Origin of the sequence: Streptomyces sp. C10-9-1, from assembly GCF_024497955.1 — a bacterium.
Taxonomy (GTDB): Bacteria; Actinomycetota; Actinomycetes; order Streptomycetales; family Streptomycetaceae; genus Streptomyces; species Streptomyces sanyensis.
Window position 1 is genome coordinate 340,924 of record NZ_JANHKP010000004.1, and the last position, 46,589, is coordinate 387,512.

Consider the following 46,589-nt stretch of genomic DNA (forward strand, 5'->3'; position numbering starts at 1 on the left):
GGTCGTCGCACCACCCGTGGTGTCACCCGTGGTCGCACCACCGGTCGTGTCACCGGTCGTCGCACCACCCGTGGTGTCACCCGTGGTCGCACCACCGGTCGTGTCACCCGTGGTCGCACCACCCGTGGCGTCACCCGTGGTCGCACCACCGGTCGTGTCACCGGTCGTCGCACCACCGGTCGGCTCACCCGCAGCGCCCTCGTCGACACCGCCGATGGCACCGGAGACGGTCTCGCCCTCGGCCTCGTTGATGCCCAGCCCCGCATCGGCCTCGATGCCGGTCAGGTCGAAGGCCTGCGCGGCACCTGCGGCGGTGAGCGACGCACCCGCGGCGATGACAGCGCCGGCGGCTATGCGTGCGACGCGGATCCGCGTCTTCTTCGTCATGTGTCTGCTACCCCCAGTAGCTCATCGTCATCAGGGCATCGCACCGGGCGGCGGCACAGGGGGATCGTCAGAACTCCCCCGTTCTCGGCGCGCCCGGGCATCGCGTATGCCGGACCACACCCTTCCCAGTTTCCGCAAGACCGTCAAGGTCGTTGCGGGCGCGATGTCCGTTATGCAGTCAGTTGCCTGAGCAATGGGGGGTAAGTGTGACGTAAAAAGGGAACTGCCGCTCCCTGAGCGGCAGTTCCCTTGTCGACAAAGCGAGCAGTTACTTCTCCTGCTGCTTGCGCCAGCGAATTCCCGCTTCGAGGAAGCCGTCGATCTCACCGTCCAGCACGGACTGGGGATTGCCGACTTCGCACTCGGTGCGCAGGTCCTTCACCATCTGGTACGGGTGCAGGACGTACGAACGCATCTGGTTGCCCCAGGAGTTGCCGCCGTCGCCCTTGAGGGCGTCCATCTTGGCCTGCTCCTCCTGGCGGCGGCGCTCCAGCAGCTTCGCCTGGAGGACGTTCATCGCGCTCGCCTTGTTCTGGATCTGGGAGCGCTCGTTCTGGCAGGAGACCACGATGCCGGTGGGGATGTGCGTGATGCGGACGGCGGAGTCGGTGGTGTTGACGCCCTGGCCGCCGGGCCCGGAGGCGCGGTACACGTCGACGCGGAGCTCGGACTCGTCGATCTCCACGTGGTCGGACTGCTCGACCACCGGCAGGACCTCGACACCGGCGAAGGAGGTCTGGCGCCGCCCCTGGTTGTCGAAGGGCGAGATGCGCACCAGCCGGTGGGTGCCCTGCTCGACGGAGAGCGTGCCGTAGGCGTAGGGGGCCTTGACGACGAAGGTGGTCGACTTGATGCCGGCCTCCTCCGCGTAGGAGGTCTCGTACACCTCGGTGCCGTAGCCGTGCCGCTCGGCCCAGCGCAGGTACATGCGCTGGAGCTGCTCGGCGAAGTCGGCCGCGTCCACGCCGCCCGCCTCGGCCCGGATGTTGACCAGCGCCTCGCGCTCGTCGTACTCGCCGGACAGCAGGGTGCGGACCTCCATCTCGTCCAGCGCCTTGCGCACGGCCTCCAGCTCGGTCTCGGCCTCGGCACGCGTGTCCGGGTCGTCCTCGGCCTCGGCGAGCTCGAAGAGGACTTCGAGGTCGTCGATACGGCCGCGCAGGGCCTCGGCCTTGCGGACCTCGGCCTGGAGGTGCGAAAGCCTGCTGGTGATCTTCTGCGCCGCCTCGGGGTCGTCCCACAGGGACGGCGCCGCCGCCTGCTCCTCGAGCGCGGCGATGTCTGCCCTCATCGCCTCGAGGTCCAGGACGGCCTCGATCGACCCCATGGTCGAGGAGAGGGACTTCAGCTCTTCGGATACATCGACGACTGCCACGGGTCCAGCCTAACGGCTGGACGGCGTGCCCCGTGCTGGCCCCGGCCCGCGACTTCCCCCGGGACCCGTCCCCGCCGGGTGGCGGGGACGGAGCGGGCGGCGGGGACGGAGGCGGTCAGGGCTCGGCGGGCACGGACTGGCGGGTGCCGCCCGGCGGGACCTGGCCGCCGTCGCCGTCCAGGGCCAGCCAGCCCCCCACCCCGGCGACGGCCGCCAGGGCCACCGCCGCCGCGCCCACGGTGAGGCGGCGCCTGCGGACCGCGGCGGCCCGGTTGCGGGCGGAGCCCGGGCGTCGCTGGCCCGGGGTCCGGGGGGCCCGGGCCGTCCCGCGGGCACCGCCCGCGAGCTCGTCCGGGGCGGGCACCCTCATCGAGGTGTGGGTGTCCCGGTTGGCGTCCGCGGAGGCCGCACCGGGCACGAGGGGGACGGCCCCCCGCCGGCGGGGGGCGGCCGGCCGTTCCGGCTCGTCCTCCTCCCAGGGCTCGGGGGCGGGCTCGGTGCCGGGTTCGTCGACCTCAAGCGGCGGGATCCCGCGCAGCAGGGGGAGGAGGTCGTGGAGGCGCTGGGCGAGCTCGGAGGCGCGCAGCCGGGAGGCGGGCGCCTTGGCCAGGCACTGGACGATCAGCTGCCAGAGCTCCTCGGGGATTCCGGGGAGCGGGACGACGGTCTCGGTGACATGGCGGCGCAGGACCGCGCCGGGGTGCCCGCCGCCGAAGGGCGTGAAGCCCGCCAGGAGTTCGTAGAGCACGGTGGCCAGGGCGTAGATGTCGACCGCCGCGCGGGGCGGGAGGCCCTCGACGAGCTCGGGCGCGACGTAGTCGGGCGTGCCGATGATCCCGGAGGCGTTGGGGGCGCCCCCCGCGGCACGGGCGGCCTTGGTGCGGCGCGGGGTGTCGATCAGCTTGGCGACGCCGAAGTCGGTGAGCAGCGCGGGGTGGGCGCCGCCGGGGCCGAGCGGCCCCTCCATGTCCAGCAGGATGTTCTCCGGCTTGACGTCGCGGTGCACGACACCGGCGGCGTGTGCGGCCGCCAGCGCCTCGGCGACGTCGGCGGTGATGGCGACGGCCGCCTCGGGCGCCAGCCTGCGCTCCCGGTCGAGGCGGGTGCGCAGGTCGGTGCCGCGGACCAGGTCCATGACCAGGGCGAGGTCGTTGCCGTCGACCACCAGGTCGCGGACCGCGACGATGCGGGGATGGTCCAGCTGGAGGAGCGCGGTGCGCTCCTGGACGAAGCGGCCGACGAGTTCCTGGTCGCAGGCCAGGTCCTCGCGCAGCAGCTTGACGGCGACGGGGCCCTCGGGGCCCTCGCCGAGCCACACCGTGCCGGCGCTTCCCCGCCCCACGATCTGATGGGCCGTGTACCGGCTGCCGATTTTTCGTGCCAAGACTGCTCCCTCAGCGGCTGGCGTTGGCCCTAAAGTACGCGGGCGTCGGGGAGGTCCGTGCCCAGGATGTCGCCGACCTCCACTTCTGCGGGATAAATCAGCCTACGGAAGTCGACAAATCCACGGCATCGCCCGGAGGGCCGCCGCCGGGACCGGCGGAGGGCGCCCGCACGGCGGCCGTGCGGGCGCCCTCCGGAGGCAGCTCCCTCGCCACGGCCCCGGGGCTCCCCGGGGCCTGGGGAACGGGCCCTACGGCCCGGTGATCTGCTCGCCCGCGTCCTGGGCGTCGCCGAGTGTGGAGATCCAGTCGGTGACCGTGGAGATGCCGTCCCCGAGGGCCTCCCAGTAGCCCTTGCCCTCGGCGATCCACCCCTGGAGCGGCGTCAGCTCCCAGATCAGCCAGCCGCCGATGAAGAGCAGCACGACCATGACCAGGCAGCCCTTGAGGCAGCCCAGGCCCGGGATGCGGACGGGGTTGGCGCTGCGGCGCCGCGGCTCCCTGGGCTCCCGCGGCGGGCGTGCGGCGGGCTGCTGGGGCGGTGGCGGCTGCGGCGGCGTGTACGGCTGGGGTGCCTGCGGCTGCCGGTAGGGCTGGGGAGCCTGCGGCTGCCGGTACGGCTCGGGCTGCCGAGCGCCCCCCTGGTAGGGCGGAGGCGCGTAGGGCTGGGGCTGGGCCGACCTGTGCTGCGGAGGCTGGTGCCGCTGCGGAGGCTGCTGCGGCTGGGGCTGCGGCTGGCGCTGCGGACGGCGGCGCAGCGGGTCCTGACTCGGGTCCAGGTACTGCATCTGCGTCTGCTCGTTGCGGTCTCGGGCAGCCCTCAGCTGGGACTGCCAGGGGTGCGGCTCCTCCGGCCCCGGCACCGGCGGCATCACCGAGGTGGGGTCGGCGCCGCCGGGCGGACCGGTCTGCGGCAGCACGCTGGTGGCCCCGGAGGGGTCGTAGGCCGACGCACCGGAGGGGCCCGTGTTCGGCAGGACCTGGGTCGCGTCGGAGGCCCCCGGAGTGTCCGGAACGGGGGCGGGCGAGGGGTCGGGGGCGAGCAGCGCGCCGACCCCGAGCGCGGCGTCGACCTGGGCGGCGCCGGCGCGGACGCCGATCCCCTCGGCCACGGTGCGCAGCGCGCGGGCCAGGTTCTCGGCGCTGGGACGCTCCCCGGGCTCCTTGCGGAGGCAGCGCTCGATGACCGTCCACAGGGGCTCGGGAACGGTGGTGGGGCGGCGGGGCTCCTCGCTGAGGTGCCGGTGCAGCACCTCCAGGGCGGTGCCTCCGGAGAACGGGGGACGGCCGGTGACCAGCTCGTACAGCAGGATCCCGGCACCGTAGACGTCGACGGCGGAGGTCTGGGGGCGCCCCTCGGCCGACTCCGGCGCTACGTACGCGGGCGTGCCGACGAACTCGTGGGTGCGGGTCAGCCCCGGGGAGTCGGCGAGCCGGGCGATGCCGAAGTCGGTGAGCATCGGGTGCATCTGGCCGTCCGCGTCGGTCCGCAGCAGGACGTTGGCGGGCTTCAGGTCCCGGTGCACGACCCCGTCCGCGTGGCTGGCGGCGAGCGCGTCGGCGATCTGCGCCGTCAGCAGCGAGGCGGCGACCGGGGACAGGGGTCCGCTCTCACGCAGGTAGCGGTGGAGGTCGGGGCCGTCGACCAGGTCCATGACCAGGGCGAGGAGGTCGCCCTCGACGACCAGGTCGCGGGTGCGCACGATGTTCGCATGGGTGAGCCGCAGCAGGACGGAGCGCTCCCGCAGGAAGCGCATCACCACGTCCGCGTCGTTGGCGAGCTCCTCCTTGAGGACCTTGATCGCCACGGTCTCGCCGGGCTGCCCGGGAACGGCCGCCTCGGCGCCCGCCGTCTCCCTCTGGCGCGCACGCCAGACGGTGCCCGTGGCGCCGCGCCCGAGCGGCTCCTCGAGCAGGTACTTGCTGCCTACCGGCCGCACGTCGCGCTCCCTGCTGATCGGGGTCCTCCATGGTCCGGGCCGCCGATGATCCTCTGATCCTGACGGCCGCCCGGTGTCCGGCCCACTGTAATGCCGTGGCGGGGGGCGTCGGCTGCCGCGCGGGCATCTCTTCCCCGGTCGCCCCTGCTCGAAGACAGACGCGGGCTTCGTACGCGCGGTTGCCGCACGGAAGAGGACGGAACGGTAACGAAGCTCACCTTTCCGGCATGACCCACCCGTGCTTCCGGGTCGACCAGGCACTTTTGCGCCCGGAGTCGACCATTCAAGATCACTTATGGGTGGGGGCCGGGCGTGTTGCGCGCCACAGGTGCAAGGATGCCCTCAGCACAGAGCCACCCGGGCCCGCCCGGCGCGTCGGCGCGCCCGCGCCCGCGTGCCCCGGCGGCGGCCCGGGCCCTGTCTCCTGTGCCGACCTGCCGGGTGGGGGCGAGGCGATCAGGGCAGCTCCCCTGCCGGGCGACCGCGCAGAAGGGATTGCAGCCGCGATGCAGATCCGGTTCACCGTGCTCGGGCCGCGCGGCGGCCCGGCCGCCTCGGCGGGACGCGCCTGCGACGTGCTGGTCACCGCCCCGGCCGGTACCGCGCTGGGCGCGGTCGCCTCGGGGCTGGCCTCGGCGGTGACCGGCCCGGAGGGCGCCTCCTCCGGTTCCGTGGTGCTGTACGCCGGCTCCGAGCGGCTGGACCCCCGGCGCAGCACCCTGGGCGTGCCTCCCCTGCTGGACGGCGCGGTGCTCTCCCTCCACTCCCCCGCCGCGGAGGAGTCCGGCGCCGCGGACGCCGCGGCCCGGCTCCACGTGGTCGCCGGGCCGGACGCGGGCGGGGTCCACCTGCTGCACGGCGGACGGGTCGGCGTGGGCCGCTCGGCCGAGGCCGACGTCGCGGTCGACGACCCGGACGTCTCCCGCTTCCACTGCGAGGTGACGGTCGGCGAGGACGGCCGCGTCACCGTGGCGGACCTCGGCTCCACCAACGGGACCACCGTCGACGGCTCTCCCGTGCGCGAGCGCCCGGTCCGCCTGGCCCCGGGCGCGCTGCTGCGGGTCGGCGAGTCGGTGCTGCGGCTGGCGGCCCCCGGCCCCGCGGAGCCGCTGCCGACAGCCCCCGACGGCGAGGGCCACCTGCGGGTGGGCCGCCCCGTCGGGTCCTCCCCGGACGGCGGCGGCCCCCCGGCGCAGGACCGCGTCGCCGACGCGGTGCCCGCGGCCCCCGGCCGTTCCCCGGCGGGGCCGGTCGCCCACGGCGGCCTCCGGGTGCCCGCCCAGTACGCGCCCTCCGGCCCGCACGCGCCGTCCGCCGCGCCCCCGGCCACCGGCCCGCACGCCTCCTCCGGCGCTGCCACCCACGGCCGCCCGCTCGACCTGTCCGGCGGACCGGGTCTGCCGTCCGTCTCCCCGGACGCCCCCGCCGGGGAGACGGACGGGGACGGCGGCCCCGGCGCCCCCGCCGCGACCGCACCGGGTCAGCGCCGCCGGGGCATAGGAGCCTGGGCGCGCCGGCTGGCCGGCGCCCGGGAGGCGGACGCCGAGCCCGCCCGGGAGGACGGCCGGCCGCCGGCCCGGCCCGACGGCACCGGAGCGGAGCGCTGGCCCGACCCCGCCGCCCTGCTGCTGGACGCGCTGCGCCCGGGGCCCCGGCTGTGGGAGCGGGACGGCGCGCATCCGGAGTCGCTGGTGGTGCGACTCGGCACCGCGGACCGGGCGGACCTGGCGTCCGTCCCCGTGACCGTCGGGCTGCGGGAGGCGGGTTCCCTCGGGCTCGCCGGGCCGAGGGCCCGCCTGACCGGCCTGGCCCGCTCGGTGGTCGCCCAGCTCGCCGCGCTGCACTCGCCCGCCGGGCTGGAGCTGGTGCTGATCGCGGCGGAGCGGCCCCAGGAGGCCGGGGAGCGCGCACGGGAGTGGGGCTGGCTGGGCTGGCTCCCCCATCTGCGGCCCGCGCACGGCCAGGACTGCCGCCTGCTGCTCGCCTTCGACCGGGACCAGGCGGCCGCCCGCACGGCCGAGCTGACCCGGCGCCTGGACGACGGCCCCCTCGGCCCGGGGTGGCCGAGCGCCGACCGCGCCGCCGTGGCCGAGGCCGCCGCGCGCCACACCGGACCGCGCACGGTCGTCGTGGTGGACGGCGACCCGGGCACGGCGGCCCTGCGCGAGGCGCTCGCCCGGCTGGCGGAGGCCGGGCCTGCCGCGGGGATCCACCTGGTGTGCCTCGCCGAGACCCCGGCCGCCTCGCCCCTGTCCCCGGTGGCCGCCACCTACGAGGCGGCGTGCGCGGCCTCGCGGCCCTTCCGGGAGTGCGGCGCGGTCGGCCTGCTGAGCGGCGAGGTCGCGACGGCGCTGCGGGTGCTGCGGGTCGCGGGCGGCCGCACCGCGGGGCACGGCACGGTCGGGACCGGTGACGGCGTCTCCGTGGCCTGGGCCGAGCGCTTCGGCCGCGCCCTGGCCCCGCTGCGCGCCGAGGGCGGCACCGGGGAGGGCCGGGTGTCGGCCCTGCCACGCAGCGCCCGCCTGCTGGACGAACTGGGGCTGGCCCGGGCCACGCCCGCGTCCCTGATGGCCCGCTGGGCGTCGGCCGGGGACACGACGGTGGTGCTCGGCGCCGGGCCGCAGGGCCCGGTGTCCGTGGACCTGGCCGCGGAGGGACCGCATCTGCTGGTCGAGGGTCCCGCGGGCTGCGGGCGCACCGAGCTGCTGCGGTCGGTGGCGGCGTCCCTGGCGGCGGCCGCCCGGCCGGACCGGCTGGGGCTGCTGCTGGTCGACGGGGCGGCGGGCGAGCGCGGGGGCGGACTGGCGGCGTGCGCCGAACTGCCCCACGTCATGGAGCACCTGGCGGCCGGGGACCCCGTGCGGATGCGGGCCTTCGCCCAGGCTCTGGGCGGGGAGCTGAAGCGCCGTGCCGAGCTGCTGGCGGACACGGACTTCGCCGCCTGGCACGCCGCACGCCGCGGCGGGGGCCGCGTGGTCGGGCCGCGGACGGCCCCCGAGGCCTCCGACGACCGCGGGGACCTGCACTCCCCGCCCTCGGGCACGCTCCGGCTGCGCCCCGGGGGCCGTACCGAGCCTCCGGGACCGGACCCGCTGCCGCGGCTGGTGGTCCTGGTGGACGACTTCGACGCGCTGGTGGACCCCGCGCTCGGCAGCCCGGGCCGCCCGGCCGCCGGTTCCGTGGTGCGCGCCCTGGAGGCCGTGGCCCGCGAGGGAGGACGCCTCGGGGTGCACCTGGTCGCCTCCTCCGCCCGCCCCGACCGGACGGCGGACACCCGGCTCGCCGAGGAGGCCCGCCTGCGGGTGGTCCTCCAGGCGCCCGCGGTCGCACCGGGGCCGGACGACCCGGCCCCGGGCCGGGGCGCGGTGGGGCATCCCGACGGACGGACCACCGCCTTCCAGGGCGGCCGGGTGACCGGCCGCATCCCGCGCACCGCGACCCTGCGTCCGACGGTGGTGCCGCTGGAGTGGGAGCGGATGGGGGACCCGCCGACCCGGCGCCCGGTGCGCGAGCTGGGCAACGGCCCCACCGACCTGGCCCTGCTGGCGAGCGCGCTGGAGCGGGCGGCCCGCTCGGTGTCGGCGCAGCCCCCGGCTCCCCTGGTCCCGGCCCACCGGCCCTGAGCACGCGGGGCAGCGGGGCCGCTGGTCCTAATCGGCCGCCCCCGCGCCGCTGACGCCACGTCACAAGCCCATCACGAAGGGCCCGTCGGCCCCGAGCGCGGTATTGCGACACCCCGGAGCCGGGCGTACACCTGCTGTAACGGGACAGCAGCCACGGGAGAGGCGGGCAGCGATGCGCACAACTCTTCGTACGGGCAGGGCCGCGGTGGCGGCCGCGGCGGTCGGGGCGCTGGCACTCGCCGGCTGCGGCGGGGGCGACGGGGGCGGGCCCGGGGACGGCGCGGACGGCGGCGCGGCCCGCACCGTCGAACTCCCCCGCCTGGACGGTGAGTCGCTACAGGTCGCCGCGGTGTGGAGCGGCCCCGAGCAGGAGAACTTCACCAGGGTGCTGGAGGAGTTCGAGCGCCGCACCGGCGCCGAGGTCGCCTTCGTGCCCGCCCAGGACCCTATCGTCACCTTCCTGGGCACGAAGATCGCCGGCGGCAGTCCTCCGGACGTGGCGATGCTGCCCCAGGTCGGAGCAGTCGAGCAGGCCGTGGAGCGCGGCTGGGCGAAGCCGGTCGGGCCGGAGGCGGCGGCGCAGCTGGAGAAGAACTACTCCCCCGGCTGGCGGGAGCTCGGCACCGTGGACGGGACCGCGTACGCGGTGTACTACAAGGCCGCCAACAAGTCCCTGGTCTGGTACAACAGCGCGGTCTTCGAGAACGCGGGGGTGGACGAGCCGGCCACCTGGGAGGAGTTCCTCCGCACGGCGCGGACCGTCTCGGCCTCGGGTGTCACCCCGGTCTCCGTCGCCGGTGCGGACGGCTGGACCCTCACCGACTGGTTCGAGAACGTCTACCTCTCGCAGGCGGGGCCGGAGTCGTACGACCGGCTGGGGCGGCACGAGATCCCGTGGACCGACCCGTCGGTGGCGCGGGCCCTGACCACGCTCGCCGAGCTCTTCGGCGACGAGTCGCTGATCGCGGGCGGGGCGGACGGCGCCCTCCAGACGGAGTTCCCGGCCTCGGTGACGCAGACCTTCACCGGAGGCGAGGCCCCCCGGGCGGCCATGGTCTTCGAGGGGGACTTCGTGGCCGTCAACATCGCGCAGACGGACGCGGAGATCGGGACGGACGCCCGGGTCTTCCCGTTCCCGGCCGTGGGCGGCAAGGCCCCGGTGGTGACCGGGGGCGACGCGGCGGTGGCCCTGAGGGACGGCGAGGGCGCCCAGGCGCTGCTGACCTTCCTGGCGTCCCCGGACGCGGCGGCCATCTCGGCGGGGGCGGGCGGCTTCCTGTCGCCGAACAAGGCTCTGGACCCCGGCGCCTATCCGGACGACGTGCAGCGGGGCATCGCCGAGGCGCTGATCGCGGCGGGCGACGACTTCCGCTTCGACATGTCGGACCGGATGCCGCAGTCCTTCGGCGGGACACCGGGCAAGGGGGCGTGGAAGGCCCTCCAGGACTTCCTGAAGAACCCGCGGGACGTGGCGGGCACCCAGCGGAGGCTGGAGTCCGACGCGGCCGCGGCCTACCGGGACTGAGGCCGTGGCCGCCGCGGCGAAGGGGGGCGCGGCGCGGTCCTCGCCCCCCGCGGGCGGGCGCCGGGCCGGCACCCGCCGGGCGGTGGCGGGGCTCTTCCTGCTGCCCGCCCTGGTCCTGCTCGGTGCCCTCGTGCTGTACCCGATCGGCTACTCGGTGCACCGCTCGTTCTTCGACCGCTCCGGGGCCTTCGCGGGGGTCGGCAACTACGTCGTGATCTTCACGGACGACACCGTCCTGACGGCCGTGCGCAACAACGCGGTGTGGGTGGTGCTCGCGCCCACCGCGGCCACCGCGCTGGGGCTGGTCTTCGCGGTGCTGACCGAACGGGTGCGCTGGGCGACCGCGTTCAAGCTGGTCGTCTTCATGCCGATGGCGGTCTCGATGCTCGCCGCCGGCATCATCTTCCGGCTCGTGTACGAGCAGGACCCGGAGCGCGGGGTGGCCAACGCCGTGGCCGTCGGCGTCCACGACGTCTTCCACGAGGCCGGGGGCTTCCCCAGGGCGCGCCCCCTGCCCGAACATCCGCTCCGGGACGGCGGAGAGGGCGCGTTCGTCACCCGGGAGCCGGTGGCCGCGGGCGCGGCGGTGCTGCTGCCCCTGGTCGGGGTGGCCCCGGCGGACCTGCCGTCCGGCGCCCGCCCGGCGCGGGTCCCCCGCGCGCCCGAGGAGGGCGTCGGGGGAACGGCGTGGCTGGACTTCACGCGGGGCGGCGGAGGCGCGCCGAACGTCGTCGATCCCGGGGAGCGCGGCCTGGAGGGGCTCGTGGTCCAGGCGGTGCGGGACGGGTCGGTGGTCGCCGAGACCCGGGCCGCGGCGGACGGTTCCTTCACCCTGCCCCCCGCGGCGGAGGGCGCGGTGCTGCGCCTGCCGGCCGAGAACTTCCGGGAGCCCTACAACGGTGTGAGCTGGCTCGGCCCGGCCCTCGTCACGCCGGCGATCATCGGCAGCTACGTCTGGATGTGGGCGGGCTTCGCGATGGTGCTGATCGCGGCCGGTCTCGCGGGGGTCCCGAGGGAGCTGATGGAGGCCGCCCGGGTGGACGGGGCGAGCGAGTGGCAGGTCTTCCGCAGGATCACCGTGCCGCTGCTGGCGCCCGTGCTGGCGGTGGTCCTGGTGACCTTGACGATCAACGTTCTGAAGATATTCGACCTGGTGTTCGTCATCGCCCCGGGCTCCTCCCAGGACGACGCCAACGTACTGGCCCTCCAGTTGTACCGGTCCTCCTTCGGCACGGACGCGGATCCGGGGCTGGGGAGCGCGATCGCGGTCCTGCTGCTCGTGCTGGTGCTGCCGGTGATGGTCGCGAACATCCGCCGGATACGAAGGGAGGCCAGCCGATGAGCGCACCGACCGCACCGTCCGGCCGGGCGGCCGAGGGGGGCGCCGCGCGGGCCCGGGCCGACCGGCGGTCCGGACCCGCCTCCGCCCGGCCCTCGGCAGCGGCACGGGCCGCCGCACGGGTGGGCGGCGGTGCGGTGCGGGTGTTCCTGGTACTGACCGCGCTCTTCTGGCTGACGCCCACGGTCGGCCTGCTGCTCTCCTCGCTGCGCGCACCGGGCGACATCGCCGCGAGCGGCTGGTGGCGGGTGCTGACCGCCCCGGCGCAGCTGACCGGGGAGAACTACGCGCGCCTGCTGGAGAACGAGGCGGTCACCCGCTCCCTGCTGTCCACCGCGATGATCACCGTGCCCTCCACGGTGCTCCTCGTGGTGGTCGGGGCGCTCGCCGGGTACGCCTTCGCCTGGATGGACTTCCCCGGCCGGGACGCGCTGTTCCTGGTGGTGGTCGGTCTGCTGGTGGTCCCGGTGCAGGTGGCGCTGCTGCCGGTCTCGGAACTCTTCGGCGTGGTCGGCCTCTTCGAGACCACGCTCGGGGTGGTCCTGTTCCATGTGGCCTTCGGGCTGCCGTTCGCCGTCTTCCTGCTGCGGAACTTCTTCGCGCAGATCCCCCGGGAGCTGCTGGAGGCCGCCCGGCTCGACGGGGCGGGCGAGGTGCGGCTCTTCACCCGGGTGGTGCTGCCCCTCGGCGGACCGGCGATCGCCTCCCTGGCGATCTTCCAGTTCCTGTGGGTGTGGAACGACATGCTGGTGGCGCTGGTCTTCGCGGACCCCGGCGGGGCGCCGATCACGGTGGTGCTCCAGCAGCAGGTGCGGCAGTTCGGGAACAACGTGGACGTGCTCGCCCCGGGGGCGTTCGTGTCGATGCTGGTGCCGCTGGCGGTGTTCTTCGCCTTCCAGCGCCAGTTCGTCTCCGGTGTGATGGCGGGCGCGGTCAAGTAGCGGCCGGGCGGGCCGGTCACGCACCGGGTCCGGAGGGACGGCCCGCGGGGGCGGTCAGGCCGTGAGGGCCGCCACCGCCGACACCGCGAGCCCGTCCAGGTAGCCCTCGGGCAGGTCGCCGCCGACGACGGCCAGCCGCCAGTAGAGCGGGCCCGCGATCAGGTCCAGCGCACGGTCCGGGTCGGTCCCCTCGGGCAGCTCACCGCGGGCCACGGCCTCGCGGACGACGACAGCCGCCACGCCGTCGCGGCTGTCGAGCAGCGCCGCCTTGATGGCCCGGGCCATCTCCGGGTTGCGGGCGGACTCCACCAGCAGCTCGGGGATCACGCGCGAGGCCACCGGGTGCCGCAGCGCACCGGCGGCCACCTCCAGCAGGGCGCGCACGTCCCCGTGGAGGGAGCCGGTCCGCGGGACGGGCAGCCCCTGCGCGGCCACGGCGGTGACGAGGTCGAGGACGAGGGCGAGCTTGGACTTCCAGCGGCGGTAGACCGCGGTCTTGCCGACCCCGGCGCGCCGGGCGATGCCCTCGATGGACATGCGGGCGAAGCCCGCCTCGGCAAGCTCCTCGAAGACGGCCGTGCGGATGGCCGCCGTCACGTCCTCCCGCAGCACGGCCGCTCCGGCGGGGGCGCGCCGCGGGGTTCCCGGTTGCGCAGGCATGACCGGAAGCATACCCGCCACGACGAAACGGTTGCGTTGCGACGCTCTTCTGCCTAACGTCTCCGTAGCGACGAAACGGTATCGTCCCGTCCTTGCGCCACACGGCTGCCCGCGGCGCACCGGCGCCACCGGGCCGAGCACGAAAGCGATCTCCCGCGTGACCACTGCCCCCGTCCCCGCGTACCCCGGCGCCCCCGCCGGGAGGGAACCCGCAGAAACCCCGGCCGCCCTCGCCGCCCGGCACGGTCTCACCGCCAGCGGTGCGCGCCCCTCGCTGCCCGCCTATCTGCGCGGCCTTTACGAGCGGCGGCACTTCATCGCCGCCTTCGCCACGGCCAGGCTCACCGCCCAGTACAGCCAGGCCCGGCTGGGCCGGGTCTGGCAGCTGGCGACCCCGCTGCTCAACGCCGCCGTGTACTACCTGGTGTTCGGCGTGCTCCTCGGCACCGGCGACGACGTCCCCGACTTCGTCCCCTTCCTGGTCGCCGGGGTCTTCGTGTGGACCTTCACCGCCAACACCCTGACGGCGGGCACCCGCGCCGTGTCGGGCAACCTGCCGCTGGTGCGGGCGCTCCACTTCCCCCGCGCCTCGCTGCCGATCGCCCTCGCCCTCCAGCAGGTCCAGCAGCTGCTGTTCTCGCTCGCCGCGCTGGTGGCGATCCTCCTGCTGTCCGGGGAGCTCCCCCGCGCCTCCTGGCTGCTGGCAGTGCCCGCACTGGCGCTCCAGACCCTGTTCGGCACCGGCCTGTCGATGGTCCTCGCCCGGATCGCGGCCCGCACCCCGGACATCTCGCAGCTGATGCCCTTCCTGCTGCGCACCTGGATGTACGCCTCGGGGGTCATGTGGTCGCTGGACGCGGTGGTGGCCGACGGGCGGGTACCCGCTGCGGCCGCCGCGCTGCTGCGCTACAACCCGGTCGCCCTCTACATCGACCTGGTGCGCTTCGCGTTCATCGGTTCCTTCACCGCCGACCGGCTGCCGCCCCATGTGTGGGCGGCGGCAGCCGGGTGGGCGCTGGCCGCCGGGGTCGGCGGATTCGTGTACTTCTGGGCGGCGGAGGAGCGGTACGGCCGTGACTGACACCGACCGGCGCCCGCCCGCCCCCGGAGGCGGCCGCGTCCCCACCGTCGTCGCCGACGGCGTCCACGTCACCTACCGCACGGGCGGCGGCCGGCCCGGGCGGGGCGGCGCCGCCTCCGCGCTCGGCCGGATCCTGGCGCGCCGGCCCGCCGCCGGCATCCGGGAGGTCCACGCCCTGAAGGGCGTGAGCTTCACGGCCCACCGGGGTGAGGCGATCGGGCTGATCGGCTCCAACGGCTCCGGGAAGTCCACCCTGCTCAAGGCGATCGCCGGGCTGCTGCCCACCACCCGGGGCACGGTCTGGACCAGCGGCCGGCCTTCCCTCCTCGGGGTCGACGCCGCGCTGATGGCCGACCTCACCGGAGAGCGCAACATCGTCCTCGGCGGGCTCGCGACGGGCATGACCCGCCAGGAGATCCGCGAACGGTACGCCGGCATCGTGGAGTTCTCCGGCGTGAACGACAGGGGCGACTTCGTCTCGCTGCCGATGCGCACCTACTCCTCCGGCATGAGCGCCCGGCTGCGCTTCTCCATCGCGGCCGCCCGGAGCCACGACGTCCTGCTCATCGACGAGGCGCTGGCCACCGGCGACGCGGCTTTCCGGCGGCGCAGCCGCCGCAGGATCGAGGAGCTGAGGGCCGAGGCGGGCACCGTCTTCCTCGTCAGCCACAGCAACGCCTCCATCACCGGGACCTGTGACCGGGCGCTGTGGCTGGAGGCCGGCACCCTGCGGATGGACGGACCGGCGAAGGAGGTCGTGGCCGCCTACGAACGCTTCACCGAGCACACGTAGTCCGCCCCCGCGGGTAGGCTCCCCTGCTGCCACCGGGTGAGGGGTGAGGGGATGGGCACGAGCCGGGCGCCGGAGCCCCTGCGCGAGGACGACCCCCGGGAGATCGCCGGGTACCGCCTCCTCGGGCGGATCGGCGAGGGCGGTATGGGCACCGTCTACCTCACCCGCAGCCGGGACGGGCGCCTCCCCGTCGCACTGAAGCTGATCCGCCGCGCCCACTCCCGGAACGAGAGCTTCCGTCGCCGCTTCGCCCGGGAGGTCGCGGCGGCCCGCTCGGTCACGGGCCCGCACCTGGTGCCGGTCGTCGACCACGACGCCCACGCCGAGCAGCCCTGGCTCGCCACCCTGTACGTCCCCGGCACCCCGCTGGACACCGTGCTGCGCGAGGAGGGTCCGCTGCCCGTGGGACGGGTCCTGGCCGTCGTCGCGGGCGCCGCGCGGGCGCTCGCCGCCGTCCACGGCGCCGGGCTCGTCCACCGGGACGTCAAGCCGGCGAACCTGCTGCTGACCCGGGACGGGCCCTGGCTGCTCGACTTCGGGGTGGCCTGCGCCGCCGACGGGACCTCCTCGCTGACCACGGCCGGGCGGATGGTGGGCACACCCCGGTACATGTCCCCGGAGCACGCCCTCGGACGCGAGGTCACCCCCGCTTCCGACGTGTTCACCCTGGGGCTGGTCGCCGCCGAGGCGGCCACCGGCCGCCACCCCTACGGGGAGGGCGGCGCCCTGGTGATCGCGACCCGGATCGCGGGCACCGCCCACGATCCGCCCGACCTGACCGGCTACCCGGCACGGCTGCGCCCCCTGCTGGCCGCGACGCTGGACGCGGCCCCCTCCGCGCGGCCCTCCGCGGCGCGGACGGCCGCCCTCGCCGGGGCCGGCTGAGCCGCGGACCGTGCCGCGTCCCCGGCGGCGGGTCGGCGCCCCGCCGCCGGGGACGCCGGAAGGCGCGCACCGGGCCGGTGCGCGCCTTCCGGGACGGGACGCCGCCGAGGTCAGCTGTGCGCGCGCAGAAGCTGGCGCATCGTCCGCATCGCCACCGACAGGTTCGCCAGGTCGAAGGCGTCCGACCCGTGGATCTCGTCCAGCGTGGTGCGGGCCCGGCCCAGCAGGGCAGCGTTCTTCTCCTCCCAGGCCCGGAAGCGCTCCTCCGGCGTCGCCGAACCCTCGCCGACCGAGAGCACGTCCGCCGTGAGGGCCGCGTGGGCGGCGTAGAGGTCCTCGCGGATCGAGGCCCGGGCCATCGACTGCCAGCGGTCGGCCCTCGGCAGCTCGATGATCCGGTCCATCAGCTGGGTGATGGACAGCCGGTCCGCGAGGTCGTAGTACACCTCCGCGACCGCCAGCGGGTCCTGCCCGGTGCGGTCCGCGATCGCGACGATGTCCAGCGCCGGGAAGGCCGAGGAGAAGCCCGCGACGCGCTGCGCCAGCTCCTCGGGGACGCCGGCCGCCGTGAGCTCGTCCAGGATGCCCCGGTACCACTCGGCGTCCGCGCCGCGCAGCATCTTCGGCAGCGAGTCCCAGACCTCCGCCACCCGCTCGGCGAAGAAGTCCACCGTCTCCGCGAGCTGGAGCGGCTGCGGCCGGTTGCCGAGCAGCCAGCGGGTGCCGCGCTCGACCAGCCGCCGGGAGTGGAGCCGGACCCGGGTCTGGACGTCGGCGGCCACCTGGTTGTCCAGGGCCTCCACGGCGTCCCAGACCGCACTGAGGCCGAAGATGCCCCGGGCGGCGGTCTGCGCGCGCACGATCTCCTCGACCGACGCCCCGGTCTCCTCGCGGAGCCGGTGCAGGAAGGTGGAGCCGCCGGTGTTCACCGTGTCGTTGACGAGCACCGTGGTCACGATCTCCCGGCGCAGCGCGTGGGAGTCGATCGCCCCGGCGAAACGCTCCCGCAGCGGCTGCGGGAAGTAGGCGTGCAGCAGGCGGCGCAGGTAGGGGTCGTCCGGCAGGGTGGTGCCGATCAGCTCCTCGGCCACCGTGATCTTGGTGTAGGCGAGCAGGACGGCCAGTTCGGGCTGGCTGAGGCCGCGCCCGGTGTTCAGCAGCTCGCGGATCTGCCGGTCGGCCGGGAGGAACTCCAGCGCCCGGTCCAGGTGCCCGTCCCGTCCGAGGCGGCGCATGAAGCGCTGGTGCGCGTGCAGCAGCGACGGCGACTGCGCGACCCCGTTGGCCAGGGCCGTGTTCTGGGCGTAGTTGTTGCGCAGCACCAGGGCGCCGACCTCGTCGGTCATCTGCGCCAGCAGGGCGTTGCGCTGCTTGACGGTCATGTCGCCCTCGGCGACCAGGCCGTTGAGCAGGATCTTGATGTTGACCTCGTGGTCGGAGGTGTCCACACCGGCGCTGTTGTCGATGGCGTCGGTGTTGATCCTGCCGCCCTTGCGGTCGAACTCGATCCGGCCGAGCTGGGTGCAGCCGAGGTTGCCGCCCTCGCCCACGACCCGGACCCGCAGGTCCTCGCCGTTGACGCGGATCGCGTCGTTGGCCTTGTCTCCGACGTCGGGGTTCGACTCGGAGACGGCCTTGACGTAGGTGCCGATGCCGCCGTTCCACAGCAGGTCGACCGGCGCCTTCAGGATCGCCTGCATCAGCTCGGCCGGGGTCGCCTTGGTGACCTCGGGGTCGATGCCCAGCGCGGCGCGCATCGGCGCGGTGACCGGGATCGACTTGGCGCTGCGCGGGTGGATGCCGCCGCCCGCGGAGAGCAGCTCGGTGTCGTAGTCGGCCCAGGAGGAGCGCGGCAGCTCGAACAGGCGGCGGCGCTCCGCGTAGGAGGTGGCCGCGTCGGGCGTCGGGTCGATGAAGATGTGCCGGTGGTCGAAGGCGGCCACCAGCCGGATGTGCTCGCTGAGCAGCATCCCGTTGCCGAAGACGTCACCGGACATGTCGCCGACGCCGACGACCGTGAAGTCCTCGGTCTGGGTGTCGTGGCCGAGCTCCCGGAAGTGGCGCTTGACCGACTCCCAGGCGCCGCGCGCCGTGATGCCCATGCCCTTGTGGTCGTAGCCCGCGGAACCGCCGGAGGCGAAGGCGTCGCCCAGCCAGAAGTCGTAGGAGACGGCCACCTCGTTGGCGATGTCGGAGAAGGACGCCGTGCCCTTGTCCGCGGCGACCACCAGGTAGGTGTCGTCCTCGTCGTGCCGGACCACCCGGGACGGGGGCACGACCTCGCCCGCGACCATGTTGTCCGTGATGTCGAGCAGCGCGGAGATGAAGACGCGGTAGCAGGCGATGCCCTCGGCGAGCCAGGCGTCGCGGTCCACCGAGGGGTCGGGGAGCTGCTTGGCGACGAAGCCGCCCTTCGCGCCGACCGGCACGATCACGGTGTTCTTCACCATCTGGGCCTTGACCAGGCCGAGGATCTCGGTGCGGAAGTCCTCCCGCCGGTCGGACCAGCGCAGCCCGCCGCGCGCGACCTTGCCGAAGCGCAGGTGGACGCCCTCGACCCTGGGCGAGTAGACCCAGATCTCGAACGCCGGGCGGGGCGCGGGCAGGTCGGGGATGGCCTGCGGGTCGAACTTCATGGACACGTAGGCGTGGTTGGCGCCGTCGCCGGTCTTCTGGAAGAAGTTGGTCCGCAGCGTCGCCTTGATCACCGTGAGGAAGGAGCGCAGGATGCGGTCCTCGTCGAGGGAGGCGACCTGGTCGAGGGCGCCGTCCAGCTCCTCCAGCAGGCCGTCGATCAGCTCGGTACCGGCCCGCTGCCGGTCCGGCGACATCCGCGCCTCGAAGAGGGAGACCAGCAGCCGGGTGGTGTGGACGTTGGTGCGGAGGGTGTCCTCCATGTAGTCCTGGCTGAAGGTGGAACCGGCCTGCCGCAGGTACTTGGCGTAGGCGCGCAGCACCATGGCCTCGCGCCAGTCCAGGCCCGCGCCGAGCACCAGGGCATTGAAGCCGTCGTTCTCCGCCTCGCCGGTCCACACCGCGGCGAAGGCGTCCTGGAATCGCTCGCGGGCGTCGTCGGCGAGGTAGTCGCCGGCTCCGCCCGGCAGCGGCATCCGCAGGCCGAAGTCGTAGATCCAGGCGTGGGTGCCGTCGGCGCAGCGCAGCTCGTAGGGACGCTCGTCGACGACCTCGCTGCCGAGCCGCTGGAGCACCGGGAGCACGGCGGAGAGGGACACCTGGTCCCCGGTCCGGTAGATCTTGAAGCGGCGCTCGCCGGGACCGGCGCCGACCGGCTCGTACAGCGAGAGCTGGAAGTCGCGGTCGGAGTGGGTCAGCTGCTCCAGGCGCACCAGGTCGGCGACGGCGGAGCGGGGCGAGTGGTCGGCCTTGTAGCCCTCGGGGAAGGCGTGGGCGTAGCGGCGCAGCAGCTCGGCCGCGCGCTCCTCGCCGAACTCGGCGTTGAGCGCCTCGCCGAAGCCGTCCGCCCAGGAGCGGGCCGCCTCGACGAGCCGCGCCTCGATGTGCTCGGTGTCGGCGTCGGTGAGGTCGGGCAGCTCGGTGCCGGCGGGCACGCGGACCACGAAGTGGATCCGGGAGAGGATCGATTCGGTGTTCCAGGCGGTGAAGTCGACGCTGATGCCGCCGAGCTCCTCCTTCAGGATGTCGATCAGGCGCAGCCGCACGCCGGTGGTGTAGCGGTCGCGGGGAAGGTAGACGAGCGCGGAGTAGTAGCGCCCGTACTCGTCCTGGCGCAGGTAGAGCCGGAGCCGGCGGCGCTCCTGGAGGTAGAGCACGCTGGTGACGATCGCCCGGAGCTGGTCGACCGGCGTCTGGAACAGCTCGTCGCGCGGGTAGGTCTCCAGGATCTGGAGCAGGTCGCGGCCGTCGTGGCTGTTGGGCGAGAAGCCGGCGCCCTGGAGCACCTCGGCGACCTTGCGGCGGATCACGGGGACCCGGCGCACGGACTCGGTGTACGCGGCGGAGGAGAAGAGCCCGAGGAAGCGGCGCTCCCCGATCACGTTGCCTTCGGTGTCGAACTTCTTGACGCCGATGTAGTCCAGGTAGCTCGGCCGGTGCACGGTGGCGCGGCTGTTGGCCTTGGTGAGCACGAGCAGCTTGTGCTCACGGGCCTTGGCGCGGGCGTCGGCGGGCAGCCGGCTGAACGAGGGGCTGACCGGGTGGTCCTCGTCGTCGGTGTGCTGCGGGTCGGAGCGCAGGATGCCGAGACCCGTGCCGGGGACGGCGGCGAGCGCGTCGCTGTCGGTCAGCTCGTACTCGCGGTAGCCGAGGAAGGTGAAGTGGTCGGCGGCGAGCCAGCGCAGCAGCTCGCGGGCCTCCTCCACCTCCTGGTCGCGCAGGTCGCCGGCGGTGGGCTCGTCGGGGAGGCCGTCGGCGATCCGCAGGGCGGCGTCGCGCATCTTCTCCCAGTCCTCGACGGCCTCGCGGACGTCGGAGAGCACCCGCAGCAGGTCGGCGGTGATCTGCTTCAGGTCGGCGCGATCGGTCTCGCGGTCGATCTCGACGTGGATCCAGGACTCGACGAGGGCGTCGTGCGGCAGCTTCGTCAGCCCGGCGCCCTCGGGGAGCACCTCGACGAGCCGGCCGGTCACGTCGCGGCGGACGACGACCTGCGGGTGGATCACCACGTGGATGCCGCGGGCCTGGCGGGAGAGCTCGTTGGTGACCGAGTCGACCAGGAAGGGCATGTCGTCGGTGACCACCTCGACCACGGAGTGGCTGCACGTCCAGCCGTTCTCCTCGACGGTCGGGGTGTGCACCCGGACGTTGGCCGTGCCCTGGGGGCGGTTCTCGGCCAGGCGGTAGTGGGAGAGCGCCGCGCCGAAGACGTCGACCGGGTCGCGGTCCGTGAGGTCCTCGGGAGCGGTGTGCAGGTAGTAGCGCTGGAGATACGAGAGCAGGGTGTCCCGGTCGGGACGCTCCCCCTGCTCGGCCACGGTCGGGAGGTTCCCCCCGACCGGGCTGTGCTCAGCGACCCGGGCCGCCCGTGCGAGCAGCTCGGCCTTGGCTTCGTCCAGCTTGGTCTGCATGTCCTCTGGCTCCTGTCGCGCGCCGTTGCGTGACGTAGGTGAAAGATGCTGCGGTGCGACGCCGCGACACGGGGTGCCCGGTCGTTGCGGATGCCGTACCGCGAGATGGGATGCCCGGGCCGCGGGGCGCCACGTGAGGCGGGCGGGCCGGACGGCGGAGACGATCAGGCATCGCCCGGAGGCGGTGGCTCTCCGGGCGCTGTCCCCCGGCGGTGGCCGGGCGGAGCCCGGTGGGGGCTTCGCTGCCCCCCGGGCATATCGCGCTGATCACGCCCCCAGGCTATCGCCCTTGCCCCCCGGAACGTCATGAGCCGTATGTGTACAAAACCTGGGCCCGAAGTTTGACAGTCTGGACAGCGACACAGGCCCTCATGGCAACCAACCACCGGGAGCAGCCATGACCACGAAGATCCTTATCGTCACCGGGGACGCCGCGGAGTCCCTGGAGGTGCTCTACCCCTACCAGCGGCTGGTCGAGGAGGGGTACGAGGTCCACATCGCCGCCCCGTCCCGCAAGCAGCTCCGCTTCGTCGTCCACGACTTCGAGCCGGGCTTCGACACCTACACCGAGAAGCCCGGTTACACCTGGCCCGCCGACCTGGCGTTCTCCGAGGTCGACGCCGGGGACTACGCGGCGGTGGTCATCCCCGGCGGGCGCGCCCCGGAGTACCTGCGCAACGACGGGGAGCTGCGCAAGATCCTCAAGGCGTTCTTCGACGCCGACAAGCCGGTGGCCCAGATCTGCCACGGGCCGCTGCTGACCGCGGCGGTCGGCGGCCTGGAAGGCCGCCGGGTGACCGCCTACCCCGCACTGGAGCTGGACATGCAGGCGGCGGGCGCCACCTTCCAGGACACCGAGGCCGTGGTGGACGGCACCCTGGTGTCCTCGCGGGCCTGGCCGGACCACTCGGCGTGGATGCGCGCCTTCCTGGGGATCCTGCGGGAGAAGGCCCCGGTCACCTGAGCACGGCCGGGCGGGGCGCGTCCGGCGGTGGGGGCTCCGGGCGCTCCCGGACACGGCCCGGGCGGGCTCCCGCGGCGGGCGCCCGTCAGGAGGCCAGTGCCAGCGCCTCGGCGACCGCCTCCGCCAGGGTGTCGACCACGGGCACCCCCGCGGTCCGCAGGCTCGCCCTGCTGTGTGAGCCGCCGGTGTAGAGCACCGCCCGTGCGCCGACATGGGCCGCGGCGATCGCGTCGTCGACCGCGTCGCCGATCACCACGGTGCGCCGGGGGGACACGCCCTCCAGGGCCCCGAGATGGCGCTCCATGTGCGCCGCCTTGGACCCGCCGGAGGGGCCCCGGCGCCCTTCGACCCGGACGAACCGGCTCTCGATCCCGTACCCCCGCACGACCGGGACCAGATCATCGTGGCCGTACATGCTCAACAGGGACTGGCTGCGGCCCGCCTCCTGCCACGCGCCCAGCAGCTGCTCCACGCCCTCGGTCAGCCCGCAGCCGGGCCGCCGGTCGGTGTAGTGCCGGTGGAAGGCGGCGTCCATGACCTGCCACTCGGCCTCGGTCGGCAGGCGCCCCATGAGCCGCTCGTAGAAGCGGGGCACGGGGACGCAGTACAGCTCGCGGTAGCGCTCCAGGGTGATCGGCGCGAGGCCGATCTCCTCGAAGGCGGCGTTGGTCGCCCCGATGACCGCGGTGATGTCGTCGAGCAGTGTGCCGTTCCAGTCCCACACCAGGTGGGCGACCGGGTTCCCCGTGTTCTCCATCCGCTACACGGTACCGGGAGCCTCCGACGGCGCCCGGGGCGCGGGCCGGGGCGGCGGGCGCCCGGCGGGGTGCGGGCCGTCAGCCGACGAGGCCCGGGATCTCCTGGACGCCGAACCACAGCAGCTCGTGGTCCTCGGCCCCGTCGACGGTGAACTGCGCGTCGTCGTCCCCGTGGTCGGCCGCGCCGAGCGCGTCCACGGCGGCGGAGACGTCGTCGACCGCCTCGCGGGCGTCGACGTGGACCGCGGCGGCCTTGGCCATCGGGACGGCGGCGGCGATCCGCACCTCGCCGAGGGCCGCCGCCTGGAGGGCCTGGTCCGGGTCGGCCACGGCCTCCCGGTCGGGGACGTCGACGGCGACGACGACCCGCCGCCGCGGAGCGTCGGGCGCACCGGCCAGCAGACGCAGGGAGGCGGCCGCGGCGCGGTTCAGCGCCGCGTACTCCAGCTCCTCGATGTCGTCCGAGACGTACCACTCGCGCAGCCCCGGGGTGACGGCGTACGCGGCCAGCGGGCCGGGTCCCAGCTCACCCGCCCGGTACGCCTCGGCGAGACCGGGGATGGTCAGGGGGACGTAGACGCGCATGGCTGGCCGCTTTCGTAGTCGGGGACGCGCCCCCAGGATACGTGCGGCGTCCCCGATCGAAGGGCCTCTCCCGGGGGCTGCCCCGTCCACCCCGGCCCCCGTGCGGGCGCCCTGCGCCCGGGCCCCTGGCGGCCGCTCTCACCCTGATAGGTGAAATCGGCCCCCAGGGCGGGCGGAGGCGGGGGGCGTTGCGGCGCCCTGCCCGACGCCGTACAAGTTCCCCGTCGAAGCTACTCCCCGGTATGGATACCGGGACGGACCAGCGCATCGGGGGCGATCCGCATGGACAGGACGCACAGGACACGGCCGGCAGGGCGGTACGACCAGCGCCGGCCCGCCGCGGCAGCGGCGGCGGCGCTCACCCGCGCCCGCGGCAGGCAGCGCAAACCGCACTACTGGTTCGCCGACCGCCTGCTGGCGGTGCTGAGCGGCCGCCGCCCGGTGCACTGGATGCTGGGGCACACCGTCGGGGAGGCGTACGAGCAGCTGGTCCGCCTGGCCCCGGGAGCCCCGCTGTGCCCCGAGGACCGGGTGACCCCGGTCGTCCGGCACTGCGGCGAGTTCCATCCGGGGCCCGGGGTGATCGAGGCCTTCGCCCGGATCGGGTGGGGCGAGCGGGTCACGGCCATGGCCTTCCGCCTGGAGCAGGGGGAGGACCTGCGCTGGCGCTGCGCCGCCGTCGAACTCGGCGGTGAGCGCACCCGGTGAGCAGGGCGGGAGGTGGTCCGGTGCGGGGGGGCCGGGAGGTGGTCCGGTGCGGGGGCCGGGCGGGGGGCCGGTGCGAGCCCTTGCACGACCGTTTCGGGCCGGCCCCGGAACGGGCGCGGCAGCGGGGACCGGGGCCCTCGCCCGGGGCCTCCGTACGGCCTCAGGGGACGTACCGGGCGGTCCCACCGGCGGGCCCACCCACCGCGGGCGCCCGGCCCGGCGGGGCGGGGCCGGGCGGATCGGGCCGAAGGCAGGCGGTGCGGGCACCCGGAGCCCCGCACCCCTGTCCCGGGGCCGCGCGGCCCCGGGGCACGGCGGCCGCCTTCGGCGCCTGTACGGCCGCCGGAGCGCCGCGGACGGGCGCCCGGCCCGGAGGCACCCGGGCACCGGTGTGCGGGCCGCCGGTGCCCGCCCACCGGCCGAGGAGGGCCGGGGCAGGGGCGCGGGGGAACGGCGTCGGGGCCGCACACCGGGAGGGTGTGCGGCCCCGACGGACGGGCCCGGGCTCCGGGGCTACTTCTTGCGGCGGCGGCCGCCGCCCTTCGCGGCCTTGCGGCGCTCGGCACGGGTCATGCCGCCCGAGGACGCGGGCGCCGAGCCGTCACCGGCGAAGTCGCCCTCGACGACGCCGCCCTCACCGTCCACCGTCGGGGCGGAGAAGTGCAGGCGGTCGGGGCGCTGCGGGGCGTCCAGCCCCTTGGCGCGGATCTCGGGGCGCGCCCCGGCCGGAACCGCGTCCTTCTTGGCGAGCGAGGGCTTCTCGGCCTGCTCCTCGACGGGGACCTCCTCGACCTGCTGCTCGACCTGGACCTCCAGGTTGAACAGGTAGCCGACGGACTCCTCCTTGATGCCCTCCATCATCGCGGTGAACATGTCGAAGCCCTCGCGCTGGTACTCGACCAGCGGGTCCTTCTGCGCCATGGCGCGCAGGCCGATGCCCTCCTGGAGGTAGTCCATCTCGTAGAGGTGCTCACGCCACTTGCGGTCCAGGACGGACAGCACGACCCGGCGCTCCAGCTCGCGCATGATCTCGGAGCCGAGCTGCTTCTCGCGCTCCGCGTACTGCTCGTGGACGTCCTCCTTGATCCTCTCGGCGATGAACTCGGCCGTGATCCCGGCACGGTCGCCGACCTCGTCCTCCAGCTCCTCGACGGTGACCTTCACCGGGTAGAGCTGCTTGAAGGCGCCCCACAGCCGGTCGAGGTCCCACTCCTCGGCGAAGCCCTCGACGGTCTCCGCCTGGATGTAGGCGTCGATGGTGTCGTCCATGAAGTTTCCGACGTGCTCGTGGAGGTCCTCGCCCTCCAGGACCCGGCGGCGCTCGCCGTAGATGACCTCGCGCTGGCGGTTGAGCACCTCGTCGTACTTCAGGACGTTCTTGCGCGTCTCGAAGTTCTGCTGCTCGACCTGGGACTGCGCGGAGGCGATCGCGCGCGTCACCATCTTGTTCTCGATCGGGACGTCGTCCGGGACGTTCGCCATGGCCATGACCCGCTCGACCATCTGGGCCTTGAACAGGCGCATCAGGTCGTCGCCGAGGGAGAGGTAGAAGCGGGACTCGCCCGGGTCGCCCTGACGGCCGCTGCGGCCGCGCAGCTGGTTGTCGATACGGCGCGACTCGTGGCGCTCGGTGCCGAGGACGTACAGGCCGCCGAGGTCCTTGACCTCGTCGTGCTCCGCCTTCACCGCGGACTCGGCGCGCTCCAGGGCCGCCGGGAGGGCCGCGGCCCACTCCTCGACATGGTCGACCGGGTCCAGCCCGCGCTGGCGCAGCTCGGCCTCCGCCAGGTCGTCCGGGTTGCCGCCGAGCTTGATGTCGGTGCCTCGGCCGGCCATGTTCGTCGCGACGGTGACCGCGCCGCGGCGACCGGCCTGGGCGACGATCGAGGCCTCGCGCTCGTGGTTCTTCGCGTTGAGGACCTCGTGCTGGATACCGCGCTTGCTGAGCTGCTGCGAGAGGTACTCGGACTTCTCCACGGAGGTCGTGCCGACGAGGATCGGCTGGCCCTTCTCGTGCTTCTCGGCGATGTCGTCGACGACGGCGGCGAACTTCGCGATCTCGGTGCGGTAGATCAGGTCCGACTGGTCCATGCGGACCATCGGCTTGTTCGTCGGGATCGGGACGACGCCGAGCTTGTAGATCTGGTGGAACTCGGCCGCCTCGGTCATCGCCGTACCGGTCATGCCGGAGAGCTTGTCGTAGAGGCGGAAGAAGTTCTGGAGGGTGATCGTGGCGAGCGTCTGGTTCTCGTCCTTGATCGGCACCCCCTCCTTGGCCTCGATCGCCTGGTGCATGCCCTCGTTGTAGCGGCGGCCCGCGAGGATACGGCCCGTGTGCTCGTCGACGATCATGACCTCGCCGTCCATGACGACGTAGTCCTTGTCGTTCTTGAACAGCTCCTTCGCCTTGATGGCGTTGTTGAGGTAGCCGACGAGAGGCGTGTTGACGGACTCGTAGAGGTTGTCGATGCCGAGCCAGTCCTCGACCTTGGCGACACCCGACTCGTGGATGGCCACGGTCCGCTTCTTCTCGTCGACCTCGTAGTCGCCGGTCTCCTCGATGCCCTTGAGCGGGTTGCCCGCCTCGCCCTTGGTGAGGCGGGTCACCAGCTTGGCGAAGTCGCCGTACCACTTGGTGGCCTGGTCGGCGGGGCCGGAGATGATCAGCGGCGTGCGGGCCTCGTCGACGAGGATGGAGTCGACCTCGTCGACGCAGGCGAAGTTGTGGCCGCGCTGGACGAGCTCGTCCTTGGACCACGCCATGTTGTCGCGCAGGTAGTCGAAACCGAACTCGTTGTTCGTGCCGTAGGTGATGTCGCAGTTGTACTGCTCACGGCGCTGCGCGGGGGTCATGTTGGCGAGGATGCAGCCGACCTCCAGGCCCAGGAAGCGGTGCACCCGGCCCATGAGCTCGGAGTCGCGCTCGGCGAGGTAGTCGTTGACGGTGATCAGGTGGACGCCCTTGCCGGAGAGTGCGTTCAGGTAGGCCGGCAGCGTGCCGACGAGCGTCTTGCCCTCGCCGGTCTTCATCTCGGCGACGTAGCCGAGGTGCAGCGCGGCGCCGCCCATGATCTGCACGTCGTAGTGGCGCTGGCCGAGGACGCGCTTGGCCCCCTCGCGGACGGTCGCGAAGGCCTCGGGCATCAGGTCGTCGAGGCTCTCGCCGTCGGCGTAGCGCTGCTTGTACTCCTCCGTGAGGGCGCGCAACTCGGCGTCGGAGAGGTCGACGAAATCCTCTTCGATGGAGTTGACCTGGTCCGCGATGCGGTGCAGTTTGCGCAGGATCTTGCCTTCGCCTGCACGCATGAGCTTGTTGAAGACGGACACTGAGGCTGGTCTCCTTGCCGGTCGGGCCTGGCACTGGGTCGGTGTTGGACACTAGGCGCGGGCACGGCAGGTGGGCCCCACCGCACCGGCCATCGTAAGCGAGGACCCCGCCGCGCCGGGAGGTCCCGTGCCACGGGGGCCGGGCTGTCCGCCACCAGGTGAACGCTCGGGGGCCTCGGAAGGTGCCGGGAACGCGCGAAACTGCTCGCGTCCCCGGCCGCGGCTGAACCACAATCCCCGCATGGAGCCGATCACCCTCACCACCGAGCGACTCGTCCTGCGGCCCTTCACGGCCGAGGACACCCGGGCCGTCCACCAGGCGTGCCAGGACCCGGACATCCAGCGGTGGACGACGGTTCCCTCGCCGTACGAATGGCACCACGCCGCGGAGTTCACCGAGCAGGTCGTGCCCGACGGCTGGCGCAACGGCACCATGTGCACCTTCGCCGTGCTGCCGCGCGAGGGCGGCGAGGTGGCGGCGTCCGTCGCGGTCACCCTGCGCACCTTCTCGGGCACCTGGGAGGTCGGCTACTGGACGGCCGAGGAGCACCGCGGGCGGGGCGTCATGACGGAGGCGGTGGGCGCGGTGGCCCACTGGGCGTTCGTCCGCCTCGGCGCCACCCGGCTGGAGTGGCGCGCGGAGGTCGGCAACCGGGGCTCCCGGGCCGTGGCGGAGAAGGCGGGCTTCCGCATGGAGGGCGTGCTGCGGGCCGCCCTGGTGAACAAGGACACCCTGCGGGACGCGTGGGTGGGCTCGCTGCTCCCCTCCGACCTCGGGCTGGCCGGGACGCGCTCCTACCTGCCCGCGGCCGGGGAGGACGGCCGGGGCCCTGTCAGTGCCGCGCTCTAGGGTGCGGGCATGACCACGCTGCCGTCCCCCGCCCTGGACCTGTCCGCCGACGAGGCCCGCCGCATAGCGCTGCGCGCCCAGGGGCTCCTCGGCGCCCCCGACCGGCGGGCCGGTGTCCGCGGCGTGCTGCGGAGCCTGGGCGCCGTCCAGCTCGACACCATCTCCGTGCTGGCCCGCTCCCACGAGCTCGTCCCGTACGCGCGCCTCGGCGCGGTGGGGCGCCGCACCGTGGACGAGGCCTACTGGGGCGGCGGCCGCAGCTTCGAGTACTGGTCGCACGCGGCGTGCGTGCTGCCGATCGAGGAGTGGCCGCACTTCGCCTTCCGCCGCCGCGCCTACCGCTCCCGGCCTCAGTGGTTCCAGGACCTCCCCGACGGCGCGTACGACCAGGTGATCCGTCAGCTGCGCACCCAGGGACCGCTGACCGCCACGCAGCTCGGCGGCGCGAAGAACGGCGGCGAGTGGTGGGACTGGTCGGCCTCCAAGGTCGCCGTCGAGCGCGCCCTGATGTACGGCGAGGTGGTGTGCACGGAGCGGCGCGGCTGGAAGCGGGTCTACGACCTGGCGGAGCGCGCGGTTCCGGATGCCCTGCTCCACGACGCGCTGGACGACGCGGAGTGCCTGCGCCGCCTGGTCCTGCTGGCGGGCCGCGCGCTCGGGGTCGGGACGAGGTCCGACATCGCCGACTACCACCGGATCAAGGGCGAGCAGTTCGACGCGGTGGTGGCCGACTCCGGGCTGGTGCCGGTGCGGGTCGAGGGCTGGGCGAAGCCGGCCTGGGCGGACCCGGAGGCCCTGGCGGCACCGGTGCGGGGACGGCACCGCACCACCCTGCTGTCCCCCTTCGACTCGCTGATCTGGGAGCGCGCCCGCACGGAGCGGATCTTCGGCTTCGTCCACCGGCTGGAGGCGTACGTCCCCAAGCAGAAGCGGGTGCACGGCTACTTCGCGATGCCGCTGCTGGCGGGGGGCCGGCTCCGCGGCCGGGTCGACCCCGCCCGCGAGGGCGGGACGCTGGTCGCACGCCAGGTGTCGCTGGACGGGGCCGGGGCGGTGGAGCCGATGGCGCGGGCACTGCGCGAGGCCGCGACGTGGGTCGGCTGCGACACGGTGCGCGTGGAGCGGTGCGACCGGCCCGAGCTGGCCGCCGGCCTGGTCAGGGCGCTGGGCTGAGGCACCCGGGCGTCGGCCCGCGTCGCGCCCGGCTCCGGGCCGGGCGGCGCCCCCGGGCGGCGGGCGGCCCGGGAGGGCACCGGGTCAGCGGATCTCCAGGATCTTCTCCCGCATCGCGTACACGACGGCCTCCATGCGGGAGTGCAGCTGGAGCTTCTCCAGGATGTTGCGGACGTGGTTCTTCACGGTGTTCTCGGAGATGAACAACTCCTTGGCGATGTCGCGGTTGTTCATGCCCGTGGCGACCAGCTTGAGAACTTCCAGCTCCCGGTCGGTCAGCCGGGGCGCGGGCACCAGCCTGCGCTCGTCGGTGCGCTGGATCATCGACTTGAACTCGGTGAGCAGCTTGGACGCCATCGACGGGCTGATCTGGGACTGCCCGTCGGCGACCGCCCGGATGGCGGTGGCGACCTCGTCCGTGGAGATCTCCTTCAGCAGGTAGCCGGTGGCCCCCGCCTTGATCGCGTCGTAGAGGTCGGCCTCCTCGTCGCTGATCGTCAGCATGATGATCTTTGCGCTGGGGGCCACCTCCTTGATGGAGGTGCAGGCCTCGATGCCGCCGCGCTTGGGCATCCGCACGTCCATCAGCACGATGTCGGGAAGCAGGTCGGCCGCCTTGTCGACGGCCTCCGCCCCGTCCCCCGCCTCGCCGACGACCTGGATGTCCTCCTCCTGCTTGAGGACGATCTCCAGCCCTCGCCGGAAGAGTGCGTGGTCGTCCACGACGAGGACCCGGATGGGCTCCGCCTCACGGACCCCGGCCGAGCCGTCGGCCTCCGCTGCCGCACCGGCGAGGTGGCCCGCTTCGCTCTGCACAGGCCCGAAGCCGTCCGCCATGGTTCCTCCCCCTGAGCCGCAGCCCGAAGATCATGTCTGGTCCGCCAACGCCAGTGCGCCGCACCTCCGTTGGTCCTGCCGACGTCATGCTTTCATGCCGGGGCGGCGGATCGGGGGTCCTGCGGTCGCACGATGGTGCCCCTGGGGGCGCACGGAGCGCTCCAGGGGCACCGCTGTCAGGGATTCGACGGACCGTCACACCGCCTTCCGTACGCGGTGGGCTCCGCCGGTGCGGGAAGCCCACCGCGGACCTCCGGGGGCTGCGGGCCGCTGTCCGCCCGGTGCGGCGGTCAGCCGCCGAGGGCGCCTCCGGCGCCGCCGGCCTCCGCCCCGGCGAGCGGGTCGGTCTCCAGCTGGATGACGCCGTAGTCGTAGGCGTGCCGCCGGTAGACGACACTGGGGTGCTTCGTCTCGGAGTCGACGAAGAGGTAGAAGTCGTGCCCGACCAGTTCCATCTCGTAGAGGGCCTGGTCGAGGGTCATGGGCGCTGCGGTGTGCAGCTTCTCGCGGACCACCAGCGGGCCCTCGCCCTGGACCTCGAGTGATCCCATGCGCGTGGTGGGGACGGTCTCCGGCGGCTCCTCGGCGGCGACCGGCTGGCCGTTGGCGTTCAACTCGGCGACGCCGGGCACCACATCGGCCACCTCGGCCGCGGTGAGCCGTCCGTTGCCGCGCCTGTTGTGGCGCTTCTCGTGCTGCTTGCGGAGTCGTGCTTCCAGCTTTCCCGTGGCGAGATCGAGCGCTGCGTACGGGTCGGCGGCCGAGGCCTCGGCGCGGATCACCGGGCCGCGCGAGCGGAGCGTGATCTCCACCCGGTCGGAACGGTCGGCCTGCCGCGGGTTGTGCTCCTTGGACACCTCGACGTCGAGGCTGATCACCTTGCCGTCGAGCTTCTGGATCTTGTCCAGCTTCAGCTTCTCGGCCACGTGCTTGCGGAACCGCTCGGGCACCTCGGTCTTGCGGCCCTTGACGACGATGTCCACGCAGAACTCCGTTCCCGGGTCGCTCCGCCCCCATCGGCTGCGGAGCATTTCCCTTTGTGCACCAGGCCCCGTCGATCACGGGGCTTCGGACGTGGTGACTTTCACCTCCTCCTCCCCGGTCGACGGGATCTCCACCCCATCGATTTTGAGTTGGTCCCTGTCCCGAAATCCCGTCCGGAAAACATGGCGGGGAGTTTCGGTGAGGCCCGGGCACCCCTTCTCACCACCGAACATAGCTCGGTGTGCGGGTCGGCGGCACCCGTTACCAGAAGGTACCTCCGATCAGGGGTTATTGCCCTCTCACTACCTGCAACGTTGCGGGTTCCCCGTCAGTTCCTGTTTATTTCCACGGCGGTGCTGTCCAGGCCACCACTGCGGCGCTCACGTGTTCGAAGGACGGAAAGCCGGGCCCCTCCGCGGAGGCGGCACCCAGTGCACGGGCCGCCTCCGCGAGCGTGGCGCCCGTGGTCACCAGATCGTCCACCAGGACCACCCTCCGGCCCGCACACAGGCCCTCCGCGCCGCGGCGCACCTCCAGGGCCCCGGACATGTTCGCCAGCCTCTCGGAGGCCGTCAGGCCCGCCTGGTCCGCCACCCGGCGCGCCTGGCGCAGGGCGGGCAGGACGCACGCCTCGGTGCCCGTGCCCCGCAGCCGGGCCGCCGCCGCGGCCGCGATGCGGCGCGCCGGGTCGTGCCCCCGCGCCCGTACCGCCCGCCGGGCGGAAGGCACCGGCACCAGCGCCAGCCCCGCCGAGGGGCGCTCCCCCGCGGGACCGGCCGCGGCGCGGCAGGCGGCGGCAGCCCGCACCGCGGCGGCGAGGGCCCGGCCCAGCGGCCGGGCCAGCCCCGTCGCCCCGCGTTCCTTGTGGGCGAGGAGGGCGGCCCGCACCGGGCCGCGGTAGTCGGCCGCCGCGTGGACCGGCGGCAGCCCCCGAGGGGCGTCCGCGACCACGGCCCTGCGGGCACCGGGGGCCAGCAGTGCCGCCTCGCACCGCGCGCACAGCAGGGACCGCGGCCGACCGCACCCCGCGCAGTCGACCGGCAGGACCAGTTCCACGGCCGCGTGCCACCATCCGTCCACGCCCCCACGGTGGCGGGGTCGCGGCGCCCCGCGCCACCCCTGTGGACGGGGACCTCCGGCCCGGCCGGAGAGGGCGGCGCGCCCCCACCCGGCCGCCGTGGCGGGAACCGCCCGGTTCAGCCCGGGTAGACCGGGGCGGACCCCTCCTTGACCAGCGTCTGCCAGTTGGCGCCGGCGGGCAGGCGCACGATGCCGTCCTCCTCCGAGTAGGCCACCAGCGGCATGGTCTCGTCGTCCGAGGCCGCCACGGCCCTCACCTGGTTCAGCCCCGGCAGGATCGCGTTGGCGGCGGTGGAGCCGTCGGTCTGGATGTAGCGGACCTGCTGGACGCCTCCGGACTCCTTGCCGACCACCACCAGGCGGCTCGGGCCGGCCCAGGAGACCGCCGTCACCGTCTCCAGCTGCGGCGCGGCGGGCCGCAGGTCGGCGATGGTGACCGCCGGGTCGTCGCTCGGCCCCCGGTGCTCCACCCGTCCGATCTTCAGAGTGGTCTTCCCGTCCTGCGTCAGCAGCAGCGCCATCCGGACACCGTCGGCCGAGACCCGCAGCGCCTCGATCCGCGCGCCGTCGAGCCCCGGGACGATCCGGACGTCCTGCGGGGTCCCGGTTCCCTGCGGGACCCGGACGAGCGACGGGTCGGCCGGGTCGCGGTCCGCCACCCACAGGTCGCCCCGGCCGTCCCAGCTCGGCGCCGACAGCCGCTCCTCGCGGGTGGGGCCCTGGCTGCGCAGGACCTCGCCCTTGAGCTCGGAGCCCGTGACCACCGAGGTCACGTACAGCGAGGCGGCGTCCTTGGACACCGCGGCGCCGGTGCGCTCGTCGCGGGAGACGGCGACGCTGCTCATGGGGAGCCTGCCGTCGCCGAAGGGACCGGGCACGTTCCGCGGTTCGGCCGTCTCGTCCTCCGCGCGGCTCTCCAGCAGCGCCAGGCGGTCGTGCTCGTCGACGAAGTACTGGTGCTCGGGGCTGCCGACGACGTGGTCGGGGGCGTACTGCTTGGCCTGGCCGCTGCTGAGGACGCACAGCTGCGTCCCGTCGCCGATCAGCTCGACCTGCTCCACCCGGGCGGACGACATGTCCTTGAGCGTGAACAGGATCTGCGCGGCCATCTTGGTGCACTGCGTCCGGGAGACGCCCACGGCGCGCTCGTTCAGCGGCACCTTCAGGACGTTCCGGTCGTCCAGGTCGAGCGTCTTCACGCCCTTCATCAGGGCGGTCCCGCCGGGGAACCGCGATTCGACCACGGGCTCCAGCCAGCCCGTGGGACCGGCGAGCAGCGCCGCCACGGCCTGGGTGACCGGGTCCTGGCGGGTGACCGGGTCCTGGCGCTGGCGGATGTACACCGGGTCCGCCACGACCACGTCGCGCCCCGAGGCGAAGTAGTACTTGTTGACCGAGACGTAGTTGCGCTCGAAGTCGGAGGCGCCGAGGAGCAGGCCCGGCGGCAGGCTGTCGATGCGCCACTCGCCCTCCTCCCCGCCCTGGCGGGACAGGTGGATGGTGCGCTGGTAGTCGGTCGGCGGCACCGGCTGGTACGCGTGCTGGGCGTCCACGCTGGCTATCTGGCGGCCGTAGAGCGGATAGGTCATGCCCGGGTCGTTCCCGGTGCCCAGCACGGGGGCCCCGGGGTCGGGGGCCGCCGTCAGCACGGTCGTGGACTCCTGGGGACGCCACTGCTCGGACGCCTCGGCGGACAGATAGGAGCGGGCGGTGGCGAAGTTGGCGTCGTCGCTGGTCATCGCCTCCAGGAAGCCGGTGACGATCTCGTCCGGGGTGGCGCCCTGGCGCGGCTGGACGGCGTAGACGCGGACCTGGGCGTCGCCCCGCTGGGACGCCTTCACCGCGTGGACGTCTCCGCTGTCCGGCATGGACGCGCATCCGGCGAGCACCACGGCCCCGCAGCCGATCAGAGCGGCGCTGCGCAGTGACCGACGGTGCGGCCTGTTCCGTTCAGCGCCCACGAGCCGATTCCTCCCGTTCCGGTGCCACCTGTGCCGGCGTCTCCTCGCTGCGCTCGCCCACCTGGCACGCCACGACGCGGGAGGCGCTGCCCGGCAGGGCCGCCGGGTCCACCCCGACGGGGGCGCCGCCCCGCTGCTGGGCGGGCAGGGGCGGAAGGTCCGCCGCGGACTGGGCGGGCGCGGACGTCCGGTGGTGCCCGTCCGCCGCCGGTTCACCCGACGGGGCGGTGCGCTCCCGGTTCTGCCGGGAGTCCTCCGGCTCCAGCGGTATCGGCGACCCGCGCAGCGACTCGTCCGCGGTGCGCGGCAGCGTCAGGCGGAACTGGGAGCCGCCGCCCGGCTCGCCCCAGGCCTGGAGCCAGCCCCCGTGGAGGCGGGCGTCCTCCACGGCGATGGACAGGCCGAGCCCGGTGCCGCCGGTGGTGCGGGCCCGGGCCGGATCGGCGCGCCAGAAGCGGCTGAACACCCTCGTGGCCTCGCCCGGCTTCAGCCCGACGCCGTAGTCGCGCACGGCGACGGCGACGGCCCCGCCGGCGGCGGCCATCCGGACGACGACGTCCTTGCCCTCCCCGTGCTCCACCGCGTTGACGACCAGGTTCCGCAGCACCCGCTCGACCCGGCGGGCATCGGCCTCGGCGACCACCGGCTGGCGGTCGCCCACCACCCGGATCCTCGACCCCTTGCGCTCCGCGAGCGGCTCCGCACCGTCGATGACCCGGCGGACGACCTCGCGCAGGTCTATGGGCTCGGCCTCCAGGGCCGCGGCGCCGGCGTCGAAGCGGCTGATCTCCAGCAGGTCGGACAGGAGGGACTCGAAGCGGTCGAGCTGGTCGCCCAGCAGTTCGGCCGAGCGCGCGGTCACGGGGTCGAAGTCGCTGCGCGCCTCGTGGATCACGTCGGCCGCCATGCGCACCGTGGTCAGCGGGGTGCGCAGCTCGTGCGAGACGTCCGAGACGAAGCGGCGCTGCATCCGGGACAGGTCCTCCAGCTGCTGGATCTTGAGCTGGAGGTTCTGGGCCATCTTGTTGAAGGCCTCGCCGAGGCGGGCGATGTCGTCCTCGCCGGTGACCTTCATGCGCTCCTGGAGCCGGCCGGCGGCCAGGCGCTCGGCGATACCGGCGGCCATCCGCACGGGCGTGACGATCTGCCGCACGACCAGCCAGGCGATCGCGCCGAGGAGGACCACCACGAACAGCCCCGCGGTCGCGAGCGTCCCGCGGACCAGGGCGAGCGACTGCTCCTCCTGGGCCAGCGGGAAGACGTAGTACAGCTCGAAGGGCTTGCCCTCGATGTCGTTCAGCCGGGTGCCGACGACCAGGCCGGGCTCGGTGTCGGAGGAGTCGTTCCAGTAGCGGATGCTGATGTACGTCTCGTACGTCCCCGAACCCCGTCCGACGGCCTCCCTCAGGGCCTCCGGGATGCTGGCCGGGTCGACCAGGCCCGAGGTCCGCGGGGCGCGGCCCGTTCCGCCGCGCTCGGAGTCGGCACTCAGCGCGACCACGTTGTAGGAGCCCTTGCCGCCGCTGGCCAGCTGCGCCACCAGGTCGGAGCGCCAGGAGTTGGCGTTGCGCGCGGCCGAGGCGGGGCCCTCCTGACCCGAGGGGCCCACGGGGGTGTCGGCCTGCTCCCGGGCGACGGCGAACCCGCCCGCGGCCTGACTCTGGGCGGCCTTGCTCTTCGCGTCGAGGAGGCCGTTGCGGACCTGCCCGATCACGACGAAGCCCAGCAGGAGGACGACGCCCAGTGACATCAGGAGGGTGGTGACGACCACCCTGAGCTGGATGTTGCGGCGCCACAGGCGTACCGCGGGCAGCAGCGGGCGCCGCAGCCAGCGCAGCGCCAGCCGGGGTATCGGCCCGCCGGGCGCGCCGTCCTGGATCAGGCGTCCGAGCCGTGCGGGCCCACGGCCCGGACGGGCAGCCCGCCCCGTACGGACTCCCGGCCCCCCGGGCTTCGGAGCAGCGCTGCCGCCGGACATCTCAGCTCGGTCCCGCCTTGTAACCGACGCCCCGGACGGTCACGACGATCTCCGGCCGCTCGGGGTCCTTCTCGACCTTGGAGCGCAGCCGCTGAACATGCACGTTGACCAGACGGGTGTCCGCCGCGTGGCGGTAGCCCCACACCTGCTCCAGGAGCACCTCACGGGTGAACACCTGCCAGGGCTTGCGGGCCAGGGCCACCAGCAGGTCGAACTCCAGCGGCGTCAGCGCGATCGACTGCCCGTCCCGTTTCACGGAGTGGCCGGCCACGTCGATGACCAGGTCGCCGATGGTCAGCTGCTCGGGGGCGGGCTCCTCGGACCTGCGCAGCCTGGCGCGGATCCGGGCCACCAGCTCCTTGGGCTTGAACGGCTTGACGATGTAGTCGTCGGCGCCGGATTCCAGGCCCACGACCACGTCGACCGTGTCGCTCTTCGCGGTGAGCATGACGATCGGCACGCCGGACTCGGCACGGATCAGGCGGCACACCTCGATGCCGTCCCGTCCGGGAAGCATCAGATCCAGCAGCACCAGGTCCGGCTTGGTCTCCCGGAAGGCAGCAAGTGCCTTGTCTCCGTCGGCCACGAACGACGGCTCGAAACCCTCACCACGCAGCACGATGCCGAGCATCTCGGCCAGTGCGGTGTCGTCGTCGACGACAAGGACTCGTCCCTTCATATTCGACATCATCCCATTAGCTCATCGATACCCGTCGTGACCTGGCACACAGCTCGGCGATTCCGCCGCCGGTGACCGGCGACAGCACCCCCTCCTCGGTGACCACCGCGGTCACGAGTCCGGGGGGCGTCACATCGAAGGCGGGGTTGTACGCCTGCGCCCCCAACGGTGCCAGGGACACCCCACCATCGCGCGCCGCCTCCGCACCCGCCCGCAGCAGTGTGAACTCCGTCACTTCCCGGCCCGGGCGCTGCTCGATCTCGATCGAGTCGCCGCGGGCGGTGGACGCGTCCAGGGTCGTGGTGGGGGCCACCACGACGAACGGAACGTGGTGGTACCGGGCCAGCACGGCGAGCGGGTAGCTGCCCACCTTGTTGGCCACCGAGCCGTCGGCGGCGATCCGGTCGGCGCCGATGACCACCGCGTCGACCTCCCCGGCCGCGAACAGCGACCCGGCCGCGTTGTCCGCGAGCAGGCTGTACGGCATGCCGTGGCGCGCTGCCTCGAAGGCGGTGAGCCGGGCCCCCTGGAGCAGCGGACGGGTCTCGTCCACCCACAGCCGCCGCAGCTCACCGGCCCGGTGCGCGGCCAGCGCCACGGCGAAGGCGGTGCCCTCCCCTCCGGAGACCAGCGCGCCGCTGTTGCAGTGCGTGAGCAGCCGGTATCCGCCTCCGGGCAGCAGCTCCTCCAGAAGGGCCAGGCCGTGGGAGGCCATCCGGCGGCTCGCCTCCGCATCCGCCCGATGCAGCTCCTCCGCGGCACCGAGTGCCGCGGAGGCGGCCGCCTCCGCGGACCCTCCGCCGGCCAGGACCCGCCGATGGGCGTCGGCCGCTGCGCGGACCCCGCGACCGAGGTTGACCGCGGTGGGCCGCGCCCGCTCCAGCAGCCCGGCGGACTCCTCCACGTCGTAGCCGCGCGCGGCGGCCAGGGCCACCCCGTAGGCGCCCGCGATCCCCAGCAGCGGAGCCCCGCGGACGGCGAGCGTCCGGACGGCCTCCACCAGCGCGGGCACATCGGTGCAGCGGAGTTCCACCTCCTCGGCGGGCAGCAGGGTCTGGTCGAGGAGCACGAGCGCGGGGCCCTCGGGCGCCTCCTCCCAGCGGAGCACGGACAGCCTCGGCGGGCGTCCGCCCCCGGGCCTCTGTACGTCCTGGTCAGCCATCCGCCCAGTCTGCCCGCTGGGCGCCGGACGGTGAAGGGACGGCGGAGGACCCCGACGCCCCGGTCCACCGGCCGCACCCTCATGGCACGATGGCTGCTGCCAAACAGCCGCCCCACCGGGCGGACCGCACACCGCAGGCGCCCCGCCCTCCCGGACCGGCGCCGCGACCCGATCTCGAGGTGGACCACGTGAACGACACTCCGGGCTGGGCCTCGCCCGGGTCGGCCCCCTCCGACGGGCGGAGCCCGGAGGTTCCGCACCCCGCAGTCCCGGCCGACGCCTCCCCCGCGAAGTGGTCCGCCGAGCAGCCGCCCCCGGGGGACTGGTCCACTCCCGGGCAGGGCGACCGGAGCCCCGGCGGACCTGCCGCGGGCCAGGGCGGCGGCCACCCGGGCCCCTACGGCGGAGGACCCTGGGGAGGACCGCCCCCCGCGGCCAAGCCGGGGGTGATCCCGCTGCGCCCCCTGGGCATCGGGGAGATCCTCGACGGGGCGGTGACCACACTGCGCACGCACTGGCGCACGGTGCTCTCGGTGACCGTCACCGTCGCGGTGCTCACCCAGGTCGCCAGCATCCTCATCGAGCGCTTCCTGATGCCCGCCGTGCCCGAGATCGACCCGGAGGCCACGCCTGAGGAGGCGCTCCGGCAGTCGCTCGACTCCCTCAAGGCCTCCCTGGTCTCCCTGGGCCCGACCATGCTGATCACCATGATCGGCACCCTGCTCACGACGGCGCTGCTGACCGTGGTGGTGAGCCGTTCCGTGCTCGGCCGCCCCGTCACCCTGGCCGGCGCCTGGCGGGAGGCGCGCCCCAGGCTGCCGCACCTGCTGGGGCTGACCGTGCTGCTGCCGGTGGGCGTCATCGTGCTCGTTGCCGTCGGCGTGCTGCCAGGCATCCTGATCGGCGGCGTGGGGGGCGTCCTCCTCTCCGTCCTGGGCGCGCTGGTCGCCATGGTGGTCGTCGCGTGGCTGTCGATCCGCTTCGCCCTCGCGGCACCCGCGCTGGTCCTGGAGCGGCAGGGCGTCCTCGCCTCGCTCCGCCGGTCGGCCAGGCTGGTGCAGGGCTCCTGGTGGCGGATCTTCGGCATCACCCTGCTGACCGCCCTGCTGGCGTTTCTGGTGAGCATGGTGGTGGCCGTTCCGTTCACCGCCATAGCCTTCATCGTCGACGGCGAGGGCTTCGGCGACTTCCTGAGCGGCAGCCCGCCGGAGTTCGGCCTGCTCTTCCTGGTCATCACGGGGATCGGGGCGGTGATCGCCTCCTCGATCACCTATCCGATCACGGCCGGTGTGAACACGCTGCTCTACATCGACCAGCGCATCCGGCGCGAGGCCCTCGACCTGGAACTCGCGCGCGCCGCCGGACTGCCCGGCTACGGCCCGGAGCCGGGGTCCGCCCCCGTCAGCGGGGGTTGACGGGGTGTCCGGCACGGGGGGCGTGGCCGCGATACCACTGACCGGGGCACGCGACGGCACACCGGTGGACGTCCCGCGCGTCCCCGCCCGGGAGGCGGCCGAGCGCGAGCTCTCCGACCCCGCGTACCGGGAGCACGAGCCCGACCTTCTGGAGCGCGCCCTCGACGCGTTCCTGAACTGGGTCGGCGAGCTGTTCGACGGCCTCTCGGGCAGCGGCCCGGGCGGGGTGGTCGGACTGGTCGTCTTCGCCGTGGTCATCGGCTTCTTCCTCACGGCGCTGTGGTGGCGGATGGGTGCGCCGCGGCGCACGGCCACGCCCGCGGACACGCTCTTCGACGACGGACCCCGCAGCGCCGCGCAGTACCGTGCGAGGGCCGAGGAGCACGCCGCCGCCGAACGCTGGAACCCGGCCCTCCAGGACCGGATGCGGGCCCTGGTCCGCTCCCTGGAGGAACGTGCGATGCTCACCGCCCGGCCGGGACGCACCGCCGACGAGGCGGCGGCGGAGGCCGGCGGCGCGCTGCCGGACCATGCCGGGGAACTCCGCTCGGCCGCGCGGGCCTTCGACGACGTGACATACGGCGGCCGGTCCGCCGACCGCGGGATGTACGAGCGGCTGCGCTCCCTGGACACGGCCGTCGCGCGGACGAGGCCGCACTGGGAAACCGACCAGGAGGCGCCCGTATGAAGACCGCCGCTCCCACGTCGCTGTCGCCGACGGGACAGCAGGTGTGGGCCAGGGCCCGCGGCGCACTCGCCGTGGTCGCCCTGCTGGTCGCCGCCGGCATCACCATGGCCGCCCTCCGCTCGGACGGCGGCTTCGGGCGCCTCGACCCCCGGTCCACGGCCCCGGCCGGGAGCAGGGCGGCCGCCGAACTGCTCAGGGACCAGGGCGTGTCCGTGCACCCGGCCACGACCCTGGGCGACGCGCTGGCGGCGGCCGGGTCCGGCACGACGCTCCTCGTCACCGATCCGGGCCTCCTCTCCCACGCCCAGCAGGACGCGCTGCACCACGCGATGTCCACGGCGGGGGGACGCACCGTGCTGCTGGCCCCCGACCGGGACGCCCTCATCGGCCTGGTTCCCGAGGTCGCCACCGAGCCGCCCGTCCCCGTGACGCCCCTGGACCCCGGGTGCTCCCTTCCGACGGCGGACCGCGCGGGCGACGCCGAACTCGGCGGCCACCGCTACACCACAGGCGCCCGCGGAGCCGACCTCTGCTACCCCAGCGGCGGGGCGCCGACCCTGCTCCGGCTGGATGCCGGGGCGGGCGGGGAGACCGTCCTGCTCGGGGCACCCGACCTGCTCTACAACGACCGGCTCGACGAACACGGCAACGCCTCCCTTGCGCTCCAACTGCTCGGAGCCCACCCCGAGCTGATCTGGTACATGCCTTCCTTCGGCGACACCTCCACCGGCACGACGCCCGCTCCCGGCGACTCCGCCGACGGACACGGCGACGGGGCCGCCGACCGCGAGGACGGCCCGGGAGACCGGGCCGCCGACCGGCCAGGCGAAGAGAGCAGCTTCCTGGACCTCGTCCCCGACGGCTGGGTGTGGGGGACGGTCCAGCTGGGCGTCGCGGCCCTGCTGGCCGCGGTGTGGCGCGCCCGGAGACTCGGTCCGCTGGTGACCGAACGCCTGCCGGTGTCGGTTCCCGCCGCCGAGACCGCGGAGGGCCGCGCCCGCCTCTACCGCCAGGTGGCCGCCCGCGAACGGGCCTCGGCCTCCCTCCGCTCCGCCGCACGCGCCCGGCTCGCGCCCCTGCTCGGGGTCGCGGCGGCCGACACCCACACACCGGACGTGCTCGTCCCCGCCGTCGCCGCCCGCCTGTCCCAGGACGCCGCCCGGGACCCGCACACCCTCCTCTTCGGCCCCGCACCGGCCGACGACGCAGCCCTGATCCGACTGGCCGACCAACTCGACGCCCTCGAACGAGAGGTACGCACCTCATGAGCGCCCCGTCCCCCGAGACCACCGCGCACTCGGACCGCGCCCGCACCTCCCTGGAGGCGCTGCGCGCGGAGATCGCCAAGGCCGTGGTCGGCCAGGACTCGACGGTCACCGGTGTGGTCGTCGCACTCCTGTGCCGGGGGCACGTCCTCCTGGAGGGTGTCCCGGGAACCGCCAAGACCCTCCTCGCCCGCTCCCTCGCCGCCTCCCTCGAACTGGACACCAAGCGGGTGCAGTTCACCCCCGACCTGATGCCGAGTGATGTCACCGGTTCCCTGGTCTACGACACTCGCACTTCCGAGTTCTCCTTCCAGGCCGGACCCGTCTTCACCAATCTCCTCCTCGCCGACGAGATCAACCGGACGCCTCCCAAGACCCAGTCGGCTCTGCTGGAGGCGATGGAGGAACGCCAGGTGACCGTCGACGGCATCGCGCGCCCCCTTCCCGAGCCCTTCCTTGTCGCGGCGACGCAGAACCCCGTCGAGTACGAGGGGACGTACCCGCTGCCGGAGGCTCAGCTCGACCGCTTCCTGCTGAAGCTGACCGTGCCCCTGCCCTCACGCGAGGACGAGATCAGCGTCCTGAGGCGCCACGCCGAGGGCTTCAACCCCCGTGATCTCCAGGCCGCTGGCATCCGCCCCGTGGCCGACGCGAACGACCTGGAAGCGGCTCGCGCCGCCGTCGCCCGGACCTCGGTATCGGCCGAGATCGCCGGCTATGTCGTCGACATCTGCCGTGCCACACGCGAATCCCCCTCCCTGGCCCTCGGCGCCTCGCCACGTGGCGCCACGGCCCTTCTCTCCACTGCCCGGGCGTGGGCGTGGCTGACAGGCCGGGACTACGTGATACCGGACGACGTCAAGGCCCTGGCTCTTCCCACACTCCGTCACCGTGTCCAGCTGCGGCCCGAAGCGGAGATGGAGGGAGTCACCGCCGACTCCGTCATCACCGCGATCCTCGCCCACGTGCCCGTCCCCCGCTGAGGCCCACGATGGCTCTGACCGGACGGACTGCTCTCCTCGCCGCTCTCGGCACACTGCCCGTCGGCTTCCTCGCCCCCGGCTGGGCGGGGATGCTCGCCGTCAACGTGCCTCTCCTGCTCGCCATCTTGTGCGACTACGCCTGGGCAGCGCCAGTGCGAACGCTCCATTTCACCCGATCCGGTGATACATCCGTTCGACTCGGAGACTCGGCGGACGTCTCCCTGACCGTCACCAACGCCTCGTCCCGCCGGATGCGCGCCGAGCTCCGCGACGCCTGGCCGCCGAGCAGTTGGGCACCGGGGACCGCCGCCGGTGCCTCGCGGCACCGTCTGCGGGTCCCCGCCGGGGAGCGGCGTACGGTGACGACCCGTCTGACGCCCACGCGTCGCGGCGACCGCCACGCCGACCGCGTCACCGTTCGCTCGTACGGTCCCCTCGGGCTCGCCGCCCGGCAGGGCGCCCACCGGGTGCCGTGGGCCGTGCGCGTCCTCCCCCCGTTCACCAGCCGCAGGCATCTGCCCTCCCGTCTGGCACGTCTGCGGGAACTCGACGGCCGCACCAGCGTCCTGACCCGGGGCCAGGGAACGGAGTTCGACAGTCTCCGGGACTACGTGCCCGGCGACGACACCCGCTCCATCGACTGGCGCGCCACGGCACGGAGGTCGTCGGTCGCCGTGCGCACCTGGCGTCCCGAGCGGGACCGACACGTCCTGGCCGTACTGGACACCGGGCGCACCTCCGCCGGGAGGGTGGGTGACGTGCCACGACTGGACGCCGCCATGGACGCGGCACTGCTGCTGGCCGCCCTGGGAACACGCGCAGGGGACCGTGTGGGACTGCTCGCCCATGACCGCCGGCTGAGGGCGCAGGTCCCCGGCCGCGGTGCCGGTGACACCCTGCCCGCCATGGTCGAGGCCATGGCACCGCTGGAGGCGGAACTCGTGGAGACGGACATGCGGGCGCTGGTCGCGACGGTGCTGCAGAGCGCGCCCCGCGGCTCCCTGGTCGTCCTGTTCACCGGACTCGACGCCGCTCCCGTCGAGGAGGGGCTCCTGCCGGTGCTGCCTCAACTCACCCGAGGCCATACCGTCGTCGTGGCGTCCGCCGCGGACCCCCGCGTCGCGGAGATGTCGCAGGGACGCGGAAGCATCGAACGCGTCTACGAGGCGGCTGCCGGGGCCCAGGTGGGGGCCCAGCGGGGCCGCATCGCCTCCCGGCTGCAGCGGTACGGTGTGACGGTCGTCGACACCGCTCCCGAGAACCTGGCGCCCTCGGTCGCCGACGCCTATCTGTCCCTGAAGGCCGCAGGGCGCCTCTGACGGTGTCCGGGGCCCCGGTCACGGCACAGTGGGGGCGGAGGGACACGTCGGGGGCGTACCCGAGTCGCCGTGCTCCGCACCTGCCCGATCCCGTCGGGCACGCCTGCCGGCCCGCTGGAGCGCCTTGAGCACGATCAGCTTCGCTTCTTCGTGTGGGGACGCGGAGGCCGCCCGACGTCCTTGAGACCTCACCAGCTGCCCGGGAGTCCCCACGACGCGCCTGTCGCCCACGGACAGCGTCCAGGGGGTGGTTCGGTCTGGAAGAGGCTGAGCGGGACTCGGCGGGGCCCTTCCTGCGCGGGACGCCGTACCGTCCGTCCCACCGCAGCTCGGAGTCGGGATCGATCTGCCCCCACGGCCGCCGTGGAGCTGAACGTGCGAGCCTGGCTTGAAGCTCGTAACACGACCTTGTGACCAAGGATTCTGCATCTGTTGTCACACGGCTGCCTGCTCGCTCGCGATACTGAAACCATGGACAGCTACGAGGGCACCGCGTCTCTTGAGTGGTGGGCCAATCGATCGACCTGTCTGGGCAGGCTTCGTGTGCAGGTCGCGGTCCGTCACACCGGAGACAACCGGATGTCCGAGGTGACCCTCGAACCTCTCCTGGCCACGGAGGACAGGGAGAGCCTCGACACCCTGATGCAGCTCGATCCGCACTTCACCTTGCGCTTTGACGACGAGAGCACGTTGCTGGTCAAGGTCGTCGAAGCAGGAGTTGAGGAACGGCTCGTCCTCACCGCAGCGGAGACAGGCACTACAGAGCCGACCGGAAGCAGGCACGCATCGCCCCAGTAGCCCTAGTACTGCAGCCGCACTTGCTGTGGCTGGCGGTCCGGCTGGTCGTTGAGCTGATCACGGGTGGGGCGGCACGGTGGGCCATCCCCGGCCTTCTCACCGCTCCAGCTGGAATCGGCTTCTGACCGCCGCAAGCATCTGGCGGTGTGCGCCCCAATCAGGCTGAGTCACGATGGGCACGGTGACGAAGACCTGTGAGCCAGTGACGTCGCAAACGCTCACGTCCGTGCAACTGCTCTCGTTCTCCTCTGTGGGGTCGATCATGATCCGCGGGGAGCGTCCGCTCTCCAGCCAAGTAGCCCTCCTTCCGGCCGCGAGAGACTCCAGAACCTCGGCCCAACTGTCGAGGTCATACGCGTTGAGATACAGCTCGACGCGACCACTGACGAATCCGGTGCTGACCACAATCTCAGCGTGGAGGGCGTCGTACTGGTCGGTGCCGGAGAAGCTCATTCCTCCGGTGACGCACAGGGAGACGCTCTGCTCCTCGTCCGAAAGGCAGATCAACTTGAGTGGGCTGGAATCGGGCACGTCGGCACTGCCCCTTTCTGTGCGATGCGTACTCATAGACTGCACGGCGGCTATGGCGGTCGGTGGCCGCGGCGGCGGTAGTGGCTGAGGCGGGCTCGGTACTGATGGCGGCGGCGCCAGCGTGACCAGTGCAGGATGTGTTCGGCCTCGTGTCGGACGGTGTGGACGACCTTGGCAAGCAGGCGGCGGATTTCGTTCACGCTCAGTCGTATCAGGTCGCGGTTGCCTCCCCCTTTTCACCGGTGGTGACGCGGAGTGCGGTCAGGTGGGCGGCGGCTGCCATGGCCAGGGTGATGTGCCGGTACCAGGCCCGGTAGTGGCGGACCTGGTAATGATCCAGGCCGGCCTCGTTCTTGGCGGCCTGGAAGCACTCCTCGATCGCCCAGCGGGCCCCGGCGACCCGCACGATCTCCGCCAGCGGCGTGTCGAGCGGCGCGTGCACCAGGTAATACGCCCGCTCGCCGGTCGTTGGGTGGCGGCGGATCAACAGCGAGATGGTGAAGCCGTCGGCGGCCTCGCGGTCCGGCACTGGCAGGCGGGTCCAGGCGTACTCGCGCAGCCCGTGGGCGCCGTCGCCCGCCGAGCGGATCTCCCAGACGTGCTCGGGCAGAATCGCCGCCAGGGTGCGGGCGTTCTGCCCGCCCGGCCCGAGTCGGTGTTTGTAGCCGATGGCCAGTACGTAGGCCAGGCGTTGACCGGTCAGCCAGGCCCGCAAAGCGGGGTTGTCACCGTAGACCTCGTCCCCGGCCACCCAGCGAAACGGCACGCAGGCCGCCACCACCCGCTCAAGCATCGCCTTGGCCAGGGCGGGCTTGGTGGCGAACGCGACGTTCTCGCCGATCCGCGCGTCCGCCCGGCGCTCGGCGTCTTCCGTCCAGGAGGTGGGCAGGTACAGCTCGCGGTCGATCAACGCACGGCCTGTAGTAGAGGCGTAGGCGAGGAACACCCCGAGCTGACAGTTGTCGATCTTTCCGGTGGTGCCGGTGTATTGGCGTTGCACCCCGGCGGACCGGACGCCCTTCTTGATGAACCCGGTCTCATCCAGGATCAACACGCCTCATCCGCCGCGAGATGCTCCAGTACGAACGAGCAGACCTCGTCGCGGACTGCGTCCGCGTCCCAGTCTGCCTGGTTCAACAGGCGCTGCATGCCGTCCGGGCACCGCTCGCCAGCCTGCTCGGCCAGCGTCCAGCCGTTTTTGCGCTCCAGCGGCGCCAGCAGCCCCCGCAGATACTCGCCCGCCCGATGGCGAGGCTCTGACCTGCGAAAATGCTGACCGATCCGGTCCTGTAGCGCCTCCAGCCCCGCCGCCCAGCCCCGCACATCGTCAACCGTGACGTCCCCACCCATGTCCGACTCAACGAGTGTCCGACCCACCCGTCTGCTCCCCGAGATAGCGGAGCTTGCCCATGCCCTTGGTGTTCGGTGATCTCTTGCGTGACATGACAGGCAGGATTCACCGTAGTAGCAGCTCGTCGCGGTGGTCGGTGGGCTAATTGCCCGAAGCGGGGGACGACGTCCACGACCCCGTCCGCGGGAACCCCGCACACAGCCCCCGGGAACACTCC

34 protein-coding genes and 1 pseudogene (1 of these 35 running past the window's edge) are annotated in these 46,589 nt (G+C 73.6%); 17 read left to right on the plus strand and 18 right to left on the minus strand.

What is annotated here, in order from left to right:
- The 4 genes from NPS70_RS07990 to NPS70_RS08005 all read right to left on the minus strand — a co-directional run.
- A protein-coding gene (locus NPS70_RS07990; RefSeq protein ID WP_256523357.1) for a hypothetical protein crosses the window boundary here: on the minus strand, positions 1 to 387 show its start. 510 nt of this gene lie to the left of the window's left edge; 387 of the gene's 897 nt are visible here — the first part of the coding sequence; the start codon lies at positions 385 to 387; its stop codon lies off the left edge, out of view.
- 268 nt (positions 388 to 655) lie between these two features.
- Entirely contained in the window at positions 656 to 1,762 is a 1,107-nt protein-coding gene (gene prfB / locus NPS70_RS07995; protein ID WP_256523358.1) for a peptide chain release factor 2, read from the minus strand.
- A 115-nt stretch (positions 1,763 to 1,877) separates the two neighbouring features.
- The gene (locus NPS70_RS08000; protein ID WP_256523359.1) at positions 1,878 to 3,146 is read right to left on the minus strand and encodes a serine/threonine-protein kinase; all 1,269 of its coding nucleotides are present in this window, start codon (positions 3,144 to 3,146) and stop codon (positions 1,878 to 1,880) included.
- A 249-nt stretch (positions 3,147 to 3,395) separates the two neighbouring features.
- Positions 3,396 to 5,084 carry a serine/threonine-protein kinase gene (locus NPS70_RS08005; protein ID WP_256523360.1) on the minus strand — a complete coding sequence of 563 codons (1,689 nt, stop codon included), beginning with the start codon at positions 5,082 to 5,084 and terminating at the stop codon, positions 3,396 to 3,398.
- 506 nt (positions 5,085 to 5,590) lie between these two features.
- Between NPS70_RS08005 and NPS70_RS08010 the strand changes: the two genes are divergently transcribed.
- From NPS70_RS08010 to NPS70_RS08025, 4 genes are all read left to right on the plus strand, one after another.
- Entirely contained in the window at positions 5,591 to 8,707 is a 3,117-nt protein-coding gene (locus NPS70_RS08010) for an FHA domain-containing protein (protein ID WP_256523361.1), read from the plus strand.
- Positions 8,708 to 8,879: 172 nt separating this feature from the next.
- Positions 8,880 to 10,232, plus strand: a complete 1,353-nt coding sequence (locus NPS70_RS08015; RefSeq protein WP_256523362.1) for an ABC transporter substrate-binding protein — start codon at positions 8,880 to 8,882, stop codon at positions 10,230 to 10,232.
- A 4-nt stretch (positions 10,233 to 10,236) separates the two neighbouring features.
- On the plus strand, positions 10,237 to 11,574 hold the full coding sequence (locus NPS70_RS08020; protein WP_374211955.1) for a carbohydrate ABC transporter permease: 1,338 nt from the start codon (positions 10,237 to 10,239) through the stop codon (positions 11,572 to 11,574).
- Positions 11,571 to 12,512 (plus strand): carbohydrate ABC transporter permease, encoded by a 942-nt coding sequence (locus tag NPS70_RS08025; protein ID WP_256523364.1) that lies wholly within the window; start codon positions 11,571 to 11,573, stop codon positions 12,510 to 12,512. The genes NPS70_RS08020 and NPS70_RS08025 overlap by 4 nt, the downstream gene beginning before the upstream one ends.
- Positions 12,513 to 12,566: 54 nt before the next feature.
- Here the strand turns inward: NPS70_RS08025 and NPS70_RS08030 are convergent, their stop codons facing one another.
- Entirely contained in the window at positions 12,567 to 13,172 is a 606-nt protein-coding gene (locus NPS70_RS08030; protein WP_256523365.1) for a TetR/AcrR family transcriptional regulator, read from the minus strand.
- 148 nt (positions 13,173 to 13,320) lie between these two features.
- On the opposite strand from NPS70_RS08030, the gene NPS70_RS08035 reads away from it, so the two are divergent.
- The 3 genes from NPS70_RS08035 to NPS70_RS08045 are packed head-to-tail and all read left to right on the plus strand — an operon-like array spanning position 13,321 to position 15,931.
- On the plus strand, positions 13,321 to 14,253 hold the full coding sequence (locus NPS70_RS08035) for an ABC transporter permease (RefSeq protein WP_374211960.1): 933 nt from the start codon (positions 13,321 to 13,323) through the stop codon (positions 14,251 to 14,253).
- Positions 14,246 to 15,046: an ABC transporter ATP-binding protein gene (locus tag NPS70_RS08040; protein ID WP_256523367.1), complete on the plus strand. Its 801-nt coding sequence runs from the start codon at positions 14,246 to 14,248 to the stop codon at positions 15,044 to 15,046. The genes NPS70_RS08035 and NPS70_RS08040 overlap by 8 nt, the downstream gene beginning before the upstream one ends.
- A 51-nt stretch (positions 15,047 to 15,097) precedes the next feature.
- On the plus strand, positions 15,098 to 15,931 hold the full coding sequence (locus NPS70_RS08045; protein WP_256523368.1) for a serine/threonine-protein kinase: 834 nt from the start codon (positions 15,098 to 15,100) through the stop codon (positions 15,929 to 15,931).
- A gap of 110 nt (positions 15,932 to 16,041) precedes the next feature.
- Here NPS70_RS08045 and NPS70_RS08050 read toward each other — a convergent pair whose 3' ends face one another.
- Positions 16,042 to 20,976 (minus strand): NAD-glutamate dehydrogenase, encoded by a 4,935-nt coding sequence (locus tag NPS70_RS08050; protein WP_256523369.1) that lies wholly within the window; start codon positions 20,974 to 20,976, stop codon positions 16,042 to 16,044.
- A gap of 397 nt (positions 20,977 to 21,373) precedes the next feature.
- Between NPS70_RS08050 and NPS70_RS08055 the strand changes: the two genes are divergently transcribed.
- The gene (locus NPS70_RS08055) at positions 21,374 to 21,940 is read left to right on the plus strand and encodes a DJ-1/PfpI family protein (protein WP_256523370.1); all 567 of its coding nucleotides are present in this window, start codon (positions 21,374 to 21,376) and stop codon (positions 21,938 to 21,940) included.
- An 85-nt stretch (positions 21,941 to 22,025) separates the two neighbouring features.
- Here the strand turns inward: NPS70_RS08055 and NPS70_RS08060 are convergent, their stop codons facing one another.
- Both NPS70_RS08060 and NPS70_RS08065 read right to left on the minus strand, forming a co-directional pair.
- Positions 22,026 to 22,697, minus strand: a complete 672-nt coding sequence (locus NPS70_RS08060) for an HAD family hydrolase (protein ID WP_256523371.1) — start codon at positions 22,695 to 22,697, stop codon at positions 22,026 to 22,028.
- A 79-nt stretch (positions 22,698 to 22,776) separates the two neighbouring features.
- A complete protein-coding gene (locus tag NPS70_RS08065) occupies positions 22,777 to 23,283 on the minus strand; it encodes a hypothetical protein (RefSeq protein ID WP_256523372.1) in 507 nt (168 codons plus the stop codon).
- Positions 23,284 to 23,565: 282 nt separating this feature from the next.
- Here NPS70_RS08065 and NPS70_RS08070 point away from each other — a divergent pair, with 282 nt between their 5' ends.
- Positions 23,566 to 23,991 (plus strand): Rv3235 family protein, encoded by a 426-nt coding sequence (locus NPS70_RS08070; protein ID WP_256523373.1) that lies wholly within the window; start codon positions 23,566 to 23,568, stop codon positions 23,989 to 23,991.
- A 513-nt stretch (positions 23,992 to 24,504) separates the two neighbouring features.
- On the opposite strand, the gene secA is transcribed toward NPS70_RS08070, so the two are convergent.
- On the minus strand, positions 24,505 to 27,318 hold the full coding sequence (secA, locus tag NPS70_RS08075) for a preprotein translocase subunit SecA (RefSeq protein WP_256523374.1): 2,814 nt from the start codon (positions 27,316 to 27,318) through the stop codon (positions 24,505 to 24,507).
- 241 nt (positions 27,319 to 27,559) lie between these two features.
- Here secA and NPS70_RS08080 point away from each other — a divergent pair, with 241 nt between their 5' ends.
- Both NPS70_RS08080 and NPS70_RS08085 read left to right on the plus strand, forming a co-directional pair.
- Positions 27,560 to 28,168: a GNAT family N-acetyltransferase gene (locus tag NPS70_RS08080; protein ID WP_256523375.1), complete on the plus strand. Its 609-nt coding sequence runs from the start codon at positions 27,560 to 27,562 to the stop codon at positions 28,166 to 28,168.
- Between the two features lie 9 nt (positions 28,169 to 28,177).
- The gene (locus NPS70_RS08085; RefSeq protein ID WP_256523376.1) at positions 28,178 to 29,341 is read left to right on the plus strand and encodes a winged helix-turn-helix domain-containing protein; all 1,164 of its coding nucleotides are present in this window, start codon (positions 28,178 to 28,180) and stop codon (positions 29,339 to 29,341) included.
- 84 nt (positions 29,342 to 29,425) lie between these two features.
- Here NPS70_RS08085 and NPS70_RS08090 read toward each other — a convergent pair whose 3' ends face one another.
- The 7 genes from NPS70_RS08090 to mtnA all read right to left on the minus strand — a co-directional run bounded on the left by NPS70_RS08090 (position 29,426) and on the right by mtnA (position 38,022).
- Positions 29,426 to 30,178: a response regulator transcription factor gene (locus tag NPS70_RS08090; protein WP_256523377.1), complete on the minus strand. Its 753-nt coding sequence runs from the start codon at positions 30,176 to 30,178 to the stop codon at positions 29,426 to 29,428.
- 290 nt (positions 30,179 to 30,468) lie between these two features.
- Positions 30,469 to 31,161 carry a ribosome hibernation-promoting factor, HPF/YfiA family gene (hpf, locus tag NPS70_RS08095; RefSeq protein ID WP_256523407.1) on the minus strand — a complete coding sequence of 231 codons (693 nt, stop codon included), beginning with the start codon at positions 31,159 to 31,161 and terminating at the stop codon, positions 30,469 to 30,471.
- Positions 31,162 to 31,501: 340 nt separating this feature from the next.
- Complete coding sequence (locus NPS70_RS08100) at positions 31,502 to 32,242, minus strand: phosphoribosyltransferase family protein (RefSeq protein WP_308314991.1); 741 nt, start codon at positions 32,240 to 32,242, stop codon at positions 31,502 to 31,504.
- Between the two features lie 116 nt (positions 32,243 to 32,358).
- A complete protein-coding gene (locus NPS70_RS08105; RefSeq protein ID WP_256523378.1) occupies positions 32,359 to 34,110 on the minus strand; it encodes an LpqB family beta-propeller domain-containing protein in 1,752 nt (583 codons plus the stop codon).
- 82 nt (positions 34,111 to 34,192) lie between these two features.
- On the minus strand, positions 34,193 to 36,181 hold the full coding sequence (gene mtrB / locus NPS70_RS08110; protein WP_256523379.1) for an MtrAB system histidine kinase MtrB: 1,989 nt from the start codon (positions 36,179 to 36,181) through the stop codon (positions 34,193 to 34,195).
- Between the two features lies 1 nt (position 36,182).
- Positions 36,183 to 36,872: a two-component system response regulator MtrA gene (gene mtrA, locus NPS70_RS08115; protein ID WP_305885567.1), complete on the minus strand. Its 690-nt coding sequence runs from the start codon at positions 36,870 to 36,872 to the stop codon at positions 36,183 to 36,185.
- Positions 36,873 to 36,876: 4 nt separating this feature from the next.
- A complete protein-coding gene (gene mtnA, locus NPS70_RS08120) occupies positions 36,877 to 38,022 on the minus strand; it encodes an S-methyl-5-thioribose-1-phosphate isomerase (protein WP_256523380.1) in 1,146 nt (381 codons plus the stop codon).
- Positions 38,023 to 38,210: 188 nt separating this feature from the next.
- Between mtnA and NPS70_RS08125 the strand changes: the two genes are divergently transcribed.
- The 6 genes from NPS70_RS08125 to NPS70_RS08150 all read left to right on the plus strand — a co-directional run bounded on the left by NPS70_RS08125 (position 38,211) and on the right by NPS70_RS08150 (position 44,490).
- Complete coding sequence (locus tag NPS70_RS08125; RefSeq protein ID WP_256523381.1) at positions 38,211 to 39,437, plus strand: glycerophosphoryl diester phosphodiesterase membrane domain-containing protein; 1,227 nt, start codon at positions 38,211 to 38,213, stop codon at positions 39,435 to 39,437.
- Between the two features lie 4 nt (positions 39,438 to 39,441).
- Positions 39,442 to 40,125, plus strand: a complete 684-nt coding sequence (locus tag NPS70_RS08130; RefSeq protein ID WP_374211956.1) for a DUF4129 domain-containing protein — start codon at positions 39,442 to 39,444, stop codon at positions 40,123 to 40,125.
- A complete protein-coding gene (locus NPS70_RS08135; protein WP_256523383.1) occupies positions 40,122 to 41,393 on the plus strand; it encodes a DUF4350 domain-containing protein in 1,272 nt (423 codons plus the stop codon). Before NPS70_RS08130 ends, NPS70_RS08135 begins: the two co-directional genes overlap by 4 nt.
- The gene (locus tag NPS70_RS08140; protein WP_256523384.1) at positions 41,390 to 42,373 is read left to right on the plus strand and encodes a MoxR family ATPase; all 984 of its coding nucleotides are present in this window, start codon (positions 41,390 to 41,392) and stop codon (positions 42,371 to 42,373) included. The genes NPS70_RS08135 and NPS70_RS08140 overlap by 4 nt, the downstream gene beginning before the upstream one ends.
- An 8-nt stretch (positions 42,374 to 42,381) precedes the next feature.
- Positions 42,382 to 43,692 carry a DUF58 domain-containing protein gene (locus NPS70_RS08145; RefSeq protein WP_256523385.1) on the plus strand — a complete coding sequence of 437 codons (1,311 nt, stop codon included), beginning with the start codon at positions 42,382 to 42,384 and terminating at the stop codon, positions 43,690 to 43,692.
- A gap of 471 nt (positions 43,693 to 44,163) precedes the next feature.
- A complete protein-coding gene (locus NPS70_RS08150; protein ID WP_256523386.1) occupies positions 44,164 to 44,490 on the plus strand; it encodes a hypothetical protein in 327 nt (108 codons plus the stop codon).
- Between the two features lie 96 nt (positions 44,491 to 44,586).
- On the opposite strand, the gene NPS70_RS08155 is transcribed toward NPS70_RS08150, so the two are convergent.
- Together NPS70_RS08155 and NPS70_RS08160 are read right to left on the minus strand one after the other, a co-directional pair.
- Entirely contained in the window at positions 44,587 to 45,021 is a 435-nt protein-coding gene (locus NPS70_RS08155) for a DUF5959 family protein (RefSeq protein WP_256523387.1), read from the minus strand.
- Between the two features lie 211 nt (positions 45,022 to 45,232).
- Positions 45,233 to 46,371 (minus strand): annotated as a pseudogene (locus NPS70_RS08160) (IS701 family transposase).
- Positions 46,372 to 46,589 lie beyond the last annotated feature (218 nt).

Bases quoted from the DNA above. Each gene is read 5' to 3' on its own strand.
- NPS70_RS08010 (WP_256523361.1), top strand. From the start codon at position 5,591: ATGCAGATCCGGTTCACCGTGCTCGGGCCGCGCGGCGGCCCGGCCGCC.
- NPS70_RS08015 (WP_256523362.1), top strand. From the start codon at position 8,880: ATGCGCACAACTCTTCGTACGGGCAGGGCCGCGGTGGCGGCCGCGGCG.
- NPS70_RS08025 (WP_256523364.1), top strand. From the start codon at position 11,571: ATGAGCGCACCGACCGCACCGTCCGGCCGGGCGGCCGAGGGGGGCGCC.
- NPS70_RS08030 (WP_256523365.1), bottom strand. From the start codon at position 13,172: ATGCCTGCGCAACCGGGAACCCCGCGGCGCGCCCCCGCCGGAGCGGCC.
- NPS70_RS08045 (WP_256523368.1), top strand. From the start codon at position 15,098: ATGGGCACGAGCCGGGCGCCGGAGCCCCTGCGCGAGGACGACCCCCGG.
- NPS70_RS08050 (WP_256523369.1), bottom strand. From the start codon at position 20,976: ATGCAGACCAAGCTGGACGAAGCCAAGGCCGAGCTGCTCGCACGGGCG.
- NPS70_RS08055 (WP_256523370.1), top strand. From the start codon at position 21,374: ATGACCACGAAGATCCTTATCGTCACCGGGGACGCCGCGGAGTCCCTG.
- NPS70_RS08060 (WP_256523371.1), bottom strand. From the start codon at position 22,697: ATGGAGAACACGGGGAACCCGGTCGCCCACCTGGTGTGGGACTGGAAC.
- NPS70_RS08065 (WP_256523372.1), bottom strand. From the start codon at position 23,283: ATGCGCGTCTACGTCCCCCTGACCATCCCCGGTCTCGCCGAGGCGTAC.
- NPS70_RS08070 (WP_256523373.1), top strand. From the start codon at position 23,566: ATGGACAGGACGCACAGGACACGGCCGGCAGGGCGGTACGACCAGCGC.
- NPS70_RS08080 (WP_256523375.1), top strand. From the start codon at position 27,560: ATGGAGCCGATCACCCTCACCACCGAGCGACTCGTCCTGCGGCCCTTC.
- NPS70_RS08085 (WP_256523376.1), top strand. From the start codon at position 28,178: ATGACCACGCTGCCGTCCCCCGCCCTGGACCTGTCCGCCGACGAGGCC.
- NPS70_RS08090 (WP_256523377.1), bottom strand. From the start codon at position 30,178: ATGGCGGACGGCTTCGGGCCTGTGCAGAGCGAAGCGGGCCACCTCGCC.
- NPS70_RS08105 (WP_256523378.1), bottom strand. From the start codon at position 34,110: ATGCCGGACAGCGGAGACGTCCACGCGGTGAAGGCGTCCCAGCGGGGC.
- mtrB (WP_256523379.1), bottom strand. From the start codon at position 36,181: ATGTCCGGCGGCAGCGCTGCTCCGAAGCCCGGGGGGCCGGGAGTCCGT.
- mtrA (WP_305885567.1), bottom strand. From the start codon at position 36,872: ATGATGTCGAATATGAAGGGACGAGTCCTTGTCGTCGACGACGACACC.
- mtnA (WP_256523380.1), bottom strand. From the start codon at position 38,022: ATGGCTGACCAGGACGTACAGAGGCCCGGGGGCGGACGCCCGCCGAGG.
- NPS70_RS08135 (WP_256523383.1), top strand. From the start codon at position 40,122: ATGAAGACCGCCGCTCCCACGTCGCTGTCGCCGACGGGACAGCAGGTG.
- NPS70_RS08140 (WP_256523384.1), top strand. From the start codon at position 41,390: ATGAGCGCCCCGTCCCCCGAGACCACCGCGCACTCGGACCGCGCCCGC.
- NPS70_RS08145 (WP_256523385.1), top strand. From the start codon at position 42,382: ATGGCTCTGACCGGACGGACTGCTCTCCTCGCCGCTCTCGGCACACTG.
- NPS70_RS08150 (WP_256523386.1), top strand. From the start codon at position 44,164: ATGGACAGCTACGAGGGCACCGCGTCTCTTGAGTGGTGGGCCAATCGA.